The sequence below is a fragment of the uncultured Bacillus sp. genome, from assembly GCF_958411575.1.
In the GTDB taxonomy this organism is placed as follows: domain Bacteria; phylum Bacillota; class Bacilli; order Bacillales; family Bacillaceae; genus Bacillus; species Bacillus spizizenii.
In genome coordinates, this window is sequence record NZ_CATYRA010000008.1 from 1 (window position 1) to 57,671 (window position 57,671).

At 45.8% G+C, this 57,671-nt stretch carries 50 protein-coding genes and 3 pseudogenes (1 of these 53 running past the window's edge); 36 read left to right on the forward strand and 17 right to left on the reverse strand.

Annotated elements, in window-relative coordinates; genetic code table 11:
* Window positions 1-54 precede the first annotated feature (54 nt).
* A pseudogene (locus Q5C82_RS13865) lies at window positions 55-528 on the forward strand (YcdB/YcdC domain-containing protein); the annotation flags it as partial.
* Window positions 529-534: 6 nt separating this feature from the next.
* Here Q5C82_RS13865 and cwlK read toward each other — a convergent pair.
* Entirely contained in the window at window positions 535-1,038 is a 504-nt protein-coding gene (gene cwlK, locus Q5C82_RS13870; RefSeq protein WP_013307907.1) for a peptidoglycan L-alanyl-D-glutamate endopeptidase CwlK, read from the reverse strand.
* Window positions 1,039-1,158: 120 nt separating this feature from the next.
* Between cwlK and rapJ the strand changes: the two genes are divergently transcribed.
* The 6 genes from rapJ (at window position 1,159) to znuB (ending at window position 7,583) form a co-directional block, all read left to right on the forward strand.
* Window positions 1,159-2,280 (forward strand): response regulator aspartate phosphatase RapJ, encoded by a 1,122-nt coding sequence (gene rapJ / locus Q5C82_RS13875; RefSeq protein ID WP_003224746.1) that lies wholly within the window; start codon window positions 1,159-1,161, stop codon window positions 2,278-2,280.
* A 109-nt stretch (window positions 2,281-2,389) separates the two neighbouring features.
* Window positions 2,390-3,166: an SDR family oxidoreductase gene (locus tag Q5C82_RS13880; RefSeq protein WP_003224747.1), complete on the forward strand. Its 777-nt coding sequence runs from the start codon at window positions 2,390-2,392 to the stop codon at window positions 3,164-3,166.
* Between the two features lie 24 nt (window positions 3,167-3,190).
* Entirely contained in the window at window positions 3,191-4,882 is a 1,692-nt protein-coding gene (locus Q5C82_RS13885; protein ID WP_003224748.1) for an alpha-glucosidase, read from the forward strand.
* 182 nt (window positions 4,883-5,064) lie between these two features.
* The gene (locus Q5C82_RS13890) at window positions 5,065-6,033 is read left to right on the forward strand and encodes a metal ABC transporter substrate-binding protein (RefSeq protein WP_003224750.1); all 969 of its coding nucleotides are present in this window, start codon (window positions 5,065-5,067) and stop codon (window positions 6,031-6,033) included.
* Between the two features lie 54 nt (window positions 6,034-6,087).
* The gene (znuC, locus tag Q5C82_RS13895; protein ID WP_003224752.1) at window positions 6,088-6,783 is read left to right on the forward strand and encodes a zinc ABC transporter ATP-binding protein ZnuC; all 696 of its coding nucleotides are present in this window, start codon (window positions 6,088-6,090) and stop codon (window positions 6,781-6,783) included.
* Window positions 6,741-7,583, forward strand: a complete 843-nt coding sequence (znuB, locus tag Q5C82_RS13900; RefSeq protein WP_003224754.1) for a zinc ABC transporter permease ZnuB — start codon at window positions 6,741-6,743, stop codon at window positions 7,581-7,583. The genes znuC and znuB overlap by 43 nt, the downstream gene beginning before the upstream one ends.
* Window positions 7,584-7,620: 37 nt before the next feature.
* Here the strand turns inward: znuB and Q5C82_RS13905 are convergent, their stop codons facing one another.
* On the reverse strand, window positions 7,621-8,616 hold the full coding sequence (locus Q5C82_RS13905; RefSeq protein ID WP_003224756.1) for an LLM class flavin-dependent oxidoreductase: 996 nt from the start codon (window positions 8,614-8,616) through the stop codon (window positions 7,621-7,623).
* A gap of 282 nt (window positions 8,617-8,898) precedes the next feature.
* Between Q5C82_RS13905 and Q5C82_RS13910 the strand changes: the two genes are divergently transcribed.
* From Q5C82_RS13910 to niaP, 7 genes are all read left to right on the forward strand, one after another.
* On the forward strand, window positions 8,899-9,498 hold the full coding sequence (locus Q5C82_RS13910) for a TerD family protein (RefSeq protein WP_003224759.1): 600 nt from the start codon (window positions 8,899-8,901) through the stop codon (window positions 9,496-9,498).
* Window positions 9,499-9,519: 21 nt separating this feature from the next.
* Entirely contained in the window at window positions 9,520-10,101 is a 582-nt protein-coding gene (locus tag Q5C82_RS13915) for a TerD family protein (RefSeq protein ID WP_003224762.1), read from the forward strand.
* A 34-nt stretch (window positions 10,102-10,135) separates the two neighbouring features.
* Complete coding sequence (locus Q5C82_RS13920) at window positions 10,136-10,714, forward strand: TerD family protein (protein ID WP_003224764.1); 579 nt, start codon at window positions 10,136-10,138, stop codon at window positions 10,712-10,714.
* 51 nt (window positions 10,715-10,765) lie between these two features.
* Entirely contained in the window at window positions 10,766-11,539 is a 774-nt protein-coding gene (locus Q5C82_RS13925) for a TerC family protein (RefSeq protein WP_003224765.1), read from the forward strand.
* Between the two features lie 83 nt (window positions 11,540-11,622).
* Window positions 11,623-13,236 (forward strand): YceG family protein, encoded by a 1,614-nt coding sequence (locus tag Q5C82_RS13930; protein WP_003224767.1) that lies wholly within the window; start codon window positions 11,623-11,625, stop codon window positions 13,234-13,236.
* 15 nt (window positions 13,237-13,251) lie between these two features.
* Entirely contained in the window at window positions 13,252-14,343 is a 1,092-nt protein-coding gene (locus tag Q5C82_RS13935; RefSeq protein ID WP_003224769.1) for a toxic anion resistance protein, read from the forward strand.
* A 122-nt stretch (window positions 14,344-14,465) separates the two neighbouring features.
* Window positions 14,466-15,668 carry a niacin permease NiaP gene (gene niaP, locus Q5C82_RS13940; RefSeq protein ID WP_003224770.1) on the forward strand — a complete coding sequence of 401 codons (1,203 nt, stop codon included), beginning with the start codon at window positions 14,466-14,468 and terminating at the stop codon, window positions 15,666-15,668.
* Between the two features lie 30 nt (window positions 15,669-15,698).
* Here niaP and Q5C82_RS20520 read toward each other — a convergent pair.
* Window positions 15,699-15,928 (reverse strand): annotated as a pseudogene (locus Q5C82_RS20520) (MFS transporter); the annotation flags it as partial.
* Window positions 15,929-15,941: 13 nt separating this feature from the next.
* A complete protein-coding gene (locus tag Q5C82_RS13945) occupies window positions 15,942-16,181 on the reverse strand; it encodes a helix-turn-helix domain-containing protein (RefSeq protein ID WP_079996285.1) in 240 nt (79 codons plus the stop codon).
* A 287-nt stretch (window positions 16,182-16,468) separates the two neighbouring features.
* Between Q5C82_RS13945 and opuAA the strand changes: the two genes are divergently transcribed.
* Genes opuAA through opuAC form a run of 3 tightly spaced genes read left to right on the forward strand, consistent with a single transcriptional unit; the run spans window position 16,469 to window position 19,453 of the window.
* A complete protein-coding gene (opuAA, locus tag Q5C82_RS13950) occupies window positions 16,469-17,722 on the forward strand; it encodes a glycine/proline betaine ABC transporter ATP-binding protein OpuAA (RefSeq protein WP_003224776.1) in 1,254 nt (417 codons plus the stop codon).
* Between the two features lies 1 nt (window position 17,723).
* Entirely contained in the window at window positions 17,724-18,572 is an 849-nt protein-coding gene (gene opuAB / locus Q5C82_RS13955; protein ID WP_003224778.1) for a glycine/proline betaine ABC transporter permease subunit OpuAB, read from the forward strand.
* Window positions 18,572-19,453, forward strand: coding sequence for a glycine/proline betaine ABC transporter substrate-binding protein OpuAC (gene opuAC, locus Q5C82_RS13960; RefSeq protein WP_003224779.1), 882 nt, complete (start codon window positions 18,572-18,574; stop codon window positions 19,451-19,453). The genes opuAB and opuAC overlap by 1 nt, the downstream gene beginning before the upstream one ends.
* Window positions 19,454-19,490: 37 nt before the next feature.
* Here opuAC and Q5C82_RS13965 read toward each other — a convergent pair whose 3' ends face one another.
* Window positions 19,491-20,642, reverse strand: a complete 1,152-nt coding sequence (locus tag Q5C82_RS13965; RefSeq protein ID WP_003224781.1) for a M20 peptidase aminoacylase family protein — start codon at window positions 20,640-20,642, stop codon at window positions 19,491-19,493.
* Window positions 20,643-20,791: 149 nt separating this feature from the next.
* On the opposite strand from Q5C82_RS13965, the gene Q5C82_RS13970 reads away from it, so the two are divergent.
* From Q5C82_RS13970 to Q5C82_RS13990, 5 genes and pseudogenes are all read left to right on the forward strand, one after another.
* A complete protein-coding gene (locus tag Q5C82_RS13970; protein ID WP_003224783.1) occupies window positions 20,792-22,225 on the forward strand; it encodes a YfcC family protein in 1,434 nt (477 codons plus the stop codon).
* Between the two features lie 115 nt (window positions 22,226-22,340).
* A pseudogene (locus Q5C82_RS13975) lies at window positions 22,341-22,910 on the forward strand (DUF6773 family protein).
* 171 nt (window positions 22,911-23,081) lie between these two features.
* Window positions 23,082-25,061 carry a starch-binding protein gene (locus Q5C82_RS13980; RefSeq protein ID WP_003224786.1) on the forward strand — a complete coding sequence of 660 codons (1,980 nt, stop codon included), beginning with the start codon at window positions 23,082-23,084 and terminating at the stop codon, window positions 25,059-25,061.
* A gap of 173 nt (window positions 25,062-25,234) precedes the next feature.
* A complete protein-coding gene (locus tag Q5C82_RS13985) occupies window positions 25,235-26,200 on the forward strand; it encodes an L-lactate dehydrogenase (protein ID WP_032727249.1) in 966 nt (321 codons plus the stop codon).
* Between the two features lie 31 nt (window positions 26,201-26,231).
* Window positions 26,232-27,857: an L-lactate permease gene (locus Q5C82_RS13990; RefSeq protein ID WP_003224790.1), complete on the forward strand. Its 1,626-nt coding sequence runs from the start codon at window positions 26,232-26,234 to the stop codon at window positions 27,855-27,857.
* 39 nt (window positions 27,858-27,896) lie between these two features.
* On the opposite strand, the gene bmr3 is transcribed toward Q5C82_RS13990, so the two are convergent.
* The gene (gene bmr3 / locus Q5C82_RS13995; protein WP_003224792.1) at window positions 27,897-29,438 is read right to left on the reverse strand and encodes a multidrug efflux MFS transporter Bmr3; all 1,542 of its coding nucleotides are present in this window, start codon (window positions 29,436-29,438) and stop codon (window positions 27,897-27,899) included.
* A gap of 112 nt (window positions 29,439-29,550) precedes the next feature.
* Here bmr3 and Q5C82_RS14000 point away from each other — a divergent pair, with 112 nt between their 5' ends.
* The 3 genes from Q5C82_RS14000 (at window position 29,551) to Q5C82_RS14010 (ending at window position 31,550) form a co-directional block, all read left to right on the forward strand.
* The gene (locus Q5C82_RS14000) at window positions 29,551-30,015 is read left to right on the forward strand and encodes a MarR family transcriptional regulator (protein ID WP_003224793.1); all 465 of its coding nucleotides are present in this window, start codon (window positions 29,551-29,553) and stop codon (window positions 30,013-30,015) included.
* A gap of 74 nt (window positions 30,016-30,089) precedes the next feature.
* On the forward strand, window positions 30,090-30,719 hold the full coding sequence (locus Q5C82_RS14005; protein ID WP_003224795.1) for a LysE family translocator: 630 nt from the start codon (window positions 30,090-30,092) through the stop codon (window positions 30,717-30,719).
* Between the two features lie 69 nt (window positions 30,720-30,788).
* The gene (locus tag Q5C82_RS14010; protein WP_003224797.1) at window positions 30,789-31,550 is read left to right on the forward strand and encodes a YqcI/YcgG family protein; all 762 of its coding nucleotides are present in this window, start codon (window positions 30,789-30,791) and stop codon (window positions 31,548-31,550) included.
* 1 nt (window position 31,551) lies between these two features.
* Here Q5C82_RS14010 and Q5C82_RS14015 read toward each other — a convergent pair whose 3' ends face one another.
* A complete protein-coding gene (locus Q5C82_RS14015) occupies window positions 31,552-32,892 on the reverse strand; it encodes an amino acid permease (RefSeq protein WP_003224799.1) in 1,341 nt (446 codons plus the stop codon).
* A 129-nt stretch (window positions 32,893-33,021) separates the two neighbouring features.
* Between Q5C82_RS14015 and Q5C82_RS14020 the strand changes: the two genes are divergently transcribed.
* Window positions 33,022-33,618, forward strand: coding sequence for a DUF1989 domain-containing protein (locus Q5C82_RS14020; RefSeq protein WP_003224801.1), 597 nt, complete (start codon window positions 33,022-33,024; stop codon window positions 33,616-33,618).
* Between the two features lie 132 nt (window positions 33,619-33,750).
* Window positions 33,751-34,569 carry an ammonia-dependent NAD(+) synthetase gene (nadE, locus tag Q5C82_RS14025; protein ID WP_003224803.1) on the forward strand — a complete coding sequence of 273 codons (819 nt, stop codon included), beginning with the start codon at window positions 33,751-33,753 and terminating at the stop codon, window positions 34,567-34,569.
* Window positions 34,570-34,842: 273 nt separating this feature from the next.
* Here nadE and tmrB read toward each other — a convergent pair whose 3' ends face one another.
* Window positions 34,843-35,436: a tunicamycin resistance ATP-binding TmrB gene (gene tmrB, locus Q5C82_RS14030; RefSeq protein ID WP_003224804.1), complete on the reverse strand. Its 594-nt coding sequence runs from the start codon at window positions 35,434-35,436 to the stop codon at window positions 34,843-34,845.
* A 306-nt stretch (window positions 35,437-35,742) separates the two neighbouring features.
* On the opposite strand from tmrB, the gene Q5C82_RS14035 reads away from it, so the two are divergent.
* Window positions 35,743-36,303: a shikimate kinase gene (locus Q5C82_RS14035; RefSeq protein WP_003224806.1), complete on the forward strand. Its 561-nt coding sequence runs from the start codon at window positions 35,743-35,745 to the stop codon at window positions 36,301-36,303.
* Window positions 36,304-36,332: 29 nt separating this feature from the next.
* Here Q5C82_RS14035 and Q5C82_RS14040 read toward each other — a convergent pair whose 3' ends face one another.
* A complete protein-coding gene (locus Q5C82_RS14040) occupies window positions 36,333-37,094 on the reverse strand; it encodes a class I SAM-dependent methyltransferase (protein WP_003224808.1) in 762 nt (253 codons plus the stop codon).
* 116 nt (window positions 37,095-37,210) lie between these two features.
* Here Q5C82_RS14040 and Q5C82_RS14045 point away from each other — a divergent pair, with 116 nt between their 5' ends.
* The 7 genes from Q5C82_RS14045 to putR all read left to right on the forward strand — a co-directional run bounded on the left by Q5C82_RS14045 (window position 37,211) and on the right by putR (window position 45,676).
* The gene (locus tag Q5C82_RS14045) at window positions 37,211-38,185 is read left to right on the forward strand and encodes a LysR family transcriptional regulator (protein WP_003224811.1); all 975 of its coding nucleotides are present in this window, start codon (window positions 37,211-37,213) and stop codon (window positions 38,183-38,185) included.
* A 71-nt stretch (window positions 38,186-38,256) separates the two neighbouring features.
* Window positions 38,257-39,213, forward strand: a complete 957-nt coding sequence (gene cah / locus Q5C82_RS14050; protein WP_003224819.1) for a cephalosporin C deacetylase — start codon at window positions 38,257-38,259, stop codon at window positions 39,211-39,213.
* Window positions 39,214-39,296: 83 nt separating this feature from the next.
* Window positions 39,297-40,079: a nucleotidyltransferase domain-containing protein gene (locus Q5C82_RS14055; protein ID WP_003224823.1), complete on the forward strand. Its 783-nt coding sequence runs from the start codon at window positions 39,297-39,299 to the stop codon at window positions 40,077-40,079.
* A gap of 187 nt (window positions 40,080-40,266) precedes the next feature.
* Window positions 40,267-41,178: a proline dehydrogenase PutB gene (putB, locus tag Q5C82_RS14060; protein WP_079996495.1), complete on the forward strand. Its 912-nt coding sequence runs from the start codon at window positions 40,267-40,269 to the stop codon at window positions 41,176-41,178.
* Window positions 41,179-41,194: 16 nt separating this feature from the next.
* Window positions 41,195-42,742 (forward strand): L-glutamate gamma-semialdehyde dehydrogenase, encoded by a 1,548-nt coding sequence (gene pruA, locus Q5C82_RS14065; RefSeq protein ID WP_003224827.1) that lies wholly within the window; start codon window positions 41,195-41,197, stop codon window positions 42,740-42,742.
* A gap of 124 nt (window positions 42,743-42,866) precedes the next feature.
* The gene (gene putP / locus Q5C82_RS14070) at window positions 42,867-44,288 is read left to right on the forward strand and encodes a sodium/proline symporter PutP (protein ID WP_229283696.1); all 1,422 of its coding nucleotides are present in this window, start codon (window positions 42,867-42,869) and stop codon (window positions 44,286-44,288) included.
* A gap of 152 nt (window positions 44,289-44,440) precedes the next feature.
* Window positions 44,441-45,676 (forward strand): proline utilization transcriptional regulator PutR, encoded by a 1,236-nt coding sequence (gene putR / locus Q5C82_RS14075; RefSeq protein WP_003224834.1) that lies wholly within the window; start codon window positions 44,441-44,443, stop codon window positions 45,674-45,676.
* A 36-nt stretch (window positions 45,677-45,712) separates the two neighbouring features.
* Here putR and Q5C82_RS14080 read toward each other — a convergent pair whose 3' ends face one another.
* The 3 genes from Q5C82_RS14080 to Q5C82_RS14090 form a co-directional block, all read right to left on the reverse strand.
* Window positions 45,713-46,570, reverse strand: coding sequence for a TIGR03943 family protein (locus Q5C82_RS14080; protein WP_013307912.1), 858 nt, complete (start codon window positions 46,568-46,570; stop codon window positions 45,713-45,715).
* 4 nt (window positions 46,571-46,574) lie between these two features.
* Window positions 46,575-47,459, reverse strand: coding sequence for a permease (locus tag Q5C82_RS14085; RefSeq protein WP_079996503.1), 885 nt, complete (start codon window positions 47,457-47,459; stop codon window positions 46,575-46,577).
* Between the two features lie 99 nt (window positions 47,460-47,558).
* Complete coding sequence (locus Q5C82_RS14090) at window positions 47,559-48,413, reverse strand: alpha/beta fold hydrolase (RefSeq protein ID WP_003224840.1); 855 nt, start codon at window positions 48,411-48,413, stop codon at window positions 47,559-47,561.
* Between the two features lie 162 nt (window positions 48,414-48,575).
* Here Q5C82_RS14090 and ffoR point away from each other — a divergent pair, with 162 nt between their 5' ends.
* Window positions 48,576-49,586 carry a ferredoxin--NADP(+) reductase gene (ffoR, locus tag Q5C82_RS14095; RefSeq protein ID WP_003224842.1) on the forward strand — a complete coding sequence of 337 codons (1,011 nt, stop codon included), beginning with the start codon at window positions 48,576-48,578 and terminating at the stop codon, window positions 49,584-49,586.
* A 30-nt stretch (window positions 49,587-49,616) separates the two neighbouring features.
* On the opposite strand, the gene cobA is transcribed toward ffoR, so the two are convergent.
* The 5 genes from cobA to nirB all read right to left on the reverse strand — a co-directional run.
* Window positions 49,617-51,068, reverse strand: coding sequence for a uroporphyrinogen-III C-methyltransferase (gene cobA, locus Q5C82_RS14100; RefSeq protein ID WP_079996287.1), 1,452 nt, complete (start codon window positions 51,066-51,068; stop codon window positions 49,617-49,619).
* A gap of 59 nt (window positions 51,069-51,127) precedes the next feature.
* On the reverse strand, window positions 51,128-51,448 hold the full coding sequence (gene nirD, locus Q5C82_RS14105) for a nitrite reductase small subunit NirD (RefSeq protein WP_003224846.1): 321 nt from the start codon (window positions 51,446-51,448) through the stop codon (window positions 51,128-51,130).
* Window positions 51,449-51,480: 32 nt separating this feature from the next.
* Window positions 51,481-53,898, reverse strand: coding sequence for an NADPH-nitrite reductase (gene nasD, locus Q5C82_RS14110; protein WP_003224848.1), 2,418 nt, complete (start codon window positions 53,896-53,898; stop codon window positions 51,481-51,483).
* Between the two features lie 120 nt (window positions 53,899-54,018).
* Window positions 54,019-56,151 (reverse strand): assimilatory nitrate reductase catalytic subunit, encoded by a 2,133-nt coding sequence (nasC, locus tag Q5C82_RS14115; RefSeq protein WP_003224851.1) that lies wholly within the window; start codon window positions 56,149-56,151, stop codon window positions 54,019-54,021.
* Window positions 56,148-57,671, reverse strand: the 3' portion of a protein-coding gene (gene nirB, locus Q5C82_RS14120; protein ID WP_003224853.1) for a nitrite reductase large subunit NirB. It continues 801 nt past the right edge of the window; 1,524 of the gene's 2,325 nt are visible here — the last part of the coding sequence; its start codon lies off the right edge, out of view; it ends in the stop codon at window positions 56,148-56,150. The genes nasC and nirB overlap by 4 nt, the downstream gene beginning before the upstream one ends.

The window sequence follows — 57,671 nt, forward strand, 5'->3', positions numbered from 1 at the left end:
TTGGCTGTTTAAAAGGTGTTTTGATCCCTGTCTCAAAAACGGGGGTCAGTCCCATTAAAAGCAGCGCTTTCTTTTTTGGACCAGCGGAACAACCGCCAATGCTCAACGGAAGAATGCCAAAGGATAGCGCTTCAATTTTTGTATGCCCTCTATCCGAGAGCAGCTGAGTTTTTCAGAGCGAATCCCGTCCGAATTGATGAAAGAGGGAGGGTCCGCAATCATTTTTCTGTCTGGTATAAAGGAGTGCCGCTGCGGTTCGGAGCTGCCCGCATCATTGTCAATCCGGAAACGGGAATGATTGATGCTTTTATGGCACCGGATGTTGATCCAGAACAATTGGAAACAATCAATCACAGGCCGGATGTTTCTGCTGAAGAAGCGAAAGAGACGTTTTTGGCCGCATTTGATGTGAAGCTGGAGTGGCAGCCTGATTTTACAGCAGGCAGCGATCAGCATTACAAACTTGTATATAAGCCGGTCTATCCTTCCTATATTGATGCGCACATAAGGAAAAAGAAAAGGATGTGAGGGTGTTTAGTCAGGAACCATCTCCAAGTGGGGGTAATCCTTGAATCGTTTCCAGTCCCCGCCCCACTCAAAGCCGAGTTTCTTAGCGATCTCGACAACCTCCAGCCAATCTGATTTTCCGTTTTGATTGCCGTCATATTCCATATCCCATATGATGCTGCCATCCTTTTTTTGAAGGGCGAAATCAATAGCTAAACCATAGTTATGATACGATTCCCCTCCTCTTGCATAGGTGACAATATTCCCTTTTTTTGTACGTCCCTGTTTATATAATTCGTCTTGTTCCTTAAAGGACCTGAATCCTTCTGTAATGACGACGGTAATGCCTTTATTCGCTGCTGCGGCCTTGAGGGCATCGGCATTCTGCTTCACAACCGGATGAAGATCAGAAGGGACAGGCATATCCTGCAGGGCATTTTGAGAATGCCATTCGTGCCGTATATAACTAAAACACAGATCAAGAAGAAACAGAATACATAAGATAACAGATGTTTTTGCGGATAATTTCATATCGGTCTCACTTTCTCATGATGTGCTAAATGTTAACGCTTATACGATTGACTCTCTCTAAAAGCGAACAGCTATGATAAAATATAACATAAATAGTAGCAGGAGGAAGGAGGCAGACCGATGAGAGCAAAGATTCCATCTGAAGAAGTAGCAGTAAAGCTAAACGAATGGTACAAGCTCATTCGCGCATTTGAAGCAGATCAAGCAGAAGCGTTAAAGCAGGAGATCGAATACGATTTAGAAGACATGGAAGAAAATCAGGACTTGCTTTTATATTTTTCTTTGATGGAATTCCGCCATCGAATCATGCTTGATAAGCTGATGCCGGTGAGAGACAGCGACACCAAGCCTCCGTTCTCTGATATGCTGAACGAAATTGAAAGCAATCAGCAAAAACTCACAGGCTTATTGGAATACTACTTTTATTATTTCAGAGGGATGTACGAATTTAAGCAGAAAAATTTCATATTAGCGATTGACCATTATAAACATGCCGAGGAAAAGCTCGAGTATGTCGAGGATGAGATCGAAAAAGCTGAGTTTCTTTTTAAGGTTGCAGAAGTGTATTATCACATCAAACAAACGTATTTTTCAATGAATTATGCGAGCCAGGCGCTTGATATCTATACGAAATATGAATTGTACGGGCGCCGCCGCGTGCAGTGTGAATTTATCATCGCCGGAAATTTGACCGATGTTTATCATCATGAAAAAGCGCTGACACACTTGTGCAGCGCCTTAGATCATGCAAGGCAGCTTGAGGAAGCATATATGATCGCCGCTGCCCATTATAATGTCGGACACTGTAAGTACAGTCTGGGCGATTACTGTGAAGCGGAGGGCTATTTCAAAACAGCCGCCGCCATTTTTAAGGAGCACAACTTTCAGCAGGCCGTTCAAGCCGTTTTTTCACTGACCCATATGTATTGTAAAGAGGGAAAATACGACAAAGCGGTAGAGACGTATGGCCGTGGGGTAAAGAGCGCCGCTGAATGGGAAGATGACATGTATTTGACGAAATTCCGCCTCATTCATGAGCTGTATCTTGGAAGCGGCGACCGGAACGTGCTTAAAGAATGCTTTGATCTGCTGGAATCCCGCCAGCTTCTTGCAGATGCTGAGGATCTGCTGCATGATACAGCTGAACGTTTCAATCAGCAGGAACGCTACGAGTCCGCCGCTTTCTTTTACCGTAGGCTGATGAATATTAAAAAGAAGCTGGCTGAGCAGCGTTTTCAATAGGTGATGGCAGAGAACATAATCGGTTCTCTGCTTTTTTTATGCTGTTTTTAACCCGGAAAAATAGGGTATTTTCCACTGCATAATGGAAAATCAGAGGAGGATATCGTTTATGTATAAAGATTTAACCGGAAAAACAGCGATTGTGACAGGTTCTTCAAAAGGAATCGGGAAAGCCATTGCGGAACGGTTTGGACAGGAGAAAATGAATGTTGTTGTGAACTACCACAGCGACCCATCTGGAGCCGATGAAACTGTAGACATCATTAAGCATAGCGGAGGGAAAGCCGTCGCAGTTGAGGCGGACGTGTCGAAAGAAGCAGGGATTCAGGCGCTCCTGGACGCAGCTTTAGAGCATTTCGGCACGCTTGATGTCATGGTGAACAACTCTGGCTTTAACGGCGCGGAGGCCATGCCGCATGAGATGAGTCTAGAAGATTGGCAGAGAGTCATTGATGTCAACGTCACCGGGACCTTTATGGGAGCGAAAGCAGCGCTTAACCACATGATGAAAAACAACATCAAAGGCAATGTGTTGAATATCTCGAGCGTTCACCAGCAGATCCCGCGCCCCGCCAACGTTCAGTATTCCACGTCCAAAGGCGGTATCAAGATGATGACAGAAACGCTGGCACTCAACTATGCGAATAAGGGTATCCGCGTCAACGCGATAGCGCCCGGCACCATTGCCACAGAATCAAATGTTGATACGAAAAAGGAAGTGAACAGACAAGAACAATTGAAAAAGATCCCGATGAAAACCTTCGGAAAGCCGGAAGAAGTGGCAGCAGCAGCGGCTTGGCTCGTATCTGAGGAAGCGAGCTATGTGACCGGCACAACACTATTCGTCGACGGCGGAATGACACTTTATCCATCTCAGCTTGAATAGAACACAAAACAGGGGGATTGCGGGATGAAAACAGATTGGTGGAAGGATGCAGTGGTGTATCAAATTTATCCGAGAAGCTTTCAGGACAGCAATGGAGATGGAATTGGAGACTTGCGGGGGATCATTTCCCGTCTTGACTACATAAAGGAGCTCGGGGCAGATGTGATTTGGATTTGCCCAATCTATCCTTCTCCGAATGTTGATTACGGCTATGATGTGACGGACCATAAGACGATTATGGACTCATACGGAACGATGGATGATTTTCACGAGCTGCTTGACCAGGTGCACCAGCGCGGATTAAAGCTGGTGATGGATTTTGTGTTAAATCACACCTCGGTCGAGCATCCGTGGTTTAAAGAAGCGGAGCTGGACAAAAACAGCAAATACCGAAGCTATTACTTTTGGCGTCCCGGCACAAAGAACGGCCCTCCGACGGACTGGGTGTCTGCCTACGGAAGACCGGTCTGGCAATACGAGGAGCACACGGGTGAATATTATCTCCACATGAATGCCGTCAAACAAGCTGATTTAAATTGGGAACATCCTGAGGTGCGCCAAGCGGTGTTTGACATGATGAGATTTTGGCTCGATAAAGGGGTGGACGGCTTGCGCATTGATCAGCTTCATCTCATCTCTAAAAAAGGATATCTACCTTCGTATGAGGACTATATCAATCAGCAGGCAGAGCCGAAGCCTTTCCAGCCAAATGGCGAACGAATTCATGACTATTTAAAAGAAATGACAGATGAAGTATTTTCCCGGTACGATGTGATGTCTGTCGGAGAGGTTGGCGGTGTCACACCGGAGGAAGGGCTGAAGTATACGGGAACCGATAAGCATGAGCTGAATATGATTTTTCACTTTCAGCATATGGAGCTTGACCAGCAGCCGGGAAAAGAACATTGGGATGTAAAGCCCCTTGAGCTTTCTGATTTAAAATCGGTTTTGACATCATGGCAAAAGAAGCTGGAACATCAAGGGTGGAATACATTGTATTGGTGCAACCACGACCAGCCCCGGATTGTGTCCAGGTTCGGAGACGATGGGGAATACCGCAAAGCATCTGCGAAAATGCTGGCCACCGTCCTATATCTCATGAAGGGCACGCCGTATATTTATCAGGGAGAAGAAATCGGGATGACAAACGCTCCGTTTACCCGGATTAAGGACTACAAAGATATCCAAACGATCAATATGTATCATAAACGGGTGTTTGAAAAAGGCTATGATCCAGAAGATGTGATGAGATCGATCTTAGCCAAAAGCCGGGATCACGCCCGGACGCCGATGCAGTGGAGCAGCGGCAAAAATGCCGGATTTACTGACGGCACGCCTTGGCTGAAGGTCAACCCGAACTTCTCGTCCATCAATGTGGAAGAGGCACAGACAGACCCTGATTCGATCCTAACTTATTACAAAAAGCTGATCAGCCTGAGAAAGGAGTACGCTGATCTCATTAAAGGAAGCTATGAACTTTTGCTTCCGGATGATCCTCAGCTGTTTGTATACATGAGACAAAATGGTAAACAACAGCTTTTGTCGGTAAATAACTTTTCAAAAGAGCAAGCTGTTTTCAGATGGCCTAAGAACTGCCGCAAGGATCAGTCATCCTTGCTTCTCAGCAATTATAAAAACAACGGTGACCTTGCTGATGAAATGGTGTTTCAGCCTTATGAGAGCAGGGTGTATCTTCTGGACAATTCAATCAAATGACTCAGCCCGGCATTTTCAGCCGGGTTTTTTAAGTACATATATTCGCATTATAGACGGGAAGAATAAAATCAAAATAAAAATTAATCTTGCAAAACGTAATGACTTCGGTTTATTATGATATAGGATTACAAAATCGTTATCATTTTGATTTAAGTGAATATGAAAAAGAGGGGATATACGATATGTTTAAAAAATGGAGCGGTTTGTTTGTGATTGCAGCGTGCTTTTTATTGGTTGCAGCATGCGGCAACTCATCAACAAAAGGGTCGACGGATTCTAAGAGTGGTAAACTGCACATTGTCACAACGTTCTACCCGATGTATGAATTTACGAAACAAATTGTAAAAGACAAAGGCGATGTGGATTTGTTAATTCCATCTTCCGTCGAACCTCATGATTGGGAACCGACGCCGAAAGATATTGCCAACATTCAGGATGCTGATTTGTTCGTTTATAATAGTGAATACATGGAGACATGGGTTCCATCAACTGAAAAAAGCATGGGCCAAGGCCATGCCGTTTTCGTCAATGCGAGCAAAGGCATTGATTTAATGGAAGGCTCTGAAGAAGAACATGAAGAGCACGAGGAGCATGAGCATGGGGAGCATGAGCACAGCCATGCAATGGACCCTCACGTATGGCTCAGCCCTGTTCTGGCGCAGAAGGAAGTTAAAAATATTACGGCGCAAATCGTAAAGCAGGACCCGGATAATAAAGAATACTATGAGAAAAATAGTGCAGAATATATTGCAAAACTGCAAGATCTTGATAAACTATATCGTACAACCGTAAAAAAAGCGGCGAAGAAAGAATTCATCACGCAGCATACAGCTTTCGGCTATTTGGCAAAAGAATACGGCCTGACTCAGGTTCCGATTGCAGGAATTTCTCCTAACCAAGAGCCAAGCGCAGCTGACTTGGCAAAGCTGAAAACATATGCCAAAGAACATAACGTAAAAGTGATTTACTTTGAAGAAATTGCATCCTCAAAGGTCGCAGAAACGCTTGCCAATGAAATCGGCGCGAAGACAGAAGTGCTCGATACACTGGAAGGCTTAAGCAAAGAAGAACAGGATAAAGGTTTAGGGTATATCGACATTATGAAACAAAACCTCGATGCCCTGAAAGATTCACTATTGGATAAATCATAAGATAGTGTGCGCCGGAGGGTGCACACTATTTCTTTGTGAGAAAGGAAGATTGACATGAATCTCGTCTCATTGAAAGATATCGTTTTCGGCTATTCCCACACGCCTGTGTTGGATAAAGTATCACTTGATATTGAAAGCGGTGAATTCGTCGGCATCACAGGACCAAACGGCGCCTCTAAATCGACGCTCATGAAGGTGATGCTCGGCATGCTGAAACCGTGGGAAGGCACAGTGACGATCAGTAAAAGGAATACAGAGGGAAAACGCCTGACGATAGGGTACGTTCCGCAGCAAATTTCTTCATTTAATGCCGGCTTTCCGAGCACGGTGCTGGAGCTTGTTCAGTCAGGCCGCTACACAAAAGGGAAATGGTTTAAACGTTTAAATGAAGAAGATCATCTCGAAGTGGAAAAAGCACTGAAAATGGTGGAAATGTGGGAGCTCCGCCATCGGAAAATCGGCGATTTATCAGGCGGACAGAAGCAGAAAATCTGTATTGCCAGAATGCTTGCCAGCAATCCGGATCTCTTAATGCTGGACGAACCGACAACAGCCGTTGACTACGACAGCAGAAAAGGATTTTACGAATTTATGCACCATCTTGTGAAAAATCACAACCGAACAGTTGTGATGGTCACTCATGAACAAAATGAAGTACAGCAATTTCTAGATAAAGTGATTCGATTAGAGAGAGGAGAAAAAGGCGGATGGAAATGTTTGACTTGGAATTCATGCGACGAGCTTTTCTAGCAGGCGGCATGATTGCCATCATGGCCCCGATACTAGGGGTGTATCTCGTTCTCAGAAGACAGGCCTTAATGGCTGACACACTTTCACATATTTCATTGTCAGGTGTTGCCATCGGCTTTTTCCTCAGCACCAATATTACCGCGGCGAGCATAGTCGTCGTGACCGTCGGCGCAATCGGGATTGAATACATGCGGCGGGCATATCGGACGTATTCAGAAGTGTCCATTGCCATCTTAATGGCGGCTGGTTTGTCCTTCGCGATGTTTTTAATCAGCTTTTCAAAAGGCACCGCCAATATGAGCATCGATCAATACCTTTTTGGATCGCTCGTGACAGTAAATCAGCAGCAGGTGTATATTATCGGCATCATTACATTGCTGATCCTGCTTTACTTTGTCGTACTGAAAAGACCGCTCTACCTGCTGACGTTTGATGAAGCAACAGCAAAAACATCAGGAATCAATACAAACGTCCTGTCGATGTCCTTCAGTATCGTCACAGGCCTTGCGATCTCAGTTATTATCCCGATCATCGGGGTTCTTCTGGTATCAGCGCTGCTCGTATTGCCGGCAGCATTCGCCATCAGAATTGCAAAAGGCTTTAACATGGTATTTATTACAGCCATACTCATTTCATTATTCAGCGTATTTATGGGGCTGACTTCGTCCTATCAGCTCGGAACGCCGCCAGGGCCGTCCATTACCCTGCTTTTGATCGTTCTGCTTTTGATCGGATTTGTGGCTCAGGGAGTTTGGACATTTATCAAAAAAGAAGCCCTGCGCAAAAAAGGGCGCCGGTAACATAAAAAGCAGTTTTCCCTTTGGAAAACTGCTTTTTTTATAGAAACATCCCGGCAAGATGCTCATACGATTCCTTTTTCGCCTCAAAATCAAACACATTACACAGAACCATGATTTCATTTGTTTCATAGCGTTCTGTCAGCTCTAAAAGCTGCTGTTTTACAGTACTTGGAGAACCGATGACCATACGCTTTCTGTTTTCTCGTATTTGGTTTTTATCTGATTCAGTATAGTGGTATGCTTTCGCTTCCTCAATGCTTGGCACCCTGCTGTCCAAGCCTTTTCCGACACGGAGAAGCCATAGATCCTGGCTTAAGGCGAGCTCTTCTGCTTCTTCATCTGTTTTTGCGCAAATGACAAAAATCGTAAACAGTGCCGCTGGAGACGAGAAATGAGCTGATGGCCGAAAACTTTCCCGGTAGACGCGAAACGCATTTTCTCCTCGTTCGGGGTTGATGAAATGTCCAAACACATAACCAATCCCCTGGTGTGCCGCGCGTCTTGCGCTGTTTTCACCGAGACCGAGCACCCATAGTTCCGGTACAGTGTCAATAAGGGGCGCCGCTTTGATTCCGGCATAAGGATGCCCGGCAGGAAGCGAATCTGTGAGAAAATAAGAGACGTCTTGCAGCTGTCTGTTAAATTCGGTTAAGCTTTTTTTGACCCCGTCTGTTAGCGCAAGACGGGTTTTTGTCGTGCCGCCGGGAGAACGCCCGACGCCGAGGTCAATCCGGTTCGGATACAGTGCTTCAAGCTGGCGAAAGGTTTCGGCTACCTTAAACGGACTGTACTGGGGCAGAAGCACGCCGCCTGACCCGACACGAATCGTGCTCGTGTGTGCTGCGATGCGAGCGATCATGATTTCAGGCGCTGTGCTTGCCAGTCCTTTCGTGCTGTGATGTTCGGCAAACCAATAACGCTTATATCCCCATTGTTCGCTTAATTGGGCAAGCTCAATCGAATGCTGAAGAGTTGTCACAGGGCTTTCTCCTTTAGAAACAGGTGCCTGATCAAGTATGCTTAAATGAATCAAAAGGCCGCTTCCTTTCTGTCTGTTTTTAGCATGTGACACAAGAATAGGCAAAATGACTCGCTCACGTCAAATGGTTTGTTTAAGATGCGTACTTCATAGCATTTGCAAAACATATATCAAATATGGAAGTTTTTTTCGAGGATTTTCGCCAATTATTCTTAACTTTTATGAAACTTTGATATAATAACAAACGTATATATTAATAATTTACGGCTTATTTTCCTTGTGAGCGTAAAAATAAATGTGACTATCTTCACATTTCGATGAGTAGGAGTGAATCGTGTGGCAATTTCTTTAGAAAAAGGTCAGCGAATTGATTTAACAAAAGGAAAAGCCGGTCTGTCAAAATTGATGGTCGGTCTCGGCTGGGACCCGGTGTCCTCAGGCGGAGGATTCTTCAGCAAACTGCTTGGCGGAGGCGGTCCGAATATAGATTGTGACGCTTCAGTGCTGATGCTGGAAAACGGAAAATTTACCGATAAGAAAAATATCATTTATTTCGGCAACCTAAAAAGCCGCTGCGGCAGTGTAAGGCATACAGGCGACAACCTGACAGGCGACGGTGCGGGCGATGACGAGCAAATTATGATAGATTTGGAAAAAGTGCCTGAAAACATCGATAAGCTTGTATTTGTTGTAAATATTTATGATTGTGTCAGAAGGAAACAAGACTTCGGCATGATTCAAAATGCGTTTATTCGTGTAGTCGATCAATCTAATCATGAAGAAATGCTCAAATACAATTTGAGAGACAATTATGCAGGCAGAACAAGCCTGATTACAGCAGAAATCTACCGCAGCGGCAGTGAGTGGAAGTTTGCGGCGATTGGTGAAGGCACAAACGACACGAGATTAGAAGATATTATCAGCCGGTACGTATAAAAGAAAAGGAGTGGATGAAACATGGCAATTTCATTGGCAAAAGGACAAAAGGTAGATTTAACAAAAACAAATCCGGGTCTTTCAAAGGTTGTTGTCGGTTTAGGCTGGGATACGAATAAGTATGACGGCGGGCACGACTTTGACCTTGACTCAAGCGTGTTTCTGTTAGACGCAGCAGGCAAATGCGCGTCTCCAAACGATTTTATTTTCTACAACCAGCTTGAAGGCGGCAACGGTTCAGTCGTTCATTCAGGCGATAACCTGACTGGTGCTGGCGAAGGCGACGATGAGAATGTCAAAGTGAATCTCAGCGCTGTGCCTGCCAATATTGATAAAATCTCATTTGTTATCACCATTCACGAAGCGGAAGCGCGCAGCCAAAACTTTGGACAAGTATCAAACGCGTTCGTTCGCATCGTAAATGAGGAAACAAATGAAGAGCTCATCCGTTACGACCTTGCCGAAGATTTCTCGATTGAAACGGCAATCATTGCAGGGGAGCTTTACAGACATAACGGCGAGTGGAAATTCTCCGCTATCGGCTCAGGCTACCAAGGCGGCCTTGCCCGCATCGCAACGGACTACGGTTTACAAGTCGGTTAAGACAAATACGAAGAGCAGAAAGGAGAGAGGCAGTATGGCCATTCAATTATCAAAAGGACAGCGCATTGATTTAACGAAAACAAATCCGGGACTCGCAAAAGCGGTGATCGGCTTAGGCTGGGATACAAACAAGTACTCTGGCGGACACGATTTTGACCTGGATGCTTCAGCCTTTTTAGTTGATGCTCATGATAACTGCGTGAATGATCTCGATTTCGTCTTCTATAATAACCTTGAACATCCGAGCGGCGGTGTCATCCATACGGGTGACAACCGCACGGGTGAGGGTGACGGAGATGATGAGCAGATTATCGTTGATTTCTCAAAGATCCCTGCACACATTGAGAAAATCGGCATCACAGTGACCATTCACGACGCTGAAGCACGCAGCCAAAACTTTGGACAAGTTTCCAATGCGTTTGTGCGTGTGGTGGACGAAGAGACGCAGGATGAGCTTCTGCGCTTCGATTTGGGAGAAGATTTCTCCATTGAAACAGCTGTTGTCGTTTGTGAGCTTTACAGACACGGCGGCGAGTGGAAATTCAATGCGATTGGCAGCGGATTTTCCGGCGGGCTGGCTGCATTGTGCCGGAACTACGGTTTGCAAGTGTAAGCGAGTGACAAATAGAGAAGTCACCGTTTCAAATTAATAGGAGGAAAAAACTTGGACTTTTTACATCATATCATGTCTACGTATGCTTCATTTTTCGATTGGAAAATGTGGGGGGAAGTGCTATCTGATCCTGTTTCATGGGGTCTGATCGGTTCCCTTGTTGTTCTGGAAGGCCTTTTATCGGCTGATAACGCGCTTGTTCTTGCGGTGATGGTCAAACACCTGCCGGAAAAACAGCGGAAAAAAGCGTTAACGTATGGTTTGTTTGGAGCTTATATTTTCAGATTTATTTTCATCGGGCTCGGTATGCTCCTCATTAAGTTTTGGTGGATCAAGGTGCTTGGCGCGCTTTACTTGGCTTGGCTCGTTATTAAGCACTTCTGGATTGGCGAAAAAGAAGAGGAAACAGACGGCATGAAGAAAAATTCTTGGATGGTCCGCACGTTCGGTATCTTCTGGGCGACTGTTATTTCAGTTGAATTGATGGACCTTGCCTTCTCTGTGGACAGCATCCTTGCCGCATTTGCGGTATCTGAAAAAGTATGGGTGCTTCTGATCGGCGGTATGCTTGGTATTCTAATGATGCGTACAGTGGCAAAAGTATTCCTTGTGCTGATTGATAAAATTCCTGAGCTGGAAAACACAGCATTCGTGTTAATTGGAATTATCGCTCTGAAAATGGCGGCGAGCGCTTTCCATTACGAAATGCCGCATTCTGTATTCTTCATTATCATTATTGCTGCATTTGCGGTAACATTTGTCATTCACTACATCAACAAACAAAAGCAGGTGCGCGAACAAACAGCCGCTTCAAAAGAAGAATAAAACAAAACAAGGAGGGAGGTTCAATGTCCTTCCTTTTTTGTTACAGAAATATCGTTCAATGACAAACCGGAAAGGAGGATATGATGAGACAAGAAGAACTAACCATTCATAAAGCACTTCCGGTTGATGGGGATTGGAAAAACCTGCTGTTTCAGCCATTGCCCGAGCGGGATCACTATGAAACAGAACAAGGCCTTTCTTTTTCTCGTCTTGCCGGGCAGATATTAGGCACGCCTATTGATGAAACGGACTACTATAACGAGCTGTATGAGCTGTCTGTAAACGATCGCATTTCCATTCTGAGTGAAACGCTTGATAAAACAATCGGGCCGGAAACATTTCAAAAGCTCCAGCATATTAATTCCATCAATCAGAAAGAAAAAGGGCTGTCAGTCAGCCGCTTTGTTGCCTTTCTGGACGGAGAAAAACTGATTGCGAAGCACTCGAATCCCTTGATGCACCGCCATTTGAGAAAAGCGCTGATGACGCTTTTACATACCTTTGAAGATAATCATGAGCAGGGGCTGAATCATCCTGATTTTCGCAGAGTGCTGCTTGATGTCTCGAAGTTTTCGTTGAATCACCTGAATCCTTGGCTGGAAAAAAACGATATAGAACGGGAGATGCCAAAGGTAGTTTGGTATGGAGACGCGACGAAAAGCCAGCTCTATTTCTTATATTATCTCATGTTAGTCGGCTGCGATGTTCTGCTGTTCCATCCGGCGGGAAACGATCAGCTGGCGCTTGTCGATCCGAAGCAGGAGCTCAGTTTTACGGAAAAGCTTCCGGATGTTTCGGAGCTTCAGCCGTTTCCGAAAGAAAAACCGGACCGGAAATCAACAGTCGCCTACCGCTCAACAAAGGAAATTGAACATGTGCTGAATCACGAGGAATCCATGCTGTACAAGCCATGGCAATTCAGAGATCACACACCGGTGTCTGTTACGCTCAAAACGACCTATGATGAATTGTTTTTAATCGCGAAAGAGCGTGCCTTTATTCGCCCGAATTTCAAGGCTGATAAACATTCCATCGAGATTCCAAATGTATTCGCCAAAATTATGGGCGTGTCAAAAGACAATAAAGAATATTGGAATAGGCTTCATACATTAGCGGATTATCAGGAAACAGAAATGGTCAGGAGCTTTCCGTTTACAGAGGAAATAAAATCGAACTATCAATTTCATTACAGCCACGCGCTTGACCACGAAGGAAACATCGATCCGGACAAGCTGATGGCAAGCAATGTGTGGCAGTACAAGCAGCTTCCGGCGGGCGTTCAGACTGCCATTGCCAAAACGATTTCGAGAATGTGCAGGCACCCGCGGCTTAAGGCTTTACATCAAGAACAAGTCAAGGATGTTCAAATCTACTTGTTTAAACAAACAACAAACCTGCCTGCTAATCTGCTGAAATTGATTCAAATGTTCGACTATGCGCAAACCGTTCCGAAACTCGTTTTATATCATACAGAAATGAGCGGCGGACTCACGCGTTCGGATGCTGCCGCCCTGCTGTTCCTGAATGAAATCGGAATCGATATCATCATTTATAACCCTCCCGGCCATCAAGATATTGAGCAGTTTATTGAGGAGGATCAGTATGATATCCACTGGCTGGATGACATGGTGTTTCAGCAGGACTATAAAGAGCCTTCGCTTGTGAAAAGGCTGTTCAGAACGATTACCCAAAAATAAGGAGAGAAGAAAAGCATGACAACAGAAAATCAAAACCCGCTTGTTCTTGATAAAAACGAAGAAATTTCCCAGCAAAAAGCTGACGATATCCGTCTCCAGCTCCGTCAGGAACCAGAGGTAAAGCGGCTTGTGCAACAAATTGACGTCAAAAACCAAATGGAGCTGCTTGAGTACGGAAAGGAGCCGGCTGTTGAAATTTCCAAGTTCTCTGACCGCATCTTGGGAATGATGAAAACAACAAGTGTGACAGACTCCGGGACAATGCTGACCCAGCTTGGGAAAATTATGGACCGCTTCGACAAAAATGATTTTGATGAGCCGAAGGGATTAATGGCGAAAATTTTCAAACGCGGCGGGAGCATGATTGAAAAAATCTTTAAAAAGTATCAGACGCTTGGCGGAGAGATTGAAAAAATCCACGTTGAGATTTCGAAATACAAAGATGAGATGACGAAGACGAACTACACGCTTGATGAAATGTATGAAAACAATATCAAATACTACATGGAGCTTGAAAAATACGTCGTTGCCGGGCAAATGAAGCTGGAAGAGATGCAATCGATCCTTCCTTCATATGAAGAAAAAGCAGCAAACGGAAATCAGCTGGCGCAAATGCAGCTCGATACATTGCGCAACGGCATTCAGGCGCTTGAGGAGCGGGTATATGATCTGGATATGGCGCGGATGGTGGCTCTTCAAACTGCACCTCAAATCCGTCTCCTCCAGCGTGGAAATGCAAAGCTGATCGGGAAAATCAACTCCGCGTTCATCATCACCATTCCGATTTTCAAAAACGGCATTATTCAGGCCGTTACCGTGAAACGCCAAAAGCTTGTGGCTGACTCCATGAGTGAGCTTGATCGCCGGACAAACGAGATGCTGAGACGAAATGCTGAAAATATCTCGAGCCAAAGTGTTGAAATTGCCAGAATGGCCGGCAGACCAAGCATAGATATTGAAACGATCGAATCTTCTTGGAACACGATCGTAAGCGGTATGCAGGAAACAAAACAAATCGAAGAAGAAAACAAACGCCTCCGCGAAGACGGCGCGAGACGAATTGCCCAGCTGCAGGATAATATTAAAAAAGCAGCATTGCAGCAATAAAAAGACCCCCGCTTGTGAAGCATAAGCGGGGGTTTTTCATTAACATCATTTAGTTAATGACAATGTGTAAAGACAGGTGTAAACTTAAACGGTAATCATTTTGCATATCAGAGGTGTTGGCAATGGGAAAACAACAGCCTATATCCCAGCGAAAACTGCTGGGTGTCGCCGGTTTGGGGTGGCTGTTTGATGCAATGGATGTCGGAATATTATCGTTTATTATCGCCGCGCTCCACGTAGAGTGGAATCTGTCGCCCGAAGAAATGAAATGGATCGGAAGCGTCAATTCCATCGGCATGGCTGCGGGGGCGTTTTTGTTTGGTCTGCTGGCTGATCGGATCGGCCGCAAAAAAGTGTTTATCATTACCCTTTTATGCTTTTCCATCGGAAGCGGCATTTCCGCTTTTGTGACGAGCTTATCGGCATTCCTCATTTTGCGTTTCGTCATCGGAATGGGGCTAGGCGGAGAGCTTCCGGTTGCTTCAACCCTCGTTTCGGAAGCGGTTGTGCCTGAAAAGCGGGGCAGAGTGATTGTGCTTCTAGAAAGCTTTTGGGCTGTAGGCTGGCTCGTAGCGGCACTGATTTCTTATTTTGTGATACCGAGCTTCGGCTGGCAGGCTGCCCTGCTGTTAACCGCGCTGACCGCTTTTTACGCTCTGTACTTGCGGACGAGTCTGCCTGATTCGCCGAAATATGAGTCGCTTTCTGCCAAAAAGAAAACAGTGTGGGAGAATGTAAAAAGCGTCTGGGCAAGACAGTATATACGGCCGACAGTCATGCTGTCGATCGTTTGGTTCTGCGTGGTGTTTTCTTATTATGGCATGTTCCTATGGCTGCCGAGTGTCATGCTGCTAAAAGGCTTCAGTATGATTCAAAGCTTTGAATATGTCCTGCTGATGACGCTTGCTCAACTTCCGGGCTATTTTTCTGCCGCTTGGCTGATCGAAAAAGTCGGCCGGAAGTGGATACTCGTCATTTACCTGATTGGCACAGCAGGCAGCGCCTATTTCTTCGGAACGGCGGATTCCTTAGGCCTTCTTCTTACTGCTGGAATGCTGTTATCGTTTTTCAATCTTGGTGCATGGGGTGTTCTGTATGCCTATACACCGGAGCAATACCCGACAGCGATTCGCGCAACAGGTTCAGGAACGACAGCAGCGTTTGGAAGAATCGGCGGCATCTTCGGGCCGCTGCTCGTCGGAACGCTCGCAGCCCGTCATATTTCGTTTTCGGTCATCTTCTCGATCTTTTGCATTGCAATCTTACTCGCGGTTGTTTGTATATTGATTATGGGAAAAGAAACGAAACAAACTGAACTTGAATAGGAAAAGCACCTCTTGAATGAGGTGCTTCTTTTACATTTGTGCTCGGGCTATAGATCGGTGTTTCCCGGTTTTATGGATTGTCTGGTAGACCGCCATGGACAGCATAAACAGAATCGCAGTAAATCCTGTAACAGCTCCGAAATGATGTGTGCGTTGATATAAAACCACCTGCAAAACATGTGCCGACAGTGGTTCCGGTACATAGTGGCATTGGAAAGGGGAGCGATGGTTCCTCGCGCGTATGAAACAGATATGTATAGCTAAAACCCTTCGTTAGAGGGTTTCTAAAAAGCTAGGCAAGTATGTTTGAAATGTGTCTTCACGCAGCGTTTTAAAATGATAAAATGCTGTGGTTTTGACAATATTGCACTTTTCACCTACTTCACCGCAGCTGAGTTCTTTTCCGCTGTAATAAAGCGTACGAATAATAGCAAGCCCCGATTCATCAGACAATGCTTTACATTTTTGGGCTCTGATTTGATCATCTAATAGTTTCGTAGTCATGAAACTCATAATAGGAGTCGGTATAACAACTTATTTTCGAGTAAAGGAGCAGGAAGTCATAAAAGAAAGAAGGATTTCAGTCTAGTAAAAGCGTTTTCAATTAAAGAAGGGATAAATATTACCTGTAAAATACAATCATAAAGGAGGATTACAGAGCATTTAGAAGCATAAATAAGGTCATGTGGCCACATGGATGTTTATAAAGAAATGGTACAGAATAAAAGAGTATATGCTGTTTGTGTGGAATGTTACATAAGTGTTACGGTTATAAGGATTGTTTAATATGGAGGGAAAATATGAGTGTAGATGAGAAACCAATTAAGATAAAAGTCGAGAAAGTATCTAAAATTTTTGGGAAACAAACAAAGAAAGCAGTTCAAATGCTTGCCAACGGAAAGACAAAAAAAGAGATCCTGAAAGCGACCGGATCAACCGTTGGGGTAAATCAAGCAGATTTTGATGTATATGATGGTGAGATATTTGTCATCATGGGTCTATCAGGGAGCGGTAAATCAACTTTAGTACGGCTGTTAAACCGGCTTATTGAACCGACTGCCGGAAATATTTACATTGATGGTGACATGATAACAAATATGTCTAAAGACCAGCTCCGGGAAGTCCGTCGGAAGAAAATCAGCATGGTCTTTCAAAAGTTCGCTCTGTTCCCGCACAGAACGATACTTGAAAACACAGAATACGGGCTGGAGCTTCAAGGTGTAGACAAACAAGAGCGTCAGCAAAAAGCGCTTGAGTCCCTTAAGCTTGTCGGCCTTGAAGGATTTGAACAGCAATATCCTGACCAGCTTTCCGGCGGGATGCAGCAGCGTGTCGGTCTTGCCCGCGCGTTGACGAATAACCCGGACATCCTTCTCATGGACGAAGCGTTCAGTGCGCTTGATCCTTTGATTCGTAAAGATATGCAGGATGAGCTTCTTGATCTTCACGAAAATGTCGGAAAAACGATTATCTTCATTACGCATGACCTTGACGAAGCATTGCGCATCGGTGACAGAATCGCCTTGATGAAGGATGGTAACATCGTTCAGATCGGCACACCGGAGGAAATCCTGATGAGTCCATCTAACGAATATGTTGAGAAATTCGTTGAGGATGTTGATTTATCTAAAGTCCTCACAGCAGGCCACATTATGAAACGCGCTGAAACAGTGCGGATTGATAAAGGTCCTCGTGTGGCATTAACATTGATGAAAAACCTAGGGATTTCATCTATTTACGCAGTCGATAAACAAAAGAAATTGTTAGGTGTCATTCACGCGTCAGATGCGAAAAAAGCAGCTGAGTCTGATTTGTCACTTCAAGATATCTTGAATACAGAATTCACGACTGTACCAGAGAATACGTATCTGACAGAGATTTTTGACGTTGTTTCTGACGCGAATATTCCAATTGCGGTTGTAGATGAGAAGCAGAGAATGAAAGGGATTGTCGTAAAAGGCGCGCTAATTGGCGCACTCGCCGGCAATAATGATTACATTAATGTTGAAGGCACTGAACAAACACAAGATCCTTCTGTACAGGAGGTGAAGTAAGATGGATAGACTGCCTAGAATACCTTTAGCAGATATGATTGACCGTTTTGTTGACTGGATTACGATGACGTTTGGCGGATTCTTTGATGGAATCGCAAACGGATTGGCCGCTTTTGTAAATGGAATTGTCAGCGGACTCGGATTTATCCCATCTATTTTATTAACGATTATTTTCGCCGCACTTGCGTGGTGGATCAGTACGAGGGGAATTGCGTTATTTACATTAATTGGATTCCTCCTGATCGATTATTTAGGATATTGGGACCCAATGCTGCAAACTTTGGCGCTTGTTTTGACATCTGTGATTATTTCGATTGTGGTCGGGGTTCCGATCGGAATTTGGGCGTCCCAGAAAGAAACGGTTCGCCGTATTGTAACACCTATTCTTGATTTAATGCAGACAATGCCTGCTTTCGTATATCTATTGCCGGCGATTTTCTTCTTTAACATCGGTGTTGTGCCGGGTGTTGTTGCATCTGTTATCTTCGCGATGCCGCCGACAATCCGCATGACTGTTCTCGGTATAAAACAAGTGCCGGCGGATCTGATTGAAGCGACTGAAGCGTTCGGTTCTACGACAGCTCAGCGTTTGTTTAAAGTTCAGCTTCCGCTTGCGACAAAAACCATTCTGGCCGGAATCAACCAAAGCATCATGCTTGCGTTATCAATGGTTGTTATCGCCGCAATGGTCGGTGCACCGGGACTTGGTTCTGAAGTATACAGCGCCGTAACACAGCTAAAGACCGGGGTCGGCGTAGAGGCCGGTATCGCTATCGTTATCGTTGCCATTACACTGGACCGTATTACTCAAAATATTAAAGTGAAGAAGAAAAGCAGGGGGAATGCCTGATGCTTAAAAAAATCATCGGTATCGGCGTTTCCGCCATGCTGGCGCTCTCACTTGCGGCTTGCGGGTCAGAAAGCGATGAAAATGCAACCGCGGCTGAACAGGTGAATAAGACCATCATCGGGATTGACCCCGGTTCAGGGATTATGACCTTGACCGACAAAGCGATGAAGGATTATGACTTGAATGACTGGACATTGATTTCGGCTTCAAGCGCTGCGATGACTGCAACGCTTAAAAAATCATACGACCGTAAGAAACCGATTATCATAACAGGATGGACACCGCACTGGATGTTCTCCAGATATAAGCTGAAATATCTCGATGATCCGAAACAATCTTATGGCAGCGCAGAGGAAATCCATACGATCACACGCAAAGGCTTCAGCAAAGAACAGCCGAATGCCGCAAAGCTTCTGAGCCAGTTTAAATGGACGCAAGACGACATGGGAGAAGTGATGATCAAGGTGGAAGAAGGCGAAAAACCTGCCAAAGCTGCCGCTGAGTATGTGAAGAAGCATAAGGATCAGATTGCTGAGTGGACAAAAGGCGTTCAAAAGGTGAAGGGAGACAAAATCAACCTTGCTTATGTGGCGTGGGACAGTGAGATTGCAAGTACAAACGTAGTTGGCAAAGTCTTAGAAGACTTGGGCTATGACGTAACGTTTACTCAGGTAGAGGCTGGTCCAATGTGGACCGCGATTGCGACGGGAAGCGCCGATGCATCCCTTTCCGCATGGCTGCCGAATACCCATAAAGCATACGCCGCCAAATATAAAGGCAAATATGACGATGTAGGCGTCAGTGTGACTGGCGTAAAGATGGGTCTTGTTGTGCCTCAATACATGAAAAACGTCAACTCAATTGAAGACTTGAAGAAATAATGAAGAAAGCAGCCTGTAGCCAGGCTGCTTTTTTGTGTTAAGAAGCATTAGCAGCAGCGAGTGATTCCGCCTTTTGAAAGGTTTTTAATACGGCGTTTGCCAAAATGTGAATGCCGTTGAACATCGCGTTTCTGTCAAAGGTCATGTGCGGATGATGGAGTCCTGGCTGAAGTCCGCATCCCAGTCCAAGCATAGTTGTTTTGAGGTTCGGCACTTTTACGGCATAAAAATGAAAATCCTCACCGCCGGTTGTGACAAGCGGTTCATCGAGCTGCTCAGCCCCGATGATATCTGTAATGGCTTCTGCCATGATCGCTTCAGCTTCTTTGTTTTCTGTTGCCGCTGGAAGGCTGTGTTCCTTTTGCAGCTCGATCCTCGCTCCGAAAGCCGCGGCGGCCGCTTCGCAGGCTCTTTCTGTTTCGGTGATTAACGTCTCCATGGCTTCATTGGTCTGTGCGCGCAAATCAAGGCTGAATGACGCTTTTCCTGGAATGATGTTAGAGCTTTCACCGCCGGCTTGAAGTTTGGTCATTTTGACGGTATGCGGAATTTTCGGGTCAATATGAATGAGTCCGAGCTTATGTACAAGAAATGCCGCAATTTCAATGCTGTTCTTCCCGAGATGCGGGCGGGCGCCATGGGCTTCCTCTCCGATTATCGTTCCCTCAATATGCTGGCTTGATCCGTGCAGAATAGATGGGGCGCAACGCCCATTCTGCGTCTCCTGAATCGGACGGATGTGAACGCCGTACAAATAGTCGACATCATCAAGCACGCCTTCTTCTATCATTTTCAAGGCGCCGCCGCCTTTTTCCTCAGCCGGCTGAAAGATAAAACGGATCGTGCCCTTCGGAAGCTCGGGCTGTTTTTTCAGCAGCATTAACGTGCCCAGCGCCATTGTCATGTGTGAATCGTGTCCGCAGGAATGGTTGGCGCGGAATGTGCCGTTGACCTCCTGCCATAGCGCATCAATGTCAGCGCGAACGGCTACAACCGGCGAGCCTGAACCGATTTCGCCGACAACCCCGGTGCAGTCTGAAAAAGTGCAAGTCCGGCACCCTAAATCCTCAAGCTTTTGTTTGAGAAATGCAGTTGTTTCATATTCCTTCCAGCTGACTTCAGGATTCGCGTGCAGATGTTCGAAGATATCCATAACGGTTTGTTTCATGTCTTCGGAAAGCTTTTGCATGGGAAAAAACCTCTTTCTATTAAAATGAGTTTTACCTTCTTTACTTCTTTTATATTGAAACAAGAAGATAGGCTGTATATAATATAGCACATATTGCTACTTTTCAGAATAATTAGTATTTTCAAACAGAGGGGATGGATGATCGAAATATGAGTATGCCAGCAGCCGAAACACAGCCTAAGAAAAAACGAACGACATTTAAAATGCCTGACGCTTATGTCCTCTTATTTATTATTGCTTTTATTTGCGCCATTGCTTCGTATATTGTGCCGGCGGGTGAATTTGACCGAGTGACAAAGGGAGATGTCACCACTGCTGTTCCGGGAAGCTATCATTCGATTGAACAGTCCCCGGTCAGCCTGATCAGCTTTTTTACTTCTCTACAGGATGGAATGGTCGGATCAGCACCAATCATCTTTCTGATTTTATTCACAGGCGGTACCATTGCCATTTTAGAAAAAACGGGTGCCATTAACGGCCTGATTTACAATGTCATCAGCAAATTCCGCACAAAGCAATTATTATTTATTTGTATTGTCGGTGCGTTGTTCTCCATTCTCGGAACAACCGGAATTGTCGTGAATTCAGTTATCGGATTTATCCCCATCGGCCTCATTGTCGCACGATCCTTAAAATGGGACGCAGTCGCGGGCGCCGCTGTTATTTACATCGGCTGCTACGCTGGATTTAACTCTACTATTTTATCGCCGTCCCCGCTCGGTTTATCACAATCAATCGCGGAGCTGCCGCTTTTTTCGGGGATCGGCCTGCGTGTTTTGATATACATATGCTTTTTGCTGTCTTCTATTATTTATATCTATCTGTACACTAGAAAATTAAAAAAATCAAAGGATGCCAGTGTGTTAGGGACAAATTGGTTCCCGGCGGCAGGAATGAGCGAGGCGGGGAAAGAAGAAGATCAGTCAGTGCCGTTTACTGTTCGTCATAAGCTCATTTTGGCTGTGGCGGGACTGTCGCTGATCGGATTTTTATACGGCGCTTTGAAGCTGGGCTGGTCTGATTCACAAATGGCTGCGACGTTTATTTTTATTTCTGTCCTTGCCGGTTTAATAGGCAGGCTTGCGGCAAACGATATTGCCAAAACCTTTATTATGGGCTGCCAAGGCCTTGTATACGGGGCGCTGATTGTCGGGATGGCGCGGAGCATTTCTGTCATTCTTGAAAATGGGAAGCTGCTGGATACAGTCGTCAATGCTTTGGCTTCGGTTTTGGACGGGTTCAGTCCGATGGCCGGCGCAATCGGCATGTATATCGCCAGCGCCCTGCTTCATTTTCTCATCTCTTCAGGATCGGGCGAAGCGGTTGTGTTCATTCCGATTCTGGCGCCGCTCGCTGATTTGATGGGCATCACGAGACAGGTCGCGGTGGAAGCGGTTATGCTTGGAGAAGGGGTCGTCAACTGTGTGAATCCGACGTCCGGCGTTTTGATGGCAGTGCTTGCTGCCAGCGGAATTCCGTACGTCAAGTGGCTTCGGTTTATGCTGCCGCTCGCTCTGATTTGGTTCTTAATCGGGCTTGTGTTTATTTGTATCGGTGTCCTGATCAATTGGGGGCCGTTTTAAACATTGCTGCCCGCCGGCTTGTACGGCGGGCTTTTCATTTATTCGTTGCAGAAGCGCAGGCTGTTATTGTAACATGTAAGCCATAAGCCATTCGTAAAAGTGCGGGAGGAAGGTCATGAATAATCTGCATAACAGACTTTCAGGCGTGAATGGGAAAAATAAGAGAGTAAAAAAAGAACAAAAAATCTGGTCGGAGATTGGGATGATAGCGGGAGCGTTTACGTTGCTTGATGTGATTGTCCGCGGCATTATGTTTGAATTTCCGTTTAAAGAATGGGCTGCAAGCCTTGTGTTTTTGTTCATCATTATCTTATATTATTGCATCAGGGCAGCAGCATCTGGAATGCTCCTGCCGAGAATAGACACCGAAGAAGAACTGCAAAAACGGGTGAAGCAGCAGCGAATAGAATCAATTGCGGTCGCCTTTGCGGTAGTGGTGCTTACGATGTACGACAGGGGGATTCCCCATACATTCTTCGCTTGGCTGAAAATGATCCTTCTTTTTATCGTCTGCGGCGGCGTTCTGTTTCTGCTTCGGTACATGATTGTGAAGCTGGCTTACAGAAGAGCGGTAAAAGAAGAGGCAGAGAAGAAATCATCTTAATAGATGGTTTCTTTTTTTGTTTGTAAGCGAGGGAAACGCTCACAGTTCGGGTCAGCTTTTTCTATAGGAATATTGATTTGAATTCACTCTATCAAGTTGTTTAGATAGAGTGAATGTGATAATTTAAAATGTAAGCGTTAACAAAATTCTCCAGTCTTCACAATAGTTTGAAAGGAGGAAGCGGAAGAATGAAGTAAGAGGGATTTTTGCCTCCGCAGTAAGTCTTCAAAAACCAAATAAGGAGTGTCAAGAATGTTTGAAAAACGATTCAAAACCTCTTTACTGCCGTTATTCGCTGGATTTTTATTGCTGTTTCATTTGGTTCTGGGAGGGTCGGCGGCAGCGAATGCTGAAACACAGAACACATCGAAAGAGCTGACAGCGCCATCGATCAAAAGCGGGACCATTCTTCATGCTTGGAATTGGTCGTTCAATACGTTAAAACACAATATGAAGGATATTCATGATGCAGGATATACAGCGATTCAGACGTCTCCGATTAACCAAGTGAAGGAAGGGAATCAAGGAGATAAAAGCATGTCGAACTGGTACTGGTTGTATCAGCCGACATCGTACCAAATTGGCAACCGTTACCTAGGTACTGAACAAGAATTTAAAGAAATGTGTGCAGCCGCTGAGGAATATGGCGTGAAGGTCATTGTTGACGCGGTCATCAATCATACCACCAGTGACTATGCTGCGATTTCCAATGAGATTAAGAGTATTCCAAATTGGACACATGGAAACACACAAATTAAAAACTGGTCCGATCGATGGGATGTCACGCAGAATTCATTGCTCGGGCTATATGATTGGAATACACAGAATGCACAAGTGCAGTCCTATCTGAAACGTTTCTTAGAAAGAGCATTGAATGACGGCGCAGACGGATTTCGATTTGATGCAGCCAAACATATAGAGCTTCCGGATGACGGGAATTACGGCAGTCAATTTTGGCCGAATATCACAAATACATCTGCGGAGTTCCAATACGGAGAAATCCTGCAAGATAGTGCCTCCAGAGATGCTGCATATGCGAATTATATGAATGTGACAGCATCTAACTATGGACATTCCATAAGATCTGCTTTAAAAAATCGCAATCTTAGCGTGTCGAATATCTCTCATTATGCATCAGATGTGTCTGTCGACAAGTTAGTCACATGGGTAGAATCGCATGATACGTATGCCAATGATGAGGAAGAGTCTACATGGATGAGCGATGACGATATTCGCTTAGGCTGGGCAGTGATTGCTTCTCGCTCAGGCAGTACGCCTCTTTTCTTTTCTAGGCCTGAGGGCGGCGGAAATGGAGTAAGATTCCCGGGGAAAAGCCAAATAGGCGATCGAGGGAGTGGTTTATTTGAAGATCAGGCCATCACTGCGGTCAATAGATTTCACAATGTGATGGATGGACAGCCTGAGGAACTCTCGAATCCGAATGGAAACAACCAGATATTCATGAATCAGCGCGGCTCGCACGGCGTTGTGTTGGCAAATGCAGGTTCATCTTCTGTCACCATCAATACGTCAACGAAATTACCTGATGGCAGGTATGATAATAAAGCTGGGAACGGTTCATTTCAAGTAACAGACGGTAAACTGACAGGCACGCTCAATGCCAGATCTGTGGTTGTTCTTTATCCTGATGATATTGCAAATGCGCCTCATGTCTTCCTTGAGAATGTCAAAACAGGTGTAACACATTCTTTCAACGATCAACTGACGATCACTCTGCGTGCAGATGCGAATACAACAAAAGCCGTTTATCAAATCAATAATGGGCAAGAGACAGCGTTTAAGGATGGAGACCAATTAACGATCGGAAAAGGAGATTCGTTTGGCACAACATACAACATCACGTTAACAGGAACGAACAGTGATGGCGTAACGAGGACCCAGGAATACAGATTTGTAAAAAAAGACCCATCTGCGGCCAAAACCATTGGCTATCAAAACCCAAATCATTGGGGCCAAGTAAATGCTTATATCTATAAACATGATGGGGGCCGGGCAATAGAATTGGCCGGATCCTGGCCGGGAAGAGCAATGGCTAAGAATGCAGATGGAATTTACACGCTGACGCTGCCTGCGGATACGGATACAACGAACGCCAAAGTGATTTTTAATAATGGCAGCGCCCAAGTGCCCGGACAGAACCAGCCTGGCTTTGATTACGTGCAAAATGGTTTATATAATGACTCTGGCTTAAGCGGTTCTCTTCCTCATTGAGGGCAATGTTAGACGGGTTTTACCGATAGAAACCATCCTAGATGGTTTCTTTTTTTGTTCATAAATCAGACAAAACTTTTCTCTTGCAATAGTTTGTGAAATGTTGCACAATATAAATGTGAAATACTTCACAAATGAACATCAAAGAAAAACATACCCTGGAAGGATGATTAATGATGAACAAACATGTAAATAAAGTAGCTTTAATCGGAGCGGGTTTTGTTGGAAGCAGTTATGCATTTGCGTTAATAAACCAAGGGATCACAGATGAGCTTGTGGTCATTGATGTAAATAAAGAAAAAGCAATGGGCGATGTGATGGACTTAAACCACGGAAAGGCGTTTGCGCCGCAACCAGTCAAAACATCTTACGGAACATATGAAGACTGCAAAGATGCTGATATTGTCTGCATCTGCGCCGGAGCAAACCAAAAACCTGGTGAGACACGCCTTGAATTAGTAGAAAAGAACTTAAAGATTTTCAAAGGCATCGTCAGTGAAGTCATGGCGAGCGGATTTGACGGCATTTTCTTAATCGCGACAAATCCGGTTGATATTCTGACTTACGCTACATGGAAATTCAGCGGCCTGCCAAAAGAGCGGGTGATCGGAAGCGGCACAACACTAGATTCTGCGAGATTCCGTTACATGCTGAGCGAATACTTTGGCGCAGCGCCTCAAAACGTGCACGCGCATATTATCGGAGAGCACGGTGATACAGAGCTTCCTGTCTGGAGCCACGCAAATGTCGGCGGTGTGCCTGTCAGTGAACTCGTTGAGAAAAACGATGCATACAAACAAGAGGAGCTTGACCAGATCGTAGATGACGTGAAAAACGCCGCTTACCATATTATTGAGAAAAAAGGCGCAACTTATTATGGTGTTGCGATGAGCCTAGCCCGCATTACAAAAGCCATTCTTCATAATGAAAACAGCATTTTAACTGTCAGCACATACTTGGACGGACAATACGGCGCAGATGACGTGTACATCGGCGTTCCGGCTGTCGTAAACCGCGGAGGTATTGCAGGCATCACTGAGCTGAACTTAAATGAGAAAGAAAAAGAACAGTTCCTTCACAGCGCAGGCGTCCTTAAAAACATTTTAAAGCCTCATTTTGCAGAACAAAAGGTCAACTAATCGCAACTATAGAGTAAAGGGCTGATTGTCAATGTGGGAGCAGTTGTATGATCCGTTTGGAAACGAGTATGTGAGCGCACTTGTGGCGCTCACTCCGATTCTTTTTTTTCTCTTGGCTTTAACTGTTTTTAAAATGAAAGGCATTCTATCTGCATTTCTTACCTTAGCCGTCAGTTTCTTCGTCACCGTTTTGGCATTTCATATGCCGGTTGAAAAAGCAATTTCTTCTGTTTTGCTAGGAATCGGGAGCGGTTTGTGGCCGATTGGCTACATCGTCCTGATGGCGGTGTGGCTGTATAAAATCGCAGTGAAAACCGGGAAATTTACCATTATTCGTTCCAGCATTGCCGGTATTTCGCCTGACCAACGATTACAGCTATTATTAATTGGTTTTTGTTTTAACGCGTTTTTAGAAGGCGCGGCCGGTTTTGGTGTTCCGATTGCGATTAGTGCGGCGCTGCTCGTCGAACTTGGTTTTAAACCGTTAAAAGCGGCGGCTCTCTGCTTGATTGCGAACGCAGCCTCTGGAGCCTTTGGGGCGATCGGGATTCCTGTAATCACAGGGGCGCAGATTGGTGATTTGTCTGCTCTTGAGCTGTCTCGGACATTGATGTGGACATTGCCGATGATCTCATTCTTGATTCCGTTTCTGCTTGTATTCCTATTAGACCAAATGAGAGGAATCAAACAGACATGGCCTGCCCTGTTGGTTGTGAGCGGTGTGTATACAGCGGTTCAGACACTGACAATGGCTGTGCTTGGTCCGGAATTAGCAAACATTTTGGCGGCCTTATTCAGCATGGGCGGGCTTGCGCTCTTCCTCCGCAAATGGCAGCCGAAAGAGATTTACCGGGAGGAAGGAGCCGGCGAGACTGGTGAGAAAAAAGCATACAGTGCCGCAGACATTGCGAAAGCGTGGTCTCCTTTCTACATTTTAACTGCGGCAATCACAATCTGGAGCCTTCCTGCCTTCAAAGCGCTTTTCCAAGAAGGCGGACTGTTATATCAGACAACACTTCTATTGAAAATGCCTTTTCTGCATCAGCAAATGATGAAAATGCCGCCGATTGCGCCAACTGCCATGCCGTTAGATGCTGTCTTTAAAGTCGACCTGCTGTCAGCGACTGGAACAGCGATTTTAGCTGCAGTCATCGTGACAGGGCTGTTCAGTAAAAAATTCTCCTATCGAGATGCCTTTGCCTCCTTGAAGGAGACAGGAAAAGAGCTGTGGGTGCCGATTATGACGATCTGCTTCGTGATGGGTTTTGCCAATCTGGCCAACTTCGCAGGGCTCAGCTCTTCAATTGGATTAGCACTGGCGAAAACAGGGGACTTGTTCCCGTTTGTCAGTCCTGTTCTCGGCTGGATCGGCGTGTTCATTACCGGTTCAGTTGTCAGCAATAACGCTTTGTTCGGACATTTGCAGGTTGTCACTGGAGCGCAGATCGGTGCGGGTTCTGATTTGCTGTTAGCTGCAAATACGGCGGGCGGGGTGATGGCGAAACTCGTCTCTCCTCAATCAATCGCCATTGCTGCTGCAGCGGTCGGCCAGACAGGCAAGGAATCTAAACTGTTTAAACGGACAGTGGCGTACAGCCTGATTCTGTTATTGATCATTTGTATATGGACGTTTATTCTTGCAAGATTAGGATTGTAATCGAAAAAGCAGTACATGCCAGCCATGTACTGCTTTTTTCTATTCATTTGCTTTCTTCGCCATTTCCGCTGTTGTTTTCACTCTGGCTTTTCCCATAAACAAAACGGTAACCGCCGCGAGGGCAATTGGAATCAAAGCGAGCAAAAAGACATACGTGATACTTGCTGACATCGCGTCAATAATGCGATTCAGGATCGTCTCAGGAATCTGAGAACGTGTTCCTGCTTGGAAAATTTCCTGCGGGTCGCCGATATTTTGCGCGGCGCCTGAGCCCGCTGAGCCTTTCATGCCGCTGAAGGCATCACTCAGCTTGTTTGTGAACACGTTTGTTTGCACCGTTCCGAAAATGGTGACGCCCAGGGTCATGCCGAATGACCGCAAAAACGAATTTGTAGAGTTGGCCGTCCCCCGAAAACGAGGTTCAAGATCGTTCATCGATGCCGCCGGCAGCAGGGAGAAGTTAAAGCCCACACCAAAGCCTGAAATCATCATAAAGACCGTCAGCCATACCCGTGCCGTCTCCGGTGTCATATTAGATAAAAGCAGCATGCCGATAAAGAAAGCCGTAACAGATATCAACATCAAATTACGGAAGCTTGCCTTCGTTTGAAAGATCCCGCCGATCATGCTCCCGATGACTGATCCAATCATCATCGGCGTCAAAATGAAGCCTGCGCTTGTCGCTGAGCTGCCGTATACCGACTGAACGAAAATTGGAATAAATACCGCTAAAAGAATGAATGTTCCGCCATACAGGAAAGCGAGAATTTGCGCTGTGGCAAACAACCTGTTTTTAAACATCCAGAAAGAAATAATCGGTTCTTCCGCTTTTCTCTCCACAATAAAAAAGGCAATGAAGAAAACAGCGAATATAATAAACAGACCAATGATCTGAATGGAATTCCAATCGTAAGTTTTGCCGCCAAGCTCTAGGGCGAACATCAGGCATACAATTGATACGACTAAGGTAATCGCGCCGCCCCAGTCAATCTTCTGCTTTTTGTGCTCCAGAGATTCTTTGTAGTAGCGAATAATGAAAAACAATGACAATGCGCCGATCGGCACATTGATGTAAAATACCCAGTGCCAGCTGATCGAATCTGTAATGATCGCGCCTAACAGCGGCCCGAGAACACTGGATAATCCAAATACAGCACCGAACATGCCGGACATTTTTCCGCGTTTTTCCGGAGGAAACAAATCAAAGATAATGGTAAAGGCAATCGGCAGGAGCGCACCGCCTCCAATCCCTTGAATGGCCCGGTAGATGATCAGCTGATTCATCGTCTGTGCAATTCCGCATAAAGCTGACCCGATTAAGAAAAAAATAAGTCCAAACAGGAAAAAACGTTTTCGGCCATACATATCGGAAAGCTTGCCGTAAATCGGCATTCCAGCCATAACCGCCACCATATAGGATGCCGTCACCCAAGCAAATTTATCGAAGCTTCCAAGATCCGCTACGATGCTGCCCATCGCGGTGGCAACAATCGTATTGTCCATTGCAGACATCAAGATGCCCAGCAGGAGACCGAGGACCACAAATTTGGTGGAAGCCTGTTTTGCTGATGTTGTGTCCATTTGTTCTACCTCCTCTTACTTTTCTATGTAAGTTCTGATATCATGATAATAGTTTGATCACTAAATATCTCGACTATCAAGATAAATTCGATTTTATAGGGAGGACTGTCAGTTGTCAACAAGAAATTCCAGAAGTGATTTGGAAAAGACTGCCGTTCAGCTTTTTCGGAAATTGAGCACAAGAACGGTTCTGTTTCATCAGGCAGCCGCTCAAGCTCTCGGTCTGTTTCCCACCGATTTAAAATCAGCTGACATCTTAAATGAAGCAGGGCCGATGACTGCCGGAGAGCTGGGGAAAAAGACGGGCCTCAGCACGGGTTCGGTCACGGCGCTTGTTGACCGGTTAGAAAAAGCGGGGTATGTGGCTCGTGAAAAGGACCCGGACGACCGCAGAAGAGTCATAATCGTCCCATTGACGGCTTCAAAAAAACATGTAAAGGATTTGTTCCGTTCTCTGTCAGAGTCGACGATGGATTTGTGCCGTGAGTATACAGAAGAAGAACTGGAACTCATTTTCAGTTTCGTAGGCAAAGCCGCCGATATTGTCGAGGAAGAACTTAATCGTCTGAAACAGTAAGCGAATTTTGTGCATAGCTTGGCCCGTTCCCGAATAAATTGTACAAGTTACGTAAGAGAAGGGAGTACGGGCCGGTGAACATTTTTTTGAGCTATATTGTGCTGGGACTGTCCTTGTCTGCGCCTGTGGGACCAGTGAATGCGGCGCAAATAGACAAAGGAATTAAAAACGGTTTTTGGCATGCGTGGATTTTTGGTTTAGGCGCCATGACAGCGGACGGACTGTACATGCTTTTTATCTATTTCGGACTTTCACAGTTTTTGACCGCTCCGTTTGTGAAAACGTTTTTGTGGCTCTTCGGATTTTTTGTTCTGACCTATACTGGAATTGAAACGCTGAAAAATGTCAGAGAGCCGATGGATGTGCGAAGCTCGCGGGGAAAAGTGTCATATAGGAAAACGTTCGCTTCGGGTTTTCTCATCTCACTGTCAAATCCATTGAGCATCCTTTTTTGGCTCGGCATTTACGGGAGCATACTTGCGAAAACAGCAGAGGCCTACAATATGAATCAGCTTCTGATCTATAGCTCCGGCATCATGATCGGTATTTTAATCTGGGATTTCTGCATGGCGATCACAGCCAGCATGTTCAGAAATCTGCTTCATGAAAAGCTATTGAGAGGATTGACCGGAATCGCAGGGGTATCCCTCCTTATATTTGGCTTTTACTTCGGTTATCAAGGAATCAAACAGTTATTGGGCTGATTCATGAAGGACAGTCACCCGCCGCCTCCAGTTTTAATATAGTATCCAGATGATACTGGAGGTGGATCAATGGTGAATGGGATTTACACCAAAAGTTTTCTGGAACGTAATCAAGCTGAACTCCCTGAATGGCAAAGAATCGCTTTTGAGCTTTTGGCAGAAACTGTGGCGGATGACGCGGATACGTTTCCGTGCATTCCCGGACGCCAGGCGTTTCTGACTGATCAGCTTCGCATTGCTTTTGCCGGAGATCCGCGGGAAAACCGTACAGCGGAGGAACTGGCACCACTGCTTGCGGAGTACGGCAAGATATCGCGGGACACGGGAAAGTACGCATCCCTCGTTGTGTTATTTGATACACCGGAAGATTTGGCTGAGCACTATTCGATTGAAGCATATGAAGAGCTGTTTTGGAGCTTTTTAAATAGACTGAGTCATCAGGACGAAAAAGAGTGGCCGGAAGACATTCCGGCCGATCCTGAGCATTATAAATGGGAGTTTTGTTTTGACGGCGAGCCGTACTTTATTCTGTGCGCTACACCGGGACACGAGGCGAGAAAAAGCCGGAGCTTTCCCTATTTTATGATCGCGTTTCAGCCAAGATGGGTGTTTGATGACCTAAATGGTTCAACCGTGTCCGGCCAGAACATGAGCAGGCTGATCCGATCCCGTTTAAAGGCCTACGATCAAGCCCCGGTCCATCCGCATTTAGGCTGGTACGGAGGAAAAGATAATCGCGAATGGAAACAGTATTTCCTTCGTGATGATGAAAAACAGGTATCGAAGTGCCCGTTTTCTTATTTAAAGAACATGTTCAACAAAATGAAATAAATCACGAGCTGGCAGGGCGGTCTTTATGTCCCTGCTTTTTTTGATAGATCATCGTAACGATGGCAATGATCACGAGAAAACCTATGCTTACAAAAAAACCGGGCCGGCTTGATTTTTCAAACAGTGTGCCGGATACAGCTGCAGCAATCAGAATCATCGCTAAATAAATTTGCGTTTTCCCCATTCCTTCAGGATCAGTCAGCTTTTTGCTGGAGAACAGGATAAACAGCCAAGTGTATAAAAGCATAAGCCCCGCTGCTGTCGTCATGTGCTCATAAATGTTTTTGGGCAGCACTAAAGACAGAATGATGGACAGGACAAGCCCCGCAAACGTCAGCCCCAGCGCCGGCCAGCATATTTTTTTGCCTTCCTTTAAAGTAAAGCATTTCGGCGCGTCTCCGTCGTCAGCCATCGTACATAGCAATGTCGTAACCGCAAACAGTGAAGCGACGAGGGTCGAGAATCCGGCAATAATGAAAATCCCGTTAAAAATATCAAGGATGATCTTAAGGTTATATCCTTTTAACGACGTAATGAACGGGCTGTCCTGCTCAGTAAACATGTCTAATGGAACCAGCAGCAAGGCCAGTCCGATCGAAATAATATAAATAATCGCCAGCGTCGCCAGCATTAATTTCCCTGATTTAGACGCTTCCTCTGGTTTTTTTAAGTGAACCGCCATCAGCCCCATGACCTCAATTCCGCCAAAGGCGTAAAACGCGTAGATTAAACCTGTCCACAGCCCCATGGCGCCATATGGGAAAAACTCACTCGTCTTATTTGGAACCTGTACATCGTGCTTTCCGCCAGACAGGATACCGCATAATGCCAGGATGGCAATCACAATAAACATAAAAATAGCGGCTGTTTTGATAACTGCCAGTACGTTTTCAGTCTTCTCAAAAACAGACAGCCCGGTAAAGATAATCAGTAGCCCAAGTACCGCGTAGATTGAAGCAAATACCCATAGCGGCACTTGAGGAAACCAGTGCTTCGTAAATAACGAAATGGCTGTCAATTGGCTTCCGGTAATCAGCATTTCTGATGACCAGTACACCCAGCCATTGCTGAAGCCGGCCCATCTTCCGAATGCTTTTCTCGCATACGCACAAAACGAGCCTTTTTCCGGCTGCTTTGCCGACAGTTTGGCAAGCTGTTCGAATACAAAATACGTGCCGATTGCCCCGATCAGAAATGATAGCAGAACGGAGAAACCGCTTTTTACTATTGCAATGCTGGAACCGAGAAAAAATCCTGTTCCGATCGTACATCCTATACCGATTAATGACAGCTGCCACCAGGCCAAATTTCCTTTTTGCTGGTCTTTTTTTGTTTGACTCATAATCATTTCAACCCCTTTTATCTAAGGTTAGATTGCGACCCGCCCGAAGCTTATATACATCGGATTTTTGCCTCTTTTTACATGGGGAAGGCGGAGAACGCTCATACTAATGAAAAAAGGAGCGAAGCAATGACACAGCAATATATCGTGGAGCCGAAAAAAGGACTCGGGCTGAAGCTAAAAAAGGGGCAGATTTTAAAGGTGGTTGATGTAGAAGGGCAGCAGGTGGCTGATTTTGTTGCGTACCATGCCAAGGATTTTTATGAGCACCTTGATCAGGGAGCAACGATTGATGCCAATCATTCCATTCATGTGAAAGTCAACGATCATATCTACTCGAATCTATACAAACCGATGCTGACGTTGATTGAAGATACGGTCGGCAAGCATGATTTGCTGCTTCCCGCCTGCCGTCCTGATATGAATAGGCTGTTATACGGCAAGCAAAAGGACGAGTTTCAGGATACGTGCTATGACAATATGAACCGTGCGCTTGAGCAGTTTGGCGTCCCGAAGCCTCACATGCACTACCCGTTTGCGATTTTTATGAATACTGTCCTTGATGAGAAAGGGAACCTGTCTGTGGAAACGCCGCTTTCGAATGCCGGAGATTATGTAAGGCTTCGGGCGGAAATGGATTTGATTGTCGCGTTTTCTTCCTGCCCAATAGAAAAAGGGAAGTGCAATGGCGATAGTGTAACGTCAATACGGGTGGAAGTCAGCTGATCTCTCTTGTTCACTGTGAATCAAGACCTGTGCTATATTTAATAGGGATACATAATTGTCATGATTCATTTTCATTAATTTGGGGAAATGATCAAATAAGAAACAGCGAATTGTACAGGAGGAATGATTGGGATGAGCATGCAGGAAAAGATTATGCGTGAATTACATGTGAAGCCCTCAATTGATCCAAAGCAAGAAATTGAGGACCGAATCAATTTTTTAAAACAATATCTGAAAAAAACCGGCGCTAAAGGCTTTGTGTTAGGAATCAGCGGCGGACAGGATTCAACTCTTGCAGGGCGCCTGGCCCAGCTTGCGGTGGAACGCATTCGCGAGGAGGGCGGAGTCGCTCAATTTATCGCGGTCCGTCTTCCGCATGGCACACAGCAGGATGAAGACGATGCCCAGCTTGCTTTGAAGTTCATTAAACCGGATAAATCATGGAAGTTCGATATTAAGTCCACAGTCAGCGCGTTTTCTGATCAGTATCAGCAGGAAACCGGTGATCAGCTGACTGACTTTAATAAAGGAAACGTAAAAGCGAGAACAAGAATGATCGCTCAATACGCGATCGGCGGCCAAGAAGGCCTCCTTGTCATCGGCACGGACCATGCCGCTGAGGCTGTGACGGGTTTCTTTACGAAGTACGGTGACGGCGGAGCGGACCTCCTGCCGCTGACCGGGTTGACGAAGCGCCAGGGAAAAAGCCTGCTGAAAGAGCTGGGTGCACCGGAACGTTTATACTTAAAAGAACCAACTGCCGATCTCCTCGATGATAAACCGCAGCAGGCGGATGAAACAGAGCTTGGCATTTCCTACGAGGAAATTGACGATTATCTCGAAGGAAAAGAAGTATCAGCGAAAGTGTCAGAAGCGCTGGAAAATCGCTTCAGCATAACTGAGCATAAACGTCAGGTTCCGGCGTCTATGTTTGATGACTGGTGGAAATAAGATAAAGAAAGCCCGCTCTCAGAGCGGGCTTTTCAGCGTGTCGGCAAACCCTCACATTCGTTGTCAGTCCTGCGCGTTGGTGCTCACGGGTTAAGAATGAAACGGCGGCTAATCGCTCAGGCGTCCTGCCTAAACGCCGCCATCATCACATCCTGTGAAAGTCTGCTCCAATGCTTGTCCTTCGTAGACTTCAAGGGTTTTCAATCACGCTGAAAACAGATGATAAAATCCTAAAACGTAAACCGTTTTAGGATTTTATCATGTACTGGATCTTTATTTGATGCGGATATGATTCAGCTTTACCATCAATCTGTCGATGGACCTTCGGAGGATGCCTCTCGTATCAGGGGCTAATGTAAGATTGGCTCTTGCGGCAATGGTTTCTGCCGCATCCTGAATTGACATGTTGTCTGTTTGGAGGTGATCCACAAAGATTGGTGATGCCAATCCTTCAATGCAGCGGTCAATTTGTTTAGCGGCCCATGAGTTTTTACCTTCTGCTCTTGTGCGCAGCCGTTTTAACAAGGTTTCTTTTGAAGCCATTAATGTAAAGTGGTGAACCGTTCTGCCGTCATGTCTAAGCCTGCCGATGATCTCATTAAAGTATTCAGGATGTACAATCGTCATAGGCACAATGATGATGCCGCGGTATGTATCGGTCAGGGAGGCCAGCAAGCTATAATTGAACGTCCGCCATAAGGGGTAGCTTTGAAAATCGTCCTCCGCGATCTCCGGCGGTATCATGGAACGCAGTGCAAAACCCATTTTCTCAGGATCATACACATAAGATGCTTTCAGCCTTCTGTGCAGTTCGAAGGCTGTTTGTGTTTTTCCGGAACTGAAAGCCCCGTTTATCCATATGATCATCACCATTTCTCCCTTCTTATTTATCATACAAAAAAAGACCCTTCGATCGAAGAGTCAGCGGGAAAAACAATCAAGGCAGTGAGATTGAAAGGTTTTAATGCTTTTTTGCGTCGAAGTATTAAAATATATGCAGAAATGTTGTACAATGAATGTCATTCAGGAAAAAACGTTTGAACAACCAAGAGCAGGCTATCCCAGGTAAAGCATGACCGGAAAAGGACGGGCAAGCCGGTATCTATATAAATATACGTAAAATAAGCATATAATGAATATAAAATTTCATTCCTTAGGAGGATTTCGCCGAAGATGAACGCTAAACGAGCCATCCCAGTAAGAGAAAGAAATATCGTCCTGATCGGATTCATGGGTGTAGGAAAAACGACAATCGGCCAATTGGTCGCTAAAAAATTATATAGAGATTTTATCGATATTGACCAAGAGATCGAAAAGGATTTCAATATGTCAATCCCTGAGATGTTTGAGGAAAAGGGAGAAGACTTTTTCCGGAAAACAGAGAAGGAATATATTTTAGACATCTGCCGTCATAAACGATTCAAAATCGTCTCTTTGGGCGGCGGGTCTTTTAAGCAAGAGGAAATCAGAAAATGCTGTCTGGAAAACTGTCTCGTGCTTCATCTGGACCTGTCATGGGAGAACTGGAAGCAGCGTGCGGATTTATTGATCGAGAGCCGCCCTGTGCTGCATAACCGTTCAATGGATGAAATGGAACAGCTGTTTAATGAAAGAAAAGTCATTTACGACAAACACAATTCAAAAGTCGCAACAGACAACCTTTCTCCGGAAGAGGTTGCTGATTACATTGTAGAGACATTAAAAATCGGCTGGGATCTTTATCAGCCAATGTAAAAGCCGTGCAGTGCGCACGGCTTTTTTTTTTATCGTTTTATGCCCTGTATCAAAATCGCTTTTAAGCAAAAGGAGCCGGGCTGTACGTTCTGATTCAATTTGATGTCGAACATGTCACGTGCTTTGTCTGATGCGTCATTCAGGTGGGCGATGATTTGCTTTTCCCGGTCGGCGGGAGTTCCGCCCCGTTTGATCCAGCTGTCGTATTGAATCGGCAAATTCCACTTTTGTATTTCTTGGTACCCAAGCTGATTAGCGGTGAACATCAACTGCCATTCTGATAATGAGCTTTCCCGGACATGGGAAGGGTCACGGAGCCGGTTCACATGATTGACAAACTCATCAAGACCGGGATCTTCAGGCGCGTAATGATCGATCAAGAGAAAACGTCCGTCCTTTTTCAGCACGCGTGCAACTTCGCTGACGGCTTTGCGGACATCTGAAAAATGGTGGGCCGCGTATCGGCAGGTGATGAGATCAAATGAATCGTCGGGGAAGGGGAGTGACTCTGCCGTTCCTTGTTGAAAGCGTACATTTCCCGCTCCTTTTTCTTGCGCAAAGGTGGACGCAACCTCTACCATCTCTTTCGTCGCATCAATGCCGATGCACTCCTGTACATATGGGGAAAATGCCAGCGCTGTATGGCCAGCACCCGCTCCGATATCCAGCACCCGCTGGTCAGCCCGGCATTCCGCCGTTTTGATCATTACCCCTAAATCTTTCCCCTCGGCAAATACCTTCTCATCCCGGTACATCACGGCGTTTTTAGAAAACGGTGTTTCATTTCTCATGTGAACTCAGCTCCTTTTTTTGTAAATGTAATATGGATTATGTTAGCAATTTCTGTTATGATTCGTCCAAGATATAAAAATGATAAAAACGATAGGTTCAACCTATGGAGGCTGAAATGGATATTAAAGTGATGGAATATGCAGCGGAAATCGCCCGGCGCCAAAGCTTTACAAAGGCGGCAGAGCATCTTCATATCGCTCAGCCATCTCTTAGCCAGCAAATCAAAAAGCTTGAGGCTGAGCTGGGGCTTACCCTTTTTTACAGATCCCACGGGTCTGTTACGCTGACACCCCACGGCCGGCGTTTCATTGAAAAAGCCGAGGACATCATTCGTTCAAGAGATGACTTGCTCCGGGAGATGCAGGAGCTGTCGCAAGGACTGGGGCACAAGCTTTCCATTGGGATTCCTGCTGTAACAGGGAGATATCTCTTTCCGCCTCTGCTGAAGCAGTTTTTAGCGCGTTATCCTCATGTAGAGGTTCAGCTTGTTGAACAAGATCCGGTTTCTTTAGAAGAGATGACGGCAAAGGGAGAGGTTGACCTTTCTGTCTTATCCTTGCCGATCGAGGATGAACGGCTCTCCATTACACCCTTGTTCACGGAACCGATTGTTCTCGCAGTGCCGAAGGAAAAACAAAAGTGGATGCCGCCGGAAATGATCGCGCTGATTGAGAAAGCGATGGAAGGTGAGGAAGGCCGCCAGCCGTGCGTGCCGCTTGAGATGGTAAGGCACGTGCCGTTTATTCTGTTAAAAGAAGGTTTCGGATTTCGCAGGACAGTTCTCGATCTCTGTGCGGAAAGCGGCTTCAAGCCGAATACTGCCTTTAAGACGAGCCATATTGAAACCGCCCAATCTCTTGTGGCCAACGGCTTAGGTGTGACAATGGCGCCGAATATGGTCAGAAGGGATAAAGATCCGGGTGTGATCTATTTATCCATTCAATCCGCGCCATCACGAACCCTCGTCTTTGTATTTTTAAAGAATCGCTACGTCAGCCTGACAGCACAGGCCTTTATGGAACTGAGCCGGGAAAGTCTTAAACAAACGTTTGATAAAGGCTGTCTGGAAAACAAAAGTGAAAATATTTAGAAAACAAATTCGAAACGTGGTAGTATAGGAATATAAACTAAATCTTATAAAACAAAGGGGGATAATCGGAAATGCAACTATTCGATCTGCCGCTCGACCAATTGCAAACGTATAAGCCTGAAAAAACAACACCGAACGATTTTTCTGAGTTTTGGAAATCGTCTTTGGACGAACTTGCGAAAGTCAAAGCAGCACCTGATTTACAGCTGGTTGATTATCCTGCTGATGGAGTCAAGGTGTACCGCCTCACATATAAAAGCTTCGGAAACGCCCGCATTACCGGATGGTACGCAGTGCCTGACAAGGAAGGACCGCATCCGGCGATCGTCAAATATCATGGCTACAACGCTAGCTATGACGGTGAGATTCATGAAATGGTAAACTGGGCGCTCCACGGTTACGCCGCATTCGGCATGCTAGTCCGCGGCCAGCAGAGCAGCGAGGATACGAGTATTTCTCCACATGGCCATGCTTTGGGCTGGATGACGAAAGGAATCCTTGATAAAGATACATACTATTACCGGGGCGTTTATTTGGACGCTGTCCGCGCGCTTGAGGTCATCAGCAGCTTTGACGAAGTTGACGAAACAAGAATCGGTGTGACAGGCGGAAGCCAAGGAGGCGGCTTAACCATTGCCGCAGCCGCTCTGTCAGACATTCCAAAAGCCGCGGTTGCCGATTATCCTTATTTAAGCAACTTTGAACGGGCCATTGATGTGGCGCTTGAACAGCCGTACCTTGAAATCAATTCCTTCTTTAGAAGAAATGGAAGCCCGGAAACGGAAGAGAAGGCGATGAAGACACTTTCATATTTCGATATTATGAATCTCGCTGACCGAGTGAAGGTCCCTGTCCTGATGTCGATCGGTCTGATTGACAAGGTCACGCCGCCGTCCACCGTGTTTGCCGCATACAACCACTTGGAGACAGAGAAAGAGCTCAAAGTGTACCGCTACTTCGGGCATGAGTATATCCCTGCCTTTCAAACAGAAAAACTTGCTTTCTTTAAGCAGCATCTTAAAGGCTGATAAACGTGAAAAGCCGCCGCACAACATCTGGCGGTTTTTTTCTGCAAACTGCCGGAATGAGAACAGACTGGAGACGAATAGAAATGAAACAAAGGATCATTGATGAATTAAAACGAATCGAGCAGTCATACGGAGTTAAAATCGTATATGCCGTTGAGTCAGGAAGCCGCGCATGGGGATTCCCATCGCAGGACAGTGATTACGATGTCCGCTTTATTTATGTGCCGAAAAAAGAGTGGTATTTTTCAATTGAGCAGGAGCGTGATGTCATTGAGGAACCGATTCACGATTTGCTGGATATCAGCGGCTGGGAGCTGAGAAAGACGCTGCGCCTCTTCAAAAAGTCAAACCCGCCGCTCCTTGAATGGCTGTCCTCAGACATTGTGTACTACGAAGCATTTACGACTGCAAAGCAGTTAAGAAAACTGCGCACGGAGGCATTTAAGCCTGAAGCAAGCGTGTATCACTATATCAATATGGCGAGAAGGAACGTCAAGGATTACCTTCAAGGGCAAGAGGTCAAAATCAAAAAGTATTTCTATGTGCTTCGGCCTATTTTGGCTTGCAAATGGATTGAAAAGCACGGAACCATTCCGCCAATGGATTTTACTGTTTTGATGAATGAACTTGTCACTGACCCTGAGCTGAAGGCAGAAATGGAAACCTTGCTTGAACGGAAAAAAAGAGGTGAAGAGCTTGATCTTGAAGCAAGAATTCAAGTCATTCACCAATTCATTGAAACGGAAATCGAAAGAATCATGGAAGCAGCAAAAACGCTGAAAGCAGAACACAAGGATATGACACCTGAATTGAACCGTTTGCTTTTGAATACGGTTGAAGAAGTGTGGAAGGATGGAGGAAGCTGATGTTTTTTGTCGCTTCCTTTTCTCTGTTATTCGACAGGATTCCCCGACTTTCTAACTATCTGATTGTGGCAAACCCACAAAAATAATCAGAATCTTTGTATTTTGAGAATATTGTGAACGCCGGTTTTGTCCATTTACAATAAACTCATACAAATACTTCTTAGATTGCGGGGTGTTGAGGTTGGAAGTGATCACAAGAGATTTTTTCTTATTTTTATCCAAAAGCGGCTTTCTCAATAAAATGGCAAAGAACTGGGGAAGCAGAGTAGCAGCGGGTAAAATTATTGGCGGGAATGATTTTAACAGTTCAATCCCGACCATTCGACAGCTTAACAGCCAAGGTTTGTCAGTTACTGTCGATCATTTAGGCGAGTTTGTGAACAGCGCCGCGGTCGCTCGGGAGCGTACGGAAGAGTGTATTCAAACCATTGCGACCATTGCGGATCAGCAGCTGAACTCACAGGTTTCTTTAAAAATGACGTCTCTAGGCCTGGATATAGATATGGATCTGGTGTATGAAAATATGACGAAAATCCTTCAGACGGCCGAGAAGCATAAAATTATGGTCACCATCGACATGGAAGATGAAGTCAGATGCCAGAAAACGCTTGATATTTTCAAAGATTTCAGAAAGAAATACGAGTATGTAAGCACAGTGCTGCAAGCCTATCTATATCGGACGGAAAAAGACATTGACGATTTGGATTCTTTACACCCGTTCCTTCGCCTTGTAAAAGGAGCTTATAAAGAATCAGAAAAAGTAGCTTACCCGGAGAAAAGCGATGTCGATGAAAATTACAAAAAAATCATCCGAAAGCAACTCTTAAACGGTCACTATACAGCGATTGCCACACATGACGACAAAATGATCGACTATACAAAGCAGCTTGCCAAGGAAAATGGCATTGCCAATGACAAGTTTGAATTTCAGATGCTGTACGGCATGCGGTCGCAAACCCAGCTCAACCTCGTAAAAGAAGGTTATAACATGCGAGTCTACCTGCCATACGGCGAAGATTGGTACGGCTACTTTATGAGACGCCTTGCAGAACGTCCGTCAAACATTGCATTTGCTTTCAAAGGAATGACAAAGAAGTAAAAAAGGAGAGATTATCATGACAACACCTTACAAACACGAACCATTCACAAATTTCCAAGATCAAAACAACGTGGAAGCGTTTAAAAAAGCGCTTGCGACGGTAAGCGAATATTTAGGAAAAGACTATCCGCTAGTCATTAACGGCGAAAGGGTGGAAACAGAAGCGAAAATCGTTTCGATCAACCCGGCTGATAAAGAAGAAGTAGTCGGCCGAGTGTCAAAAGCTTCTCAAGAGCACGCTGAGCAAGCGATTGAAGCGGCTGCGAAGGCATTCGAAGAGTGGAGATACACGTCTCCTGAAGAAAGAGCGGCTGTCCTGTTCCGCGCTGCTGCTAAAGTCCGCAGAAGAAAACATGAATTCTCCGCTTTGCTTGTAAAAGAGGCAGGAAAGCCTTGGAACGAGGCGGACGCTGATACAGCTGAAGCGATTGACTTCATGGAGTATTATGCGCGCCAAATGATCGAACTGGCAAAAGGCAAACCGGTCAACAGCCGTGAAGGCGAGAAAAACCAATATGTGTACACACCGACTGGTGTAACAGTTGTTATTCCGCCTTGGAACTTCTTGTTTGCGATTATGGCAGGAACAACAGTAGCGCCGATTGTTACTGGAAATACAGTAGTTCTAAAACCTGCGAGCGCTACACCTGTCATTGCGGCAAAATTCGTGGAGGTCCTTGAAGAGTCCGGATTGCCAAAAGGCGTAGTCAACTTTGTTCCAGGCAGCGGAGCCGAAGTCGGTGACTACCTTGTTGACCATCCGAAAACAAGCCTTATCACATTTACGGGATCAAGAGAAGTGGGTACGAGAATTTTCGAACGCGCGGCGAAGGTTCAGCCAGGCCAGCAGCACTTAAAGCGTGTTATCGCTGAAATGGGCGGTAAGGATACGGTTGTTGTCGATGAGGATGCGGACATTGAATTGGCAGCTCAATCCATCTTTACATCAGCGTTCGGCTTTGCGGGACAAAAATGTTCTGCAGGTTCACGTGCAGTAGTCCATGAAAAAGTGTATGATCAGGTATTGAAGCGTGTCATTGAAATTACGGAATCTAAAGTAACAGCAAAACCTGACAGTGCGGATGTTTATATGGGACCTGTTATTGACCAAGGTTCTTATGATAAAATTATGAGCTATATTGAGATCGGAAAACAGGAAGGGCGTTTAGTAAGCGGCGGCACTGGTGACGATTCGAAAGGATACTTCATCAAACCGACGATCTTCGCTGACCTTGATCCGAAAGCAAGACTCATGCAGGAAGAAATTTTCGGACCTGTCGTTGCATTTTCTAAAGTGTCAAACTTTGATGAAGCTTTAGAAGTCGCAAACAATACTGAATACGGTTTAACAGGCGCAGTTATCACAAACAACCGCAAGCACATCGAGCGTGCGAAACAGGAATTCCATGTCGGAAATCTGTACTTCAACCGCAACTGTACAGGCGCTATCGTCGGGTACCATCCGTTTGGCGGCTTCAAAATGTCCGGAACGGATTCAAAAGCAGGCGGACCGGATTACTTGGCACTGCACATGCAGGCTAAAACAATCAGTGAAATGTTCTAAAGCGGGACTAAATGGGCATCCTCCCTGCGGGGATGTCCATTTCATCCATATACCATAAAAAAGAGGAGGAAGTGCCATAGAAAACACACAGCTGATTATTTCGATTTGTATTTATATGGCGGGGATGCTGTTGATCGGCTACTTTGCTTACAAGCGCACGTCAAATCTGACGGATTACATGCTTGGAGGACGCTCTTTGGGTCCGGCGGTAACCGCTCTCAGTGCCGGTGCTGCCGATATGAGCGGCTGGCTGCTGATGGGGCTCCCGGGTGCCATGTTTTCAACAGGTCTGAGCGGTATTTGGATTGTGTTCGGACTTTGCCTTGGAGCATGGGCGAACTGGCTCTACGTTGCGCCTCGGCTGAGAACCTATACTGAACAAGCGGGGAATTCAATCACAATTCCCGGGTTCCTTGAAAATCGCTTCGGAGACCATTCGAAGCTGCTGAGACTGTTTTCAGGGATTGTGATTTTAGTCTTCTTCACATTTTATGTTTCGTCTGGAATGGTATCAGGCGGCGTTTTATTCAACAGTATTTTGGGGATGGAATATCATACGGGCTTGTGGGTTGTGACTGGTGTTGTTGTGGTATATACCCTGTTTGGCGGCTTTTTGGCAGTCAGCTGGACAGATTTTGTTCAGGGGATCATTATGTTTGCCGCACTCATCCTTGTTCCGATCGTTACGTTTTTCCATACGGGAGGAGCAAGTGAAACAGTTACTGAAATCCGCTCTGTTGATCCAGATATGTTTAATATGTTCAAAGGAACAAGCGTCCTTGGCATTATTTCTTTGTTTGCCTGGGGTTTGGGATACTTTGGCCAGCCGCATATCATTGTGCGTTTTATGGCGATAACGTCTGTCAAAGAGATCAAAAGAGCGCGCAGAATCGGAATGGGCTGGATGATTTTGTCGGCAGTCGGCGCTGTGCTGACCGGTTTGGGCGGAATCGCTTATTACCATCAGAATGGCATGACACTGAAGGACCCTGAGACGATTTTTATTCAATTAGGAAATATTTTGTTCCATCCGATTATCACAGGTTTTCTGATTTCAGCTATTTTGGCCGCGATTATGAGTACAATTTCTTCCCAGCTGCTTGTGACATCAAGCTCTCTGGTAGAAGATTTGTATAAGTCGATGTTCAGACGCTCAGCTTCTGATAAAGAGCTGGTGTTTTTGGGCCGTATGGCTGTGCTTGTGATTTCTGTCATCGCATTATTCCTTGCTTGGGAGAAAAATAATACAATCCTTGGGTTGGTAAGCTACGCGTGGGCGGGCTTCGGTGCATCATTCGGGCCGGTTGTACTGCTCAGTCTGTTTTGGAAACGAATGACCAAATGGGGGGCACTCGCCGGCATGATTGTGGGAGCAGCAACTGTAATCATTTGGGCGAATGCCGGTCTTTCGGACTTTCTGTATGAAATCATACCTGGTTTTGCTGCGAGTCTATTATCTGTCTTTATCGTCAGTGTATTGACGCAGGCTCCGTCACAAGCTGTCGCAGACCAGTTTAAAGACTACCAAGATACAATGTCACAATAAAGATTGAAAGGAGGAGGAAGGGGTTGTCCCTTTTTCCTCTTTTCTCCTTTTAAGCGGACGTTTTTTTCTTTTGGAAACAAACGTATTTTTTTCTATACAAAAAGCCCCCGTATGGATATGATTAAAGTAAAAAAAGTATAGGAGAAAAAGGTATGGAAGAGCTTTTAGAGAGAGTTTTTTCATTTTCAGATGTTGATAAGCTGATTGATTTTATCAGTTATGAACTGCAAAAACCAGTTATACTGGAAAGCGCGGATTTCTTTTTGTTAGCCTATAATTCTTACTATATTAACCATTTTGATTCTGCCAACCAGCAGACTATTTTTTCAAAAAAATGTCCGGTACAGATTTTCGAGAGGTTTCTGAAGGATGGAATCATTGAAAAACTGAAAACCGAACCTGAGCCATTTCGCGTCAATAAAATTGAAAGCATTGGGTTAAACCAGAGGGTGGTCGTGAGTGCGAAGCACAAAGGGGAAGTCATGGGCTACATCTGGGTTCAGGAGCTGGACCAAAATCTGACGGAAGAAGAACTCGACTTTTTGTATGAGACCTCTTTTCATGTCGGGAAAATCATTTATAAAACGAACAAGCTGAAGCAGGAAAAGGAAGAAAAAGCGGAAGATCTCATTAAACGGGCGATCTATCAGCAATTTACCACTGAGAAGGAACTCAGACGGGAAGCCGAAAGAATCAACACCGTGCTGCCTTCCATGTTTTCGGTTGTCATCCTGCACGCCGCGAATGGGGATGGGGAAGCGGTTGAGGATTTAAAGGAGAATATCAGGTCGTACCTAAATTTACGGGATAAAGTCAGTCATGTCTTAACGATCGAATCAAATATTGTCATCGTCGTAGCGAGTTTTTCCCAAAAAAGCTCCGTCTCCTCGGCAGCTTCAGAATTTATTAACAAGCTGTTAACACATTTTCACTTTCAGAAAATACCTACCCCTATTTATATCGGTATCGGAAACGAATATGATCACCTTTTAAAACTCGGCAAGAGCTATACAGAAGCACTTGAAGTCATCAAAGCTGCAGAAATCACCGGCAATCAGGAAAACATTCCATATGAATATGCCAAACTCGGCATTTACCGTTATTTAGAAAGCATTGAACAGAAAAACGAATTTTTAGAATACGAGAATAAGGATTTAGCTTTATTAAAAGCGAAAGACCAAGAAAGCAGCACCGAGCTGCTTAAAACCTTGGAAATCTATCTCCTCAACAACTGCAAAACAAAACCAGCAGCAGAACAGCTGTTTATTCACCAAAATACATTGAATTACCGCATCAAACAGATTACTGAAATGACGTCGATCGATTTAAGCGATTTCAGAACGCGGTGCCAGCTTTATCTTGATTTGATGCTGATGAAAAAGAAATAAAAAAGAAACCAGTACTTGTACTGGTTTCGTCTTCACTTAAAATCCTCTGTAAACGTACGGATCATCAGGTTTTTTAATGGTGTTCCAGTCGGTTACTTTCACGACAGGGAGAGTCGACTTGAATGGCTGGTAATATTCTGAGGCCAGAGTGCCCTTAATTTGAATCCATTCATCATCCTTGATGTTCATGTCCTTCGGAAACTCCACAAGCATCCCGTACACGCCGGAATCAGCGATACAGTGAATGATGCCAAACCTTAACACGAACAGCTGGTTTTTGTTAATCGCGTTTCCTTTGTACGCAAATCCATGAAATTCAATCGTCCGTCCAAGAAATTCACCCGGATAGTTATAAATGGTTTCCATTCCTTTTAGGAAATCATCATCGGTCAGAGAAATCTCTTTCTTGCTGGAATACTTATTAAACAGCTGTTTCATTTGTTTGTCATAGCTGTCTTGTGCATAATAAAGACTGGCATCAGGCCGCAAATACTGTGTTTGGGAGTAATGATCTCCGCTTTCCATCGCCTTAAATGAGAACCCTTTTGTTTTGACAATGGATGAGTCAAGCGTCGCAATCGGGAAGAAGATACCCGACACCAAAGGAAAAAGAAAAACAAGATAAATCAAATAACGCTGATAAAATGGCCTGTTTTGTTCATGGTCATGCTCGTGATCATGGCCGCACCCGCAATCATCATCATGATGATGTCCGCCTTTTTCAGGCGATTTGATAAATACATATGCTTGAACGGCTGTCAGAATGGCCAGCAGGAAGATCGCAATAAAGGAAAGATAGGAATATTTCATATTGATATATTTTGTTAGATTTCCTGAGGCATGCAGATGGTAAAAGAAAAACGTAAATCCCATCAGCACCAATAGACGAAACATCCAATCACCCCTTTACCAGTAGTGATCCCGCTAAGACAATTACGACAATGTACGTAATCAGCAGGAAAACAAATCGTTTTTTGAAGGCCGCAAGCATCATTAAGAGATTCTTAATATCAACCATCGCACCGAAGACGAGAAAGGCGATGAGCGAGCCTAAAGAAAATGTGCTGCTGAAGGAAGATGCAATAAATGCATCCACTTCTGAACAAAGCGATAAGACAAACGCAAGCCCCATCATCACGAGGGAAGAAGATACATCATTCTGCCCGATCGCAAGCAGAGTGGATGTTTTGACATACGTCTGCATCGCGGCTGCGATAAAGGCGCCGATGATTAAATATTTCCCCACGGAGAAAAATTCATCAATGGCGTGACGCAAGGTCCCTCCCAGCTTTTGAAGCAGGGTGTGGTGATGATGATGGTGATGCCCGGGTTCATCAGGCTTTAAGAGCTGGTTATCCTTAAATTGATAGGATAAGATGATGCCGATGATCACCGAAACGGCGAGCGCCAGTCCGCCCCGGTAAAAGACAACGCTCCATCTATTCCCGAACGCAATAAAAGTAGAAAATAAAACGATAGGATTAATGATAGGCGCTGTCAGCATGAAAGCAACGCCCGCATGCAAAGGAACCCCCTTTAACAGGAGACGCCTCGTAATCGGGATAATGCCGCATTCGCAGGCAGGAAATAAAACCCCGGCCAGCGCACCGAATAAAACGGCGAGAAAGCGGTTCTTCGGCATGATCCTCGCAATCATTTCTTCAGAAACGAACATTTGAATGATTCCGGAAAGTATGACGCCAATCAGAATAAACGGAATGGCTTCTATTAAAATGCTGATAAAAATAGAATTCAGCTGAAGAAAAGATGATTGTGCTGTCACGATAAAACCTCCGCTCATGGTAAGCTGCCTCTCTTATGATACCAGAAAAAAAGGCACTGCTTGTTTGACGGAGGAGGGGGAAGGATCGTTTCACTTTGTTTAGGATTCCAAAAAGCCGAGTATGATTCTATCTGTTTCAGCAGCTTCTTTCCCGAGCCAAATCAGGTGTCCCCATGAGTGAAGCAAACAGAGAACAGCGTCAGGAATATGTTCTTTTGCATAGTGTGCATGTGACTTGTCGATAAACCCATCATAGACACTTTGCATAATCAGTACGGGGCATGAGATGGCCTGCAGCTCTTTTGAAGAGATAGCGGCTGTTTGTGACAGGTCAAGAAGAAATCCTTCACCTGAGCGCTGCCGGCTGTTCATTTTCCGAAATGCTTCTACGTCTTTTTCATCCATCAGGGACTTGATTCGCTGAAACGATAGTGTGCTGAATTGTGGGCTCATGGCTTGAAACATGAAACGCGGGAAGGCGTTATTTAGATAAGAAATCAGCTTCCATATCCATTTTTCCACCGGCGGGCGGAAGAGGATTCTCCCCATTTTATATTCAGTATCTTTGGGGGTGAGCCATTCCTTGGTGACCGCGGATTGCAGGGTTAGAGTGTTTACCCTTTCCGGATAATGTGAGGCAAAGCTTATGCCGCTCGGCCCTCCTGCTGAGATGGCCACCACATGGACACTGTCGATTTGTAAATGATCTAATAAATTCACATAGAAACGGCAGGCATCGGCAAGACTTTTTCCAATCTCTTTTGACGTCCGTCCATAGCCGGGCCTTGAAGGCGTGATGATGGAATATTCATGCTCAATCAGCGCCGTGTACCCGAATTCCTCGTAACAATTTGAATGCCCGCCATGCATGACAAGAATGGGGGGGCCACTGCCTGCAACAGAATATTCCAGTGTGTGCCCTTCGAAAGTGATCGTTTCGACTCGTCTTTTCATCTGTTTCTCCCATTTGTTTTCTGCCTATTATAGAGTTTTCAACAATTTACCACAAGGAGAAGAAATGAATAAACAAAGGCTCGGGAAATATGATATACTTTGTATTGATATTCATTCTCAATTAAAATGGTTTTGATATAGATGTGAACGGAGGCAGGACGGATGGCTGAGAATCAAGAGGTATATGACGTTACGATTATAGGCGGGGGGCCGATCGGACTGTTTACAGCTTTTTACTGCGGGATGCGGGAGCTGAAAACGAAAGTAATCGAATTTTTGCCGCGGCTCGGAGGGAAGGTGTCTTTATTCTTTCCTGAGAAAATCATTCGCGATATCGGCGGAATACCAGGGATTGCAGGAAAGCAGCTGATCAAGCAGCTGAAAGAGCAGGCGGCGACGTTTGATCCTGATATCGTGCTGAATCAGCGTGTGACCGGATTTGAACGCTTGGAAGACGGCACCATTGTGCTGACAGGTTCTGAAGGAGAAAAGCATTATACACGTACCGTGATTTTAGCTGTCGGCATGGGAACGCTTGAGGTCAATGAGTTTGACAGTGAGGATGCGACCCGGTATGCGGGCAAAAATCTTCATTATGGAGTGGAGAAGCTTGATGCATTTAAAGGGAAGCGGGTCGTGATATCAGGCGGCGGTGATACTGCAGTCGATTGGGCCAATGAGCTGGAACCGATTGCGGCGTCTGTGACTGTTGTTCACCGGCGCGAGGAATTCGGCGGAATGGAAAGCAGCGTGACGAAGATGAAGCAATCATCGGTGCGGGTGCTCACTCCTTATTGTCTGGAGCAGCTGAGCGGCGATGAAGATCGCATCCAAAGTGTGACTGTTTGTCATACTGCGTCTGGCCAGAGGGAAGACATAGCGGTTGACGAGCTGATCATTAACCATGGGTTCAAAATTGATCTCGGACCGATGAAGGGGTGGGGGCTTGAGATTGAAGAAGGCAGGGTGAAAGCTGACAGACATATGCGGACGAATCTTCCGGGTGTGTTTGTGGCGGGTGACGCGGCTTTTTATGAAAGCAAACTGAGATTGATTGCCGGCGGCTTTACGGAAGGCCCGACAGCGGTCAACAGCGCGAAGGCTTATTTGGACCCTAAGGCCGAGAATATGGCGATGTATTCAACTCATCACAAAAAATTAGTGCATAAATAAAACAGCCCTTAAGGAAAGGGCTGCGAGCAATCAGCTGTGAAGAAGCTTTTTTTCCGCCTGTTGATTTTGAATCAAAGCAAACAATTCATCCTGTTCTTGGACAGCTGTGAATCCATAAGCGCCGGCAGCTGAGTTATCGCTTATGCAGACGATAGGAGGCCGGCTTGCTGATGGTTCCGGCGAAATGCCAATTTGTTCGCCTGCGCTGATCAATTGCTGAGTGGACGGTTTGCTCGGGCATATGATCATGTGCAGCGGAGATTCACTGATGGTTCGCTGAATCATGTGGGTGAACCGGTCATCTATGACGTTTTCATGAGTGATATAAAACGAACAGGACTCATGCTTCTGTATGTTTTCCACTGCATGCCGGCTCCCGACCACAAGACGTTTTTCTGAATCAGGCTGAATGGCTGATATGAGGAAACCCCGTTTTTTAAGCTCCGTCTCTGCATGTTCAGATGTCGCACTTAGTCGGGCTGTCAGCTGGCGGATGTCGATTTTCTTAGAAGTCAGCGCTTGGAAAAATTCACAAACCGCATGGTGCGACGTGAAAAAAATGTCTTCAAAGGTGCCGATCTTTCGAAGAATCTCTTCATTGACAGGCATGTTCTCAGTCCGCCATTTCGGCCATTCGATGACATCGGCACCGGAAGCACGCAGCTTGTCTGCAAGCGGGTCTTCATCTTCGCCATGAGTGACAACCATGATGTGCTGGCCGATGAGTGGTTTGCTTTCAAACCAGCTGTGTGTTTGAAAATTGACGATATCTCCGATGACGATAATCGCAGGGTTTGTGATCTGGTGTTCCTGTACTTTTTGCTGAATGTTCTCAAGCGATCCTTTCACGCTCCGCTGGCGGCCCCACGTACCCCATTGGACCACAATGACAGGGACAGAAGGCGATTTTCCGTATGCGATGAGCTGCTGGCAAATATAAGATAAATTCTTGACGCCCATGTAAAAGACAAGGGTTTGAACGCTCCGGGCAAGTCCTTCCCAGTCGAGATTCGGCGTGCCTTTTAATGATTTATCATGCGCAGTAATCATGGCAAAAGACGATGCGAAATCCCGATGCGTAACGGGGATGCCCGCGTATAGCGGCGCTGCAATTCCAGAAGTGATCCCCGGCACCATTTCATAACGGATGCCGTGCTCATGGAGAGCATCTGCTTCCTCTCCGACTCTGCCGAATACACTCGGATCTCCGCCTTTTAAACGGACAACGGTTAACCCCATTGATGCTTTTTCAACCAGCAGGGCGTTGATTTCTCTTTGTTTCATAAAATGGCGGTCTGGCAGTTTTCCGCAATAAATAAACTGGCAGTCCGGTGATGCGAATTCGAGCAGCTTCGGGTTGGCGAGTCGGTCATATAAAATAACATCTGCTTCCTCCAGCGCCTGTTTTCCTTTGATGGTAAGCAGCCCTGGATCACCGGGACCCGCTCCCACGAAATATACAATTCCGTTCTTCATGATCATGTCATCCTTCCGTCACTGTAAAAAATGAAGGATCACTTAAAAGTGATCCGGTCTTTTGATCAATATACGAGATAAACATGTTCTCCCTCGATCAGCGTTTCGTATGTTTTGACGCATCCGTGATCTGGTTCCTGGACGATTCCGTCTTCTAAGGAGATTTTCCAGTCGTGCATCGGGCAGAAAACATATTCTCCGCTGACGATCCCTTCTGCCAGGACGCCGCCCTTATGCGGACAGCGGTTTTCGATGGCGCGGATGCTTCCGTTTGAAAGCTTGAAGACCGCGAGCTCCTTATCTTCAATATACACTGTTTTGCCTAATTGTTCAGGCAATTCTTCAATTTTTCCGATACATACTTTTGTTACGCCTTTGTTTACCATGTCCATTCCTCCTCAATGATTGTTTTTTGTCATTATGATGTGCTCACGACATTTTCAAATAACTCTTTAGAGGTTTGTTTGTTTTCCAGGAAGTTCTTCCAAGGATCCTTGTGGACAGAGAGTGTTTCATTCATTTGGTCGTTCAGCTCCTGCCGCTTTTCCGGATTGTTTAACACGGATTGGACATGGGATAAACCGACGCGCTCAAGCCATGCGGAAGTACGCTCCAGATAGTTCGCGGTTTCCCGGTAATATTGCAGGTAAGCGCCTGCGTATTCTAAGACTTCTTCATTTGTTTTCACCTTCATCAGCAAATCACCGGCACGTAAATGAGTTCCGCCGTTTCCGCCGACATAAAGCTCCCAGCCTCCGTCAATGCCGACAACGCCAAGGTCCTTAATGCCGGATTCCGCACAGTTCCGCGGGCAGGCAGACACGGCCATTTTCACTTTATGAGGCGTGTTCAGCCCTTCGAATTTTTTCTCGAGCGCAATGCCCAGTGCCATGGAGTCTTGCGTGCCGAAGCGGCAGAATTGCTCGCCTACGCATGTTTTTACTGTGCGCAGTGTCTTTCCGTACGCGTAGCCTGACGGCATATCAAGATCTTCCCATACCTTCGGAAGGTCTTCTTTTTTCACGCCGATGAGATCAATTCGCTGGCCGCCAGTCATTTTCACGAGCGGGATCTCATATTTGTCGACGACATCCGCGATCTTGCGCAAATCTGTGGAGTTGGTCACGCCTCCGTACATCCGGGGTACGACTGAATATGTTCCGTCTTTTTGAATATTGGCGTGCATTCGTTCGTTAACAAAGCGGGATGTCCGGTCATCCTCGTATTTGGTTGGATTGATCATGCCTAAGTAGTAGTTCAGGGCCGGCCGGCATTTGGAACAGCCTTCTGGCGTTTTCCAGCCGAGCACGTTCATGATTTCTCTTGTATGTGACAGCCCTTTGGCTTTGATTTCTTCTACGACTTCATCTCTCGACAATGTGGTACAGCCGCAAATCGCTTCTTTTTGCGCTGACGCATCAAAGTCAGATCCGAGCGTATGCTGGAGGATTTCTTCTACGAGCGGCTTACAGCCTCCGCATGAGCGGGATGCACCGGTACATGCTTTAATCTCATCCGTTGACGAGCAGCCCTTTTCCTGTATGGCTTGAATAATTGCACCTTTTGACACGCCGTTACAGCCGCAGATGATTTCATCATCGCTCATCGCTGCGGTCATGCTCGTGCCTGCTTCTTGGTTGAGAGGCTGTAAGATTGATATTTTAGAGGTTTCAGTGATATCGGCTTCTTTTTGAATCATAGAAAACAGGCGATTGCCCTCGCTGCTGTCGCCGAATAAAACAGCACCGACAATTTGATTGCCTCTCAGGACGATTTTTTTATAGATGCCGTCCTGTTCATCGAAAACCTTAATCGCTTTTTTCTCATCTGATTCGTTAAAGTCACCGGCAGAGAAGACCTCGACACCTGATACCTTTAACTGAGTGGAGAGAACGGAGCCTTCATACGGTTTTGTTTCGATGCCGCAAATATGCTTCGCCAGCACTTTTGCCTGTTCATAAAGCGGCGCCACGAGCCCGTATGCGATTCCCCGGTGCTCAGCACATTCACCGACCGCATAAATGTGCGGGATTTCAGTTTGCATATAATCGTTGACAATAATTCCGCGGTTAACCGGAATGCCGCTTTCGGCTCCGAGCGCTGTATTCGGGCGAATGCCGACAGCCATGACGACTAAATCAGCTTCAATGCTTGTGCCGTCTTTGAAGCGGACGCCTTCGACACGGCCATCACCGACAATTTCTTCGGTTTGCTTTTCAAGTAAAAAGGTCATCCCTTGTTTTTCCAACTCGTTTTGCAGCAGGCGTCCTGCCGTTGCATCAAGCTGGCGTTCCATCAGGTATGGGGCGAGATGGATGACAGACACGTCCATGCCGAGATTCAGCAGTCCGCGTGCTGCTTCCAAACCAAGCAGTCCTCCGCCGATGACGGCTGCTTTTTTATATTGTTTTGACGCGGCGAGCATTGTGTCTGTATCTTTTATGTCCCGGAAAGCTGTGACGCCTTTTTTGTCTGCGCCCGGAATCGGAAGGATAAAAGGGACAGAGCCTGTCGCCAGGATCAATTCGTCGTAAGGCTGGATTCTGTCTGCATCTGTGATGACTGTTTTGTTTTCCGTATCCACTTTGATGACTGTTTCATTTGTATACAATTGAATATTGTTTTCTTCGTACCAGTCCCAATCGTTTAACGTAATATCTTTAATATCTGTATCGCCTTGAAGCACTTTTGACAAAAGGATTCGGTTGTAGTTGGGATGCGGTTCGGCACCGAAAATTGTGATCTGAAACTCGTCTTTTGCAACACTCAGTATCTCTTCAATGGCCCTTACCCCGGCCATTCCATTTCCAACAAGAACTAGCTGTTTTTTTCCCATCAGATGATCCGCTCCTTATCAATGTTTTTTCCAGCGTAGCACAGCAAAAAGGAATATTTAAGATACATGTTATAAAATGTAACAAAATATACGAAAAGTTCTAAAAATTTTATGAAAAATTTAAATAGGTCTGATTCGGACGGCGCATACCTTAAAACCGGGCATTTTACAGGCTGGATCTAAAGCTTCACCGATTAAATCATTCACATTTTGAGCATCTGCCCAGTGGATGGGAACAAAAACGGTGTCTTTTCTGATTTGGTCTGATAATTTGCTGCGGACGGTGATGCTTCCCCGAGGGGATTCTATTTTTACCAGTACACGGTCCTCGATATTGTAGGTCGCTGCTGTTTGTGGATGGATTTCCATAAATGATTCAAAGTGTCTCGCGGCAAGGGCGGCGCTTTTTCTCGTTTGGACGCCTGTTAAGTAATGAGACATGACCCTGCCTGTCGTTAAATACAGCGGATAATCGGCTGTCGGCTTCTCTTTTGGAACAGCCGGTTCGATTGGAATCACACTTAGTGCCGCTTTTTGATCAGGATGTGCAAATGAGTCCGCAAACAAACGCCCTGTTCCGGGATGATCAGGTTCTGGACATGGCCAATGAATGCCGCCTTCACGTCTGAGCCTGTCGTATGTGATGCCTGAATAATCAGCAATCCCGCCTCGGCTTGCTTCTCTCAACTCATTAAAAATATCCTTTGCTGACGTGTAAGAAAAATAACGGCCCTTCCCGAGAACGGATGCGATCTCACAAATGATCTGCCAATCATGCTTTGCTTCACCGGGACACGGCCGGCTTGCTTCTCTCAAAGTCACGCGGCCTTCGACATTTGTCATGGTCCCCTCATCTTCTAAATAAGAGGAGGCGGGCAAAATCACATCTGCGTATTTCGCAGTCTCAGAAATAAACAAATCGATCGCGACAAAGAATGTCAGTTTTCTCAGAGCTTTTTTCACGAGGTTTGCATTTGGGCTGGAGACAGCAGGATTTGAACACATGAGGAACAGCCCTTTGATGTCACCGTCATTGATTTTTTCCATCATTTCATAGGCTGAGACACCTTTTCGCGGCAGATCATCCTGGTGAATTCCCCACACTTTCGCAATATGCGACCGATGTTCTTCGTTTTCAATAGAACGGTAGCCCGGGAGCTGATCGGCTTTTTGGCCATGCTCTCTGGCGCCTTGCCCGTTGCCTTGTCCGGTGATCGCCCCATACCCCGAGTAAGGTTTGCCGATTTTTCCTGTGATGAGCACCATGTTTAAGAAACCCTTTACAGCCGCTGTTCCATCGGTTTGCTGTTCAATCCCGCGGGCTGTAAACAGCATGCCGGATGTTTCCTTGGCAAACTTCACAGCGGCTTTTCGCATGTGGGCCAGCGGGACACTTGTCTGTTCGGCGATATCATTCAGGCTCAATGCGTCAGTATGTTGTTTCAGCTCTGCGAATCCATTTGTTCGTGATCGAATGAAATCTTCGTTTACGAGCTGCTCGTCGATCATGATTTTAACGAGGGCGTTGGCAAGGGCGGCGTCTGTGCCGGGTTTGATTTTCAGATGAAGATCGGCGATTTTCGTCGTCGCTGTCTCGCGCGGATCAATGGCAATGATGTAAGCGCCGTTGTCTTTCGCTTTTTCAAAATACGGCATAATTGTTGGTTGGCATTCCGCAATATTGGTGCCGGCCAGAATGATCACACGGGTGTAGGGAATGTCTGATAAGGGATTCGTTAAGCCTCTGTCCGCACCAAATGTTTGGTTGGCTGCGGTTGCTGCGGCGGACATACAAAGCCTCCCGTTGTAGTCGATGTATTTTGTCTGTAAGCCAACCCGTGCGAACTTCCCTAACAAATACGCTTCTTCATTCGTAATCGAGGCGCTTCCGTATACAGCCATGGCATCATGGCCGTGTTCGTGTTGAATCATAGTCACTTGGTCTTTGATATGATTCAGTGCTTCTTCCCAGGAAACAGGCATAAATTCACCATTTTTCTTCAGCAGCGGCCGGGTGATGCGGGAGGAGTTCAGGGCATGCTGGTGGGCGTTCATGCCCTTTATGCATAACCGGCCCTGTGTCGTAGGATTATCAATCCCGATCGCTGTGTACTTTTTCCGTGTGACGATGGTTTGTTCCACGAGCTGCATTTTGCACTGCATGCTGCAAAACGGGCATTGGGTGTCATACGTTTTTTCTGATTGGATGTCTTGCTGTTTATCACGGAAATATCTAAGCAGTCGTTCAGTCAAAATGCCTCACCCCTTTTATGTGTGCCAGCCTGTACAGGCGGTTTTGGAATCAGTGACAGGTCTGTTTGGAGGCTTTCCAGCAGCTGTGTCCTAAGGTCCTCTTCGAATAGCACTTCTCTGATATGAACGATCCCGAGTCGGTCCATCCACTGGTGAACGGTTTCTAAGTAATGAGCCGTCTCACGGTAATATTGGATCAGTCCTTTGATCATGCCGGCCGTGCTGTCTGCGTTGTCTGTAACGCAAAACAGAGCTCCGGAACGGGCATGGGTTCCACGAATGCCGCCGATGTAAATGTCCCAGCCAGCCTGGGTCTGAATCGCGCCAAAATCTTGTATGGCGGCATCGGTGCAGTCTGTTTCACATGATAAGCTGATAGAAATATAAGCGGGCATGGAAAGCATCTCAAGATGTCTCTCGATCTGGGCTGCCAGCTGTTGAATCGATCGGTTTTGTCCGCATGTACATGCTTTGACACTTTGCAGCGTGCGGTGGTGTTCGTTTGAGCGTACGGGCATTATCAGGTCTTTTTTGATGTTTGGGAGATCCGCGGGTTTGATCCCGGAAAGCTTCAGTCTTTGGCCGTGAGTGATGGATACGTCAGGGATGCTGTATGCCTCGATGATATTGGCGATGTTTCTTAGCTGCTCCGCGTTCGTTCGCCCGCCGTACATTTGCGGAATGAGGATGTATGTATCTTCGGCGGCTGACTCAGGCTGAACAAAACCGGGATGAAGCATTTCCAGGTAGTATTGAATCGCCGGAACACATTTGCCGCATCCATTTTTCGTTTTCCAGCCAAGCTGGTTCATTGCTTCTGCCGGATTAGCGAAAGGCCTGCGCTGAAGCTCGGCAATGATGTCGTCTTCTGTAAAATCAGTACAGCCGCAAAACGAAGGAGTGCCAGCGGGCTCTGTATATTCGCTGCTGGTCATGTACCTCAAAAGGTCTTCAACGAGCGGCTTGCATCCTCCGCAGGACCCAGATGCTTTGGTGCAGTGCTTGACTTCCTCAACAGTTGTGAGGCCTTTCGTGTGCACCGCTTCTTCAATCGCGCCTTTCGTCACTGAGTTGCATTGGCAAATCGTTTCACTGGAAGACATGGAATCAAATAAAGTGCCGGTTTTCTCCGGTTCGATGATCTGCTTTTTGACAATGGAGATGTCTCTTTGTTTGAGCAGGCTGTCGAGAAATCGCTGCTTGTCACGTGTATCTCCGAATAAAATAACGCCGGCCAGTTTGTCATCCTCAAAGAGTGCTTTTTTATAAATGCCTGTTTGTTCATCGTAGATTTTAATACTCGTTGTGCGTTCATCCTCGTGAACCTTTCCAGCTGACCACACATCAATTCCAGCTATTTTTAAAGCTGCAGATGGTGCTGACCCTTGATACCCCTCACATGGAACACCGCAAATATGTTTGGCGAGAGCTTTTCCCTGTTCGTAAAGCGGGGCTGCCAAACCATACACCGTTCCGTTATGCTCGGCGCATTCGCCGACGGCATACACATTCGGTTCGCT

What these genes read in the sequence shown, in the direction of transcription:
- Q5C82_RS13990 (WP_003224790.1), top strand. Translation starts at nt 26,232, where the DNA reads ATGTGGGAGCAGTTGTATGATCCGTTTGGAAACGAGTATGTGAGCGCA.
- Q5C82_RS13980 (WP_003224786.1), top strand. Translation starts at nt 23,082, where the DNA reads ATGTTTGAAAAACGATTCAAAACCTCTTTACTGCCGTTATTCGCTGGA.
- Q5C82_RS13915 (WP_003224762.1), top strand. Translation starts at nt 9,520, where the DNA reads ATGGCAATTTCATTGGCAAAAGGACAAAAGGTAGATTTAACAAAAACA.
- putR (WP_003224834.1), top strand. Translation starts at nt 44,441, where the DNA reads ATGGAAGAGCTTTTAGAGAGAGTTTTTTCATTTTCAGATGTTGATAAG.
- rapJ (WP_003224746.1), top strand. Translation starts at nt 1,159, where the DNA reads ATGAGAGCAAAGATTCCATCTGAAGAAGTAGCAGTAAAGCTAAACGAA.
- Q5C82_RS14080 (WP_013307912.1), bottom strand. Translation starts at nt 46,570, where the DNA reads ATGTTTCGTCTATTGGTGCTGATGGGATTTACGTTTTTCTTTTACCAT.
- Q5C82_RS14045 (WP_003224811.1), top strand. Translation starts at nt 37,211, where the DNA reads ATGGATATTAAAGTGATGGAATATGCAGCGGAAATCGCCCGGCGCCAA.
- Q5C82_RS13930 (WP_003224767.1), top strand. Translation starts at nt 11,623, where the DNA reads ATGAGACAAGAAGAACTAACCATTCATAAAGCACTTCCGGTTGATGGG.
- znuB (WP_003224754.1), top strand. Translation starts at nt 6,741, where the DNA reads ATGGAAATGTTTGACTTGGAATTCATGCGACGAGCTTTTCTAGCAGGC.
- Q5C82_RS13890 (WP_003224750.1), top strand. Translation starts at nt 5,065, where the DNA reads ATGTTTAAAAAATGGAGCGGTTTGTTTGTGATTGCAGCGTGCTTTTTA.
- Q5C82_RS13880 (WP_003224747.1), top strand. Translation starts at nt 2,390, where the DNA reads ATGTATAAAGATTTAACCGGAAAAACAGCGATTGTGACAGGTTCTTCA.
- opuAC (WP_003224779.1), top strand. Translation starts at nt 18,572, where the DNA reads ATGCTTAAAAAAATCATCGGTATCGGCGTTTCCGCCATGCTGGCGCTC.
- cobA (WP_079996287.1), bottom strand. Translation starts at nt 51,068, where the DNA reads ATGATCATGAAGAACGGAATTGTATATTTCGTGGGAGCGGGTCCCGGT.
- Q5C82_RS13885 (WP_003224748.1), top strand. Translation starts at nt 3,191, where the DNA reads ATGAAAACAGATTGGTGGAAGGATGCAGTGGTGTATCAAATTTATCCG.
- ffoR (WP_003224842.1), top strand. Translation starts at nt 48,576, where the DNA reads ATGGCTGAGAATCAAGAGGTATATGACGTTACGATTATAGGCGGGGGG.
- Q5C82_RS13970 (WP_003224783.1), top strand. Translation starts at nt 20,792, where the DNA reads ATGAGTATGCCAGCAGCCGAAACACAGCCTAAGAAAAAACGAACGACA.
- bmr3 (WP_003224792.1), bottom strand. Translation starts at nt 29,438, where the DNA reads ATGGACACAACATCAGCAAAACAGGCTTCCACCAAATTTGTGGTCCTC.
- tmrB (WP_003224804.1), bottom strand. Translation starts at nt 35,436, where the DNA reads ATGATCATATGGATAAACGGGGCTTTCAGTTCCGGAAAAACACAAACA.
- Q5C82_RS13985 (WP_032727249.1), top strand. Translation starts at nt 25,235, where the DNA reads ATGATGAACAAACATGTAAATAAAGTAGCTTTAATCGGAGCGGGTTTT.
- Q5C82_RS13945 (WP_079996285.1), bottom strand. Translation starts at nt 16,181, where the DNA reads ATGAGTTTCATGACTACGAAACTATTAGATGATCAAATCAGAGCCCAA.
- nirD (WP_003224846.1), bottom strand. Translation starts at nt 51,448, where the DNA reads ATGGTAAACAAAGGCGTAACAAAAGTATGTATCGGAAAAATTGAAGAA.
- putP (WP_229283696.1), top strand. Translation starts at nt 42,867, where the DNA reads ATGCTGTTGATCGGCTACTTTGCTTACAAGCGCACGTCAAATCTGACG.
- Q5C82_RS14010 (WP_003224797.1), top strand. Translation starts at nt 30,789, where the DNA reads ATGGTGAATGGGATTTACACCAAAAGTTTTCTGGAACGTAATCAAGCT.
- Q5C82_RS13920 (WP_003224764.1), top strand. Translation starts at nt 10,136, where the DNA reads ATGGCCATTCAATTATCAAAAGGACAGCGCATTGATTTAACGAAAACA.
- Q5C82_RS14035 (WP_003224806.1), top strand. Translation starts at nt 35,743, where the DNA reads ATGAACGCTAAACGAGCCATCCCAGTAAGAGAAAGAAATATCGTCCTG.
- cwlK (WP_013307907.1), bottom strand. Translation starts at nt 1,038, where the DNA reads ATGAAATTATCCGCAAAAACATCTGTTATCTTATGTATTCTGTTTCTT.
- pruA (WP_003224827.1), top strand. Translation starts at nt 41,195, where the DNA reads ATGACAACACCTTACAAACACGAACCATTCACAAATTTCCAAGATCAA.
- Q5C82_RS13935 (WP_003224769.1), top strand. Translation starts at nt 13,252, where the DNA reads ATGACAACAGAAAATCAAAACCCGCTTGTTCTTGATAAAAACGAAGAA.
- Q5C82_RS14055 (WP_003224823.1), top strand. Translation starts at nt 39,297, where the DNA reads ATGAAACAAAGGATCATTGATGAATTAAAACGAATCGAGCAGTCATAC.
- niaP (WP_003224770.1), top strand. Translation starts at nt 14,466, where the DNA reads ATGGGAAAACAACAGCCTATATCCCAGCGAAAACTGCTGGGTGTCGCC.
- Q5C82_RS14040 (WP_003224808.1), bottom strand. Translation starts at nt 37,094, where the DNA reads ATGAGAAATGAAACACCGTTTTCTAAAAACGCCGTGATGTACCGGGAT.
- Q5C82_RS14015 (WP_003224799.1), bottom strand. Translation starts at nt 32,892, where the DNA reads ATGAGTCAAACAAAAAAAGACCAGCAAAAAGGAAATTTGGCCTGGTGG.
- Q5C82_RS13965 (WP_003224781.1), bottom strand. Translation starts at nt 20,642, where the DNA reads ATGCAAAAGCTTTCCGAAGACATGAAACAAACCGTTATGGATATCTTC.
- Q5C82_RS14090 (WP_003224840.1), bottom strand. Translation starts at nt 48,413, where the DNA reads ATGAAAAGACGAGTCGAAACGATCACTTTCGAAGGGCACACACTGGAA.
- nasD (WP_003224848.1), bottom strand. Translation starts at nt 53,898, where the DNA reads ATGGGAAAAAAACAGCTAGTTCTTGTTGGAAATGGAATGGCCGGGGTA.
- opuAA (WP_003224776.1), top strand. Translation starts at nt 16,469, where the DNA reads ATGAGTGTAGATGAGAAACCAATTAAGATAAAAGTCGAGAAAGTATCT.
- Q5C82_RS14020 (WP_003224801.1), top strand. Translation starts at nt 33,022, where the DNA reads ATGACACAGCAATATATCGTGGAGCCGAAAAAAGGACTCGGGCTGAAG.
- cah (WP_003224819.1), top strand. Translation starts at nt 38,257, where the DNA reads ATGCAACTATTCGATCTGCCGCTCGACCAATTGCAAACGTATAAGCCT.
- nadE (WP_003224803.1), top strand. Translation starts at nt 33,751, where the DNA reads ATGAGCATGCAGGAAAAGATTATGCGTGAATTACATGTGAAGCCCTCA.
- opuAB (WP_003224778.1), top strand. Translation starts at nt 17,724, where the DNA reads ATGGATAGACTGCCTAGAATACCTTTAGCAGATATGATTGACCGTTTT.
- znuC (WP_003224752.1), top strand. Translation starts at nt 6,088, where the DNA reads ATGAATCTCGTCTCATTGAAAGATATCGTTTTCGGCTATTCCCACACG.